This is a genomic window from Candidatus Anaeroferrophillus wilburensis, assembly GCA_016934315.1.
GTDB lineage: Bacteria > Desulfobacterota > Anaeroferrophillalia > Anaeroferrophillales > Anaeroferrophillaceae > Anaeroferrophillus > Anaeroferrophillus wilburensis.
On sequence record JAFGSY010000030.1, the window covers coordinates 57,672 to 114,032 of the forward strand.

Consider the following 56,361-nt stretch of genomic DNA (forward strand, 5'->3'; position numbering starts at 1 on the left):
GCAAATAGCTGATGATTGTGCAGGGATAATAAAAAAAGGGGGCAGATGACTATCTGCCCCCTTGGTCGTTATGCCCGGCCGGCACTGCCGAGGACATGCTTGTTTTTGAACATGATCATTTTGGTTAGTTCATCCCGGGCCGGCCCGAGGTATTTCCGCGGGTCGAACTCTTCCGGTTTTTCAGCGAACACCTTACGGATCATGGCGGTGACCACCAGCCGGCCGTCGGAATCAATATTGACCTTGCAGACGTTCGATCTGGCCGCCTGACGGAGTTGCTCCTCGGGGATGCCGACGGCAGCTTTCAGTTTGCCGCCATGCTGATTGATGATGTCGACGTATTGGGGCAGCACCGAACTGGAGCCGTGGAGGACGATGGGGAAACCGGGAATCCGGCGTTCAATCTCCTCAAGGATGTCAAAGCGCAGGGGCGGGGGAACCAGGACCCCCTGTTCATTCGGTTTGCACTGCTCCGGCCTGAACTTGTAGGCGCCGTGGGAGGTGCCGATGGAGATAGCCAGCGAGTCAACCCCGGTTTTGCCGACAAAGTCCTGCACCTGTTCCGGATCGGTGTAAATCGACTTGGCCGCTTCAACATCATCCTCGATGCCGGCCAGCACACCCAGTTCCCCTTCGACGCTGACATCATATTTATGGGCATACTCCACCACCCTGGCGGTCAGTTCGACATTCTCCTGATAGGGATGGTGGGAACCATCGATCATCACCGAGGAAAAGCCGCTTTCGATGCAGGAGACGCACAGTTCATAGGTGTCGCCGTGGTCGAGGTGGAGGGCAATGGGCATCGTGTAGCCCGCGTCGCAGGCCATCCGCACCGCCCCTTCGGCCAAGTAGCGCAGCATCGTCTGGTCGGCATACTTGCGGGCGCCGCTGGAAACCTGGATGATCACCGGTGACCCGGACTGGCCGCAGCCGTTCATGATCGCCTGCAGCTGCTCCATGTTGTTGAAATTGTAGGCAGGGACGGCATAGCCGCCGGCCATCGCCTGCCGGAACATTTCTGTGGTGTTGACAAAGCCAAGCTTGCTGTAGTGGACCGCCATTATCTGCCCCCTTTCATCTATTGCATGAAAAACATGTCCAACGATAGTCTCGTTAAAAATAGTACATTTGTGGGAAAAAGCAAGTCAAAAAACTATCCATCCACCTAGAGCGGCAGCTATTCCTGCTAAGAGCAGGAAAACATGGCGATAATGACGACCCCGACAACCATGATAGCGGCACCGAGCAGCCGTTCCCTGATCCTTTTTTCGCCGAAGACCAGCAGGCCGAAGAGGATGCTGAACAGTACGCTGGTGCGTTTGATGGCAATGACGTAGGGTACCAAGGTCAACTGGATGGCATGCATCTGCAGGATCAGCACCAGGGCGGCACTCAGGCCGATGGGTGCCAGCTTCCTGATCCGCATCGTAGACAGCCGCCGTTCTGCAGCCGGCGACAGCAACCAGACGATGGGGGCCACGGCCACAAACGAGTCGACGGCAATGACCCAGGCAAGGGGCGATGAACCGGTGATGCCAATCTTGTCAATATTGGCGGTGACACTCCAGATCAAGGCCACCCCCAACATCAGTCGGGGTCCCGGTTCCCGCACCAGGGCCCGGAACGGCTCGAGAAACCCTTTGTGGTATTCATGGATATTGAGCAGGTAGGAGCCCACCACAATCAGAATAATTCCCGTCATGCTGGCGGCACTGGGAAGCTCGCCAAGCATCAGCGGCGAGGTGACCAGCAGGAAGAGGGGCGTCAGGGTGATCATGGGAATGGTAAGGGACAGGTCTGAAGCCTTGAGCGCCTTGATGTAGAGAATGGTCGCGCCGATGTGCAGCAGGCCGCCGGCAAACAGGGCCGGCCAGAACCGTGGACCGAGGGGCGGCAGGTCAATGACCAGCAGCAGGGGCAGCAGAAAGGGCAGGGCACCGGCACTCCAGGCCCAGGCAACCAGGTAAGGATTGGCAGTGGTCACCGCTATTTTGCTGAAAACATCTTTCAAGGCAGCAGCCAGGGCGGTGAGTACGGCGAGGATAAACCAGAGTTTAAGCATCCCCCCAATTACCGCGCCGCCTGAACGGCAATGGGCTTGAGCAGGTTTATGAGATCGGCCGGCAGGATCTTCACCAAAAGTCCCCGCCGGCCGCCGTTGATGTAGATGTACGGCAGCCGGACAATGCTTTCCTCCATGTAAACCGGCAGGGCTTTTCGGGTGCCGAAGGGCGAAATGCCGCCAACCTGGTAGCCGGTATGCCTGGTGGCCGCGGCCGGCTGGCATGGGGTGATGCTTTTGACGTTGATTTCCCTGGCCAGGGCTTTAGTGGAGACCTCCTGGTCGCCGTGCATGAGGATCAGCAGCGGCTGGTGATTTTCATCTTCCATTACCAGGGTTTTGATTACCTGGTGCTCGTCAACCCCCAGCTCCCGGGCGGCGACCGCGGTACCCCCGTGGTCTTCATAGGCATAGGGCTGCAGCTCAAAGGCCGCCTGATGCTGCTGCAGCATCCTGATGGCCGGTGATGAGGGAATGTTAGCGGTCTTTGCCATTGTCAGGGATATGGAATGAAGGATATTGCTGTCTCAGCGTTCCTGGAGCAGCTTTTTGGCGTTCACCAAAACCTCCTGCTCCCGGGCCGTAAATGAGGAAAGCGCATCGGTAAAGGCAGTATACGGCTGTTGTTTCATCCATGAAGGAACCCAGGAAATGGGCATGAATGCTGAACAGCAGAAAACGATGTTCATGGCAATCAACAGGCAGATCAGCAGATCAGCAGACGCATATTTCCAGGCATCATCGCTGTGTCGTTTGGCTTTCAGCTGTTTTTTGCCTTTTTCGGCAATAATCCCCCGTTTGAGAAAGCCGGCCAGGATGCGGTACACATTATAGCGGCCATGCAGGCTCCGATCAATAATCTCCTGGACGGTAAGGTGCTGCTTCACCAACGCCAGAATCTGCTCCTCTTCAGCGGTAAGCTGCTCTCTGAAATCAGCCAGAAAGAGAGCATCATCGCTATCGGCAGCAAAGGTTGAACATGGCTCATAAATCGCTTCCAGGGAAGCAACATGCTTCTCAAACAGGGACAACTCATCTGTTTGCCGGAGAATTTCCAGGAGAATATAGTCGGACGGCTGAGGCTGCAGATAGGGAGTTTCATAGAGGCTTCTGGTCGGCTCAAAAGAATATGAACCCTTTTTCCAGCCGAGCATGGCGGCCAGAATTTCAAACAGCCGCATCTGGTTGAATGCTGCCATCTCTTGATGACTTAAAATGCCGTGGTCAACCAGTACCCGTTCCATGGAGGTTTCCCGGCGGATCTGTTCATGGCGCATGGTGCTGGACTGGGCGGGAGACAGCCGCCCTGACTTTTTCATCATCTCTTCAAGGTCAAAAGCATGGTTTGCCAGGCTGCTGCTCATGCCGACAATCATGCCCTCCTTGAAAAACCAGGAGCAGTTGCCCTCGGAACTTTCAACTTTCAAAATGCCGGTTTTCTGCTGCTGAGAGATCAGCTGCAGGACATCCGTCAGATCAAAACCACCAAGATAGCCTTTAAGTTCATTGTTTTTAGGCATGAGCACGCATCCGGGGCACCGTATCTTTATTGGGAGACTGTCTGCCGCTGCCGACAGCGTTTACTCCAGCTGTAGATGTTTATTGAATAGAGTCCGACGACCAGCAGCAGGGGGAAAACTTTTATTCCCCATGGGGATCCAGGGGGAAACAAACCACAATGGACAAGCTGGTGTCTGGTCAGGAAGATGACAACTGCCAGGACGAACCCGCCCCAGAGCATAAAAAAGCCTTTGATGGTTTCTCCCAAAACCAGTTGGTAAGTTCCCGGAATCAGGAAACCGCATACCAGCATCAGGCGATCGGCAATCCAGGTGAAGACCCTGATTTTTTTGCGCTGCTGGAGAGCAAATGAATCATTGTCAGCTTTTCTGGCAATATGCAGGCATGATGGACAGGCATGAAAGGCCCGGCCTATACCATGGAAGGTCGTGCCGCAGAGCGGGCAGAATGCTCTGTTTTTGTCCCGTTTGATCCAGAGGACGGCGATAATCACTCCCACCGTCACCAGAAAGGCAACATAGAGCAGCAGCGCTCCCCATGGAGCAAAGAAAAGCCGGTAGAATTCGTTTTTGTCCCCGGTGGTTAGGAGCTGCTCGGTCACCAGTCGGTAGGTATAGGACCATGGCAAAGGTTCGTGAATCAGAACCGGATCGTTGGCACGCCGTTCTTTCGCCAATTGTTCCTGAATCATTTTGGGAGATAATTCCCACGCATGAATGAAAGATGCTTCGCTTTCAGCCAGTGAAAATGATTCTTTCATGTAGGCATGATTCAGGTTGTAGTGATAAATGCCGCTGGCCGGCTTGCAGGCGATGGCTTTTTTATAGGTGTTGATCGCCTTTTCACTCTCATTATTGAGAAAGTAGAAGTTGGCCAGGTTATTGTATGCCGCGGCTTCCGGTTGCGGATCAATGGCAATAAGCTGTTCCAGAGCGGAGATTGCGGCGGTGATATCGCCGGCATTGCCAGCGGCAACAGACTGGGAAAAAAGGGCCAGAACCTGTTCTGCATTATGCTGGCTGCCGGCTGCCAGCATATGCTGTTCCTTGGAGCCATAGCTGTCAAAATTCACCTGCAAGGCCGGGCGTAAGATTGGTGAACTGAGACTTTTGATTGTTTGCAGTCCATTTTGATAGGCAAAAGGGGAAAAGAACAGCATGACCAGGGTCAGCAGATAAGCCAGCCGCTCTTTGAGCGTCATGAGGTGAAAAAGGCAGATGAACAACAGGAAGAGTCCCGGAAGGAGAAGGATAGAACGAAAAAACATCATGGCACTGGCAGCCAGCAGAGCACAAACAAGAAGCGATGGTGTCAGCCGATTAAACCGACGTTCCAGGGTTTCCCGCAGTGCCTGGATATACCGCAGCAGCAGGGCAAGGGTCATAAAGGTCATCAGCCAGAGAGGCAGGTAAGCTGCGCTGAACCACAGAAGTGCAATGGCCTGCAATCGTTGTCCCTGGTTGCTGAACAGCCGGCCAATGGCGGCAAAAAAGGAGGCAAGAGAAGAGAAAAAACGTTTTTTACTGAAGGCCAGACTACTCTGGGACTGGTAAAATGCGGAAAAATCCGGCGAAAGGCGGAGGGCATAATCGGTCAGGGCCTGGGTGCCGGTTGCATCTTGCCGGGCGTTTGTTTCTTCAGCGAGAGCCAGGAGAGCCAGCGAGTAGGGCCTGGTATTGGCAAAGCCCTCTTTGTCCCTGGCGGCCAGCAACAGATCCAGATTTTTGCTGACCAGATTCAAATCACGGTGCCGGTATGCGCTGAGAAATTGCTGCCAGGCAGCCTCCATCAGACTTTCGTTTTCCGCCAGCAGCGCCTTCGGTGCAGCCTGTTCGTCCTTGGTGTAACTCTCCCGTTCAATTTCAGTTGGAGGGGCGGCAGGTAAAGGAAGACCATCTCCAGAAGCACGGGGCGGAACGATTCTGGTTGCTGGAATATCTGGCAGATGTTCTGTTTCTGCAGGAATGCTGTCATCTTCCCGGCGGGGATCAATGGCGGGAACAATGATGGTTCCGGGAAACTCATGCTGTCCATTACTGCCCGCCAATGCCGGTTCCTCATTCTGGGAAAGCGCAGTTGGCTGGTTTATTGTCTGCTGTTCGGTGGAGGGAAGCGTTGTATCAGGTGGAGGTTCGGCTGCCACTGTTCCGGAAGCACCAATCCATAGGACGGCAACGGCAATAACGAAACCGCATCGTATCCGGGATGAGATACTGGTTTTCATTCTTCATTAAGAAGGTGGTTAATCGTTAATGAGATGTCAACCGATAACAGCTGGTTTCGATTCTCATTGACTGCAACTTGCAGGGGAACGGTAATCGTATACGGATCGTTAAGGATAACCTTGCCGACCCGGACGACTTCAGGCTTGAATCCGCCAGCCGGTGACAGCCGGACGCCAGGTGGCTGCAAACCCATGTTGGGGAGCTGTGATGACATGGCCGCCTGCATCGGGGATTCCAGATGGGGGGGGGCGCTCATGCTGCTGAGAGTCGGTGTGGCTGCCTTCTGTTCTTGAACATCGATTGACGGTTTTGGCGGAAAATCCGGTGCTGTTTTTGCGGTCGCAGAACCCTTGGTTTTCAAGTTTTGCAAAACCATTTTGCAGCAGCTGGTCAGGGCGGGCAACACACCACTGCCTTTTACCGCCACCGATTCGAAGCAGGGTAGTCCTTTGGGATTAAGCTGGGCATTGAGTTCGGCAACACTGAGGATGTCAGGCATATCCCGCTTGTTATACTGGAAGATCAAGGGCAGGGAGTCAATGTCGCGATTGTAATAGGTCAGGTTATCCTTAAGGTTTTGCAGACTTTCAATATTTTCCTGGGCCATCGACCGTCGAGAGTCGGCAACAAAAATAATCCCATCGGCACCGGTCAGCACCGCTTTCCTAGTTGAATTGTAATACACCTGTCCGGGGACGGTATAGATATGGAATCGGGTTTTGAAACCGCCGATATTTTCCAGTTCAATAGGCAAAAAATCAAAAAACAGCGTCCGGTCGGCATCGGTTGCCAGGGAAACAAGATCGCCGCGCTGTTTCGGATTAAGCTTCACATGGATATATTGAACATTGGTGGTTTTACCACATAACGCCGGACCGTAATAAACGATTTTTGCCCCGATCTCCTTTTTCTGATAGTTGAAAATGGCCATTAGATATCCTTGTCAGCAGGCGATGGAGCAGGTTGGGAAGGTTTAACCTTAAGCATGGTCAGCTTCCAGGGCGGCGATCTTTTGAGCCACCTGTTCATAATTTGGATCCACCGAAGCGGCTTCGCGAAATGCTTCCAAAGCCCGGGAGGAATCCTCCAGTTCTTTGAAAATCAGGCCCATCTCATACTTGAAAACCATGAAATCCTTTCTGGTCAGTCCACGTTCCCGCAAACCCTGCTGAAACTGGGACAACGATTCCTGCATATTGCCCTGTTCATGGTAAAGCCGGCCACGCAACAGCAGAGTCGGAATCCTGAAAGCGGTGAAATTCAGTGCCACCTTGCTTTCTTCAAGGGCCTGCTCCGGCATCCCCAGCTCTTTGTAGGCGAGGGCCATATTATAATGAAATTTCTGCTGATCAACATCTTCACTGGCAGACTGCTCCCGTCCTTCTTTAAATGTTTCTTTCAAGATTTGGAAAATCTGTTCAACGCCGATATCGTCACGAACGTTCCCCCCAGGCTGATGGCTATCCAAACTATCGGACAACGTTGATACATCGTCCGACAGCTCTGCCCCAAGGTCAAAAAAATCACCATCCTGATCCGATACCGTTGCCGCGGCCCGGGATTTTCCCGTTTCATCGGCAACGATAATATCGGAATAGATGCTTTTTTCCGCCTCCTGGAACTCAGGAAAAAGATTATGCAGCATGCTGCGGAATTTTTCCTTGTCAGGGGCAATATCGATAATCTTTTCCAGAATGCCCAGAGCTTTTTCAGGCTGCCGTTTTTTCTGATAATATTCAAAGGCCTGCTGATAATAGGTTATTGCATCAGCATAGAGGTTTTCCCGTTGATAGATGCGGGCCAGACTGAGATTGGCATCCAGATGGTCGGGGTCGATCTTGGTTATTTTTTTGTAGAGGGCGATGGCCATCGGGGCAAACCCGTGGTCGACGTAATGCTTGGCCGCAGTATTATACTCCGTCAGCGCCTCATCGGTCATCTTTCCAGAGAGCAGTTGATCAGCCAGTTTAATACGGATCCGGAAGTTCTTCGGGTTTCCCTGGATCTGCCGGCGGTATTCTTCAACTGTCGGAGCAGCGCTCTGACGACTGCTTTTCTGCTGTTTTGAAAAAATATTTTTTACTTTGCTGAAAAAACCTGTTGATTGTGACAAAATAGGTCCCTGTTCTGTGGCTGATGAAGACCACAGTGCATGTTCAAAAAAAGGCGCAAAACCCCTAAATGAGAGCGAAAGTTATTATAATTTTTGACATTTGTCAATTGATTTGCTAGGTTTCGAAGCGCCATCCGGCTCTCTTTTCTATCATCGGCTGGGGGAAATATTTCTTGAGTGATGGAGAAAGAAAAAGTAGCTGCGATAGCGGTGAACAGATGCACCGGCCGCCGCCGCTTCGTCCTGCGGCGGTCATTGGCATCATTGCGCCGTCAAGTCCGGTTAAGGATGATCTGCTGATTCGTGGTCGGCAGTATCTCTCGCAAGCTGGTTATCATACGGTGGTAGGTGACAGTATTGCCGAGCGTCAACACCATCTGGCCGGCACGGACGAACAACGCCTGGCGGATATTTACCGGATGTTCAACGATTCCGGCGTTGACGCTGTTTTTGCCGCCCGTGGCGGATTCGGTTGTGCAAAACTCCTTGACAGGCTTGATTATACGGTTTTTTCCGGTCAGCCAAAGCTGCTGGTAGGCTATAGTGATATTACCGCCCTGCAGCTGGCGCTCTGGCAGCATAGCCGCCTGCCAACCATCTCCGGTCCCATGGTTGCCGTCGAGATGGCCCGTCCGGGGATGATCAACGAGCCCTTATTCTGGGGTCTGCTGGGCGGTGTGCCGCTGGCTGAGACCAGTGCCATGATGAGCCGGTATCTCAATGAGTGGGTTGCCTTTGACCGGCCACAGCCAATCAAAGGTCGATTGTTGGGAGGAACACTCAGCGTCATCGCGTCACTGGCCGGCAGCCGATTTCTGCCGGATTTCAGCAATGCCGTACTCATTCTGGAAGAACATGGGGAGCGCCTGTATCGCCTGGACCGCTATCTGACCCAGCTGCGGCTGGCCGGGGTGTTCGCAAAGGTGTCCATGGTGATCCTGGGACAGATGCTGCTGCCTGACCAGGAGGAACAGCCGTTGTTGGCTCCGTTTTTGCGCAACTTTTTTGCCAATGATCACTTCCCGGTTGTTTATAATTTCCGCTATGGCCACTGTTCCAACAGCTTTATCTTCCCCCAGGGGGCGACGGCGAGCATTGATCTGCCGGCCTGCCGGATAACCTTGCTCGACCATTGTGTCAGTCTGGCGTCATAATAAAAACGTAATCTTTGCAGCGGATAGGGGTCGGTCATCTGGACCATCAAGTGCCCGCCACCTGGCCTGCATCAAAAAACACTCGGGAACCGGTAATGGACTCAACACTCAAAGAACTGGATCAGCACTATATCTGGAAACCCTTTACCCAGATGAAGGAACAGCAGCCGGCGATCATCATCGACCGGGGAGAAGGGATATATCTCTATGATCAGGAAAACAAGCGCTACATCGACGGCATCTCCTCGTGGTGGGTTAATATTCATGGCCATAACCACCCGGTATTGAATGAGGCGCTGCATCAGCAGGTTGATAAAATTGCCCACTGTGCTCTGGCTGGGCTTTCCCACGAACCGGCAATCCTCCTGGCAAAAGAGCTGGTTGACGTCCTGCCGGCAGGCCTGGAACATGTTTTTTATTCAGACAATGGTTCAACAGCGGTCGAAGTCGCGTTGAAAATGTCCTTTCAGTATTGGCAGAATCGGGGCTTTTCGCAAAAAACAACGTTTCTGGCACTGGAGCATGCCTACCATGGAGACACGCTGGGGGCGGTCAGCGTCGGTGGCATCGACATGTACCATCAGATTTTTCGCCCCCTGCTGTTTCCGGCTATGCATGCGCCGGCCCCCTGCTGTTATCGTTGCCCCGCCAATAAAGAGGTCAGCACCTGCAGTCAGGAATGTCTATCCTTTCTTGAAACCGTACTTGCGGAACAGGCGGACAGGATATGCGGGATTATCATTGAGCCGATGGTCATGGCGGTGGCCGGCATGTTTGTTTATCCGGCTGCCTACCTGAAAAAGTTGCGCCATTTGTGTGATATGTATGACGTCCACCTGATTGCTGATGAGGTGGCTGTAGCTTTCGGCCGGACGGCAGCCATGTTTGCTTGTGAACACGCCGGCATTACACCGGATCTCATCTGCATGGCCAAAGGTTTGACCGGCGGCTATATGCCTCTGGCGGTGACCGGGGCAACAGATGCCATTTTTCAGGCTTTTTGGGGTGATTACGATCAGGGAAAAACGTTTTTTCATGGTCACAGCTATACCGGCAACCCGCTGGCAGCGGCAGTCGGATTACGCAACCTGGAATATTTCCGGGAAGCCAAGATTGTCGACGGAGTACGTAAGAAAGCGGACTACTTTCAACGGCAACTGCAGAAATTCCGGGAACTTGACCATGTGGGAGACGTGCGGGGCATAGGTCTTATCGGTGCCGTTGAACTGGTTGCCGACCGTCATGGCAAAAAGTCCTATCCGCCGGCGGAGAGGGTGGGTAAGCAGGTGACTGACCTGTGCGTCACAAACGGCGCCTATCTGCGGCCATTGGGCGATGTGGTCTACTTCATTCCCCCGTTGTGTATTGAAAAGCACCAGATTGATGAGCTGTTTGCCATTGCCTATGATGCCATTAATCTGGTTACCAAAAAGATTGCGGGATGAGTTGCATGAATTTTCCGCTGGTGGTCAGTGCCTGCATGATGGGCATCAGGTGCCGATACGACGGCACGGTTAAAACCAATGAGCGGCTGGTGCGGTTTTGCCGCGAGCACGCTGTGCCACTGGTTCCCCTCTGTCCGGAACAGCTTGGAGGTCTGCCAACCCCCAGGCCGGCGGCCTGTTTCAGCGGCGGTGACGGTAGCGCGGTACTCAGGGGGAATGCCCGACTTTCCATCCCTTCCGGGGGTGATGTGAGTGATGCCTTCAGGCTTGGGGCTCAACAGGCGTTGCATGTTGCCCAGAGCGTCGGGGCAAGCGGGGCGATTTTAAAGGAAAAAAGTCCATCCTGCGGCGTTCATCTTATTTACTGCAGCGACACCCTGGTTGCCGGCTGCGGTGTAACCACGGCCCTGTTCAAAGAGAACGGTCTTTCCATCTGGACAGCGGATGAATTCATAGCTGCCGGCAGCCAACCAGCCGGTGCGGAGAACCCTTGATGCTCAGAATAACGTTTCATGGCCATGCCTGCTTTCTTATTGAAACAGACCAGGTTGCCCTTTTGACTGATCCTTATCTCAGCGACAATCCCCTGGCCGTAATCGGTCCGGCATCAGTTAAAGCCGATTATATCCTTTTGAGCCATGGACATCCCGACCATGTGGGCGATACGGTTGCCATAGCCAAACACTGCGGGGCTGCGGTTATTGCTCCTTTTGAACTGGTTCAGCTGTGCCAGCGTTTGGGGGTGGTCAAAACCCAGTCGATGAACATCGGCGGCCGGCTTGACGCCGGTAAGTTTGCCATCCAGATGACCATCGCCCACCACAGTTCGGCCTATGTCCATGAAAGTGAACTTATCTATACCGGCAGCCCTTGCGGCTACCTGATGACAATCGGCGGCAAAACCATCTATTTTGCCGGTGATACTGCAGTCTTTCAGGATATGGCGGCAATTGGCAGCAATGGTATTCATGTTGCCCTGCTGCCCATCGGTGATCTGTATACCATGGGTCCTGAGGCTGCCAGAGAAGCAGTGGAACTGCTGCAGCCGGATCTAGTGGTGCCGATGCATTATAATACCTGGGAGGTTATCAAGCAGAATCCCCATGAGTTTGTCGACTCGCTCGACCGCTATGGTTGCCGCGGAGTCGTTTTGCATCCCGGAGAAAGCATGGTGCTCCAGTGAAACTTCCGGTCAGTCACCAGTATGATGTTATCTGCCGTGGCGGCAGCCTTGGCCCGTTGCTGGCCGCCCTGCTGCTGGCCAGAAAAGGGAAAAACGTGCTGCTGCTGCCGGCGGCCGAAGATGCGGGCGGTTTTTCTCCCTTTCTTCTGCCGGTTGCTGCCGGCGTTCCCTTGGACATCCTGACCTCTGAAAACCTCCTGGACGGTGCCGTGACAGAAACGCCCGGCAACTGGTTCAGCTGGACGGATGGTACCCATGATTTTTCCTGCCCGTCGGCCACGGATGATCGCCGCCGGGCCTTCGCCATGCTGATGGCGGATGATTATCCTGCCCGGAAGCAGCACTGGGCGCTGTTTGAGGATATCTGGCAGGTCATTGACAGAATCATGGGTGATGGCCTGATGATCCCTCCCATGACCTTGAAAGATCATGGCAAAATACTCCAGCAGCTGGTTAAAAACCGGGTGCTCCTGGATAACCGGAGCCGGGGGATAGCTTCCCTGCTGACCGATTCAGGCATATCTCCCTGGCTGCATACGTTTGTTTCATCCTTTGTTTCCCTGATATCGTTATACTGTTATCAAAACCTGCCGCTGCTCAGTTTTGCCTATGGCTTTGCCACCTTGTTTCAGGAAGCCCGGTATGTCAATATTGACCGGTTGCAGGAGGCGGTGCATCATGCCATCCTTGATTGCGGGGGCGTACTTTCATCCACCGATTACCAGGTAGTTTTTGATGGAAAATGGTATATCGGTATTGGCAATGCCGGTAAAGCCCAGATCCGTAGTCGGTCGTTTATTGCTGACTCGGATGAAACGATGCTGGCCAGGGAAATCCCACCTGTTCACCAGCGCCGGGATTTTTTTCGCCAGTATGCTCACCGGCAGCCCGGCAGGGTTGTTAAACACTTGCAGTGCATGTTTCCTGAGCAGTCCGGGATGGTGGCCGGCCGGCAACGGCGATATGTTTTTGAACCGGGACGGGAAAATGAACTCTATCTCCTTACTGCCGGCCAAGAAGCCGCCGGCAAGAACAGTATGGATCTCTACTGGTGGGAAAGTGACGCTAAGAATAATGACAACCGGTGGGCACCGGCGCTGCTTCAGCGTCTGACCGGCGTAAAGCCGGGGAGGATGACTCTCTGTTCTTCGACCGGCAATCCAGTCAAGAGATGGGGGTATCAGCCGCGGCTTTCTCCGGTTATGGGGGCTGCCTTTGTGCCGATCAACAGCGTCTATAAAAACTTCTATCAGGTTGGCTGGGAAACCCTGCCCGGATTTGGTCTGGGGGGGGTGGTGTACGGGGCAAAAATGACGGCTGAAAAAATAGCCACCAGTGAATATCTCTAGAAGAGCATCCTGCAATATTTAACAGCTTTCTGGCTGAAATTATCTTTTGTTATTAATAGGTTAAGAGATTTATTTAAAGGGAAATATCATGAATACGCTTGATTCATTTATCATTATTGTCATCCTTGTCTCCGTGCTGATGGGATTCTACAAGGGGTTTTTTGCCGAAATGGTTGCCCTCGTAGGACTGCTGGTCAGCATCGTTCTCGCCAGCCGCTACTATCAGGTGCTAGCGCCCCACCTGGAGGATTTTATCACCATTAAGCCACTGGCCAGTTTCATCTCGTTCATGCTTATCCTTTTTGCCACCATGCTTGCCTTTTCAGTGCTGCGCATGGCGATCAAGAAGGCCACCATTCAGATGGAGATGGGATGGGCTGACCATCTGCTGGGATTGCTTTTAGGGTTGGTGAAAGGACTCTTTTTCTCCTCGATTGTCGTTCTAATGATCATCTCCGTCTGGGGCGGCGATATACGACTGATCAGAGGTTCCCAGGCGGTTCCCATTATTAGTAAATTTTCCCAGATAACAGCCGGTTTATTGCCGGATACCTTGAAAAAATCCATAATAAGGCAGTTTCAGGATAAATAGGCGGGCACGGCTGATTTGGCTGTGGCCATTGATGGATTGAGGTTGATGAAGATGAAAAAGATACTATTGCTGGCTGTCTGTTGGCTGCTGGTCCTGCCAGGATCGATCGCTGCCCAGCAGCAGCTGTCCAACACCATGATTATTGCCCGTGGCAGTGCATTGCTTGCCGCAGATCAGACAGCTGCCCGCCGGGAAGCGATCAATGATGCCCTTGGCAATGCGCTGCATTCCTATGTCTATGACCAGCTGCTTGCCAATCACAGCGATGATGAACTGATCAATGAGCATATTTTTAACCGTCAGGACCGCTATATTCTTTCCTATGAAATCATTTCCGACCGCCTGTTGGGCGACCTGTTCCAGATAGAGTTGGCAGTCCATGTCAATCAGGAACTGGTGCAGGAAGAGTTGGCAATGATCATGGAGCCGGAAAAAAGAGCTGTGCAGGATATCCGCCTGATCATTATACAGCGTTATGGTACGGCACCACTTTCAACCGTGCCTCTTCTTGAGCAGTCCCTGCCACTGGAGCCATCTTCTCTGGCGGAAAACCTGCATGGCGAGTTGGCAGCCTATGGTTTTATGCTGACCTATCATCCGAATATCTCTGATGAGCTGCAGCAGCTGTTCCTGCTGACCACAGAAAACCGGCGGACGCCAGATAATTCGCTGCCGGTTTCGGCCGGCCGGTTCAAGGAACTGCTGCCCGGTGACCTGGCAATTTTTATCGATTTGCAGCCAATGGAGGAAAAACACATCGGTACGGTCGACAAACTGCTGCTCTCGGTTGACTACGATATGACCTTTGTGGACATGAAAAACAACTCATTGGTCATCCTCCCCCCTGCGGCCACCCAGGTGCTGGCTGAGAGTCTTCCGGCCGGTATGCCGCTCCTGGCGGAAAAGCTCAATGCGCAACTGAAGAATCAGATCATGGACCGCATGCTGCGTGAATATGCTGTGTTCCCGGAGAATGAACAGGAGATTATGCTGGCCATCAATGGCTTTCGCCAGCACCGTGATTTCAAGCAGTTTACCGATGAACTGGAAACCCTGCGGACCGTTGGCGCCGTCCGTCTGCATGCCCTTTCAGCAGGACACATTGAACTCAAAGTGAGCACCTATGCAACGATGGAACTGCTGATTGAATGGTTGAACCGTTTTTCACCGGCCGACGGTTCCTATGCCCTGCGCTCGCAACTGCTGCCAAGTTCTGTTGATACGGTGCTGGTCCAGGTTGATTATGCTGTGCACCCGGATCAGTGAATCCTGCCGGCAGCAGATTCCGGCGTTTCCCACCACCCCCCTTTTCCTGGCGGTATCCGGCGGCCTTGATTCAATGGTTCTGCTGCAGGTGATGAGGGAGCTTGGCCGGCGGATGCCGCTGGATTGCACGGTTGTTCATTTTAACCATCATCTGCGCGGCACCCAATCAGATGACGATGAACGGTTTGTAGCCCGCATGTGCCGGGTTCATAATCTCCCGCTGATTATGGGGCAGGGAAGGACCATTCGCCGAGACCGGCGGCAACTTGGCCTCTCGCTTGAAGATGCCGCCCGTCAGGCCCGTTATGCTTTTTTTTTCCGCTGTCTTGAGGCCCGTCCCGACAGCTGGCTGCTGACCGCCCATACTGCCAATGATCAGGCGGAGACTGTGATCATGAATCTTTTGCGGGGCAGCGGTTTGCGCGGGCTTAAAGGGATTCCGACAACTAGGCAGCATATTGCGCGGCCGATGCTCGGCATCACCAGGGAAGAGGTGGAACGATATGCCAGAGAGCAGCAGGTTGATTTTGTTGAGGATCGCAGCAATGCCTCCCTGGAGTTTACCCGCAACCGCATCAGGCATCAGGTGATGCCGGTTCTTCGGGCAGCGGCCGGCGGGAGCCATCTAGACCGGCAGCTGGCAACAATGGCTGCAGGTTTGGCTGATGATCTGGCGATCATCGATAGGTTGGTGCAAACGTTTTTTGACCGGTGGGTTGCCGCCGGGGGGAACTCTCTGACTATCGACCGTCAGCAATTGCAACAGCAGGACTGTGGTCTCATCCCTCACATCCTGGAACGGGTTATTTACCAGGCCGGTGGAAAAAAGCAGCTTCAGCAACGGACAATGGCAACGCTGGTCAACCTGATCATGAAAAAAAACCCCAAGACGGTAACCTTGTTCCATCTTGATAAATCTTTGACCATGGAAATTCATCGACAGTCGCTGGTATTTGCCAGCAGCGTCAGGGAGGCAATGCCGACTGCCGGCTTTTCCCTGTCAATACCCGGTCCGGGAAGCTATGTGCTGCCCGGCAGCCGGGGCAGGTTAACCATCAAGTCCCTTGAGCGGAGGAGGGTTGATCTGCAGCAACTGGCGTCCCCGGCCACTGACCATGAGTTCGCTGATGCCGCGGACATCCAATTCCCTCTGCTGGTCCGCTCATGGGAAGCGGGAGATTTTTTTTATCCCTTGGGAATGCAGGGCAAACGGAAAAAAGTGAAAATTTTTTTTACTGATGCTAAAATAGCTCTGGATAAGAAAAAGGATGTTCCTCTGTTATGTCAGCGTGACGCCATTATCTGGATTGTCGGCCATCGGCTTGACAACCGTTTTGCCATCAGGCCGGCAACCGCCACCTGTCTGGAGATGATCTATGAAAAGGGTGCTTCCCACTGATCGGATTGCGGCGGCGGCAGCACAGCTGCGGAAAGCAAAACGGGTTGTAGCATTAACGGGGGCCGGTATCTCGGTTGACAGCGGCATCCCGGCTTTCAGGGGCAGCCAGGGACTTTGGGAACACTATGATCCGCAGGAATATGCCCATATTGACGCTTTCATCAGCAATCCCCGGAAGGTATGGCGCATGCTGGCGGAGATGCTCGCATTGGTCTACGACGCCAGGCCGAACCCGGCCCATCTGGCGCTGTCAGCAATGGAGGCTAACGGCCTGCTGCAGGCTGTTGTTACCCAGAACGTCGATGGTCTGCATCAGGCTGCCGGCAGTAAACGGGTGGTTGAATTTCATGGCAACACCCGCAATTTGACCTGTTTGTCCTGCAACCATCGGGAAGCGATCGCCAGTTTTGCTGAGCTGAATATCCCTCCCCTTTGCCCTCGCTGCCAGATGGTCATGAAGCCGGATGTCGTCTTTTTCGGTGAGGCGATCCCGCCGGCAGCACAAAGCAGCGCCGTGCTGGCCGCCAGCCAGGCAGATCTGATGCTGGTTATCGGCACTTCGGCCGTGGTGTATCCAGTAGCCGATCTTCCCTGGGTAACAAAACGGAATGGCGGCACCATCGTGGAAATCAACCTTGAGCCGTCACCACTGACAAAAACTGTCGCCGATGTTGTCTTATTGGGATCAGCAAGCGATATCATGCCGGCCCTGGTTGCCGGTCTGGCATGATTGCCGCCATGAGGCAACCGCCGTTCCCGGATGAAAATCCGCTGAACACCAACGTCTGGAACCCAGAAAGATCTGTTTGAGAAAGGAAGGAAGATGACTACCATCGGCATTATCGGTGGCAGCGGCCTCTATGAAATGGAGGGACTGTCAGGAATCAGGGAAGTTTCGGTGGATACCCCTTTTGGCTCGCCATCAGCATCATTGGTTACCGGCCAGCTGGGGGAAGCCCACCTGGTTTTTCTCCCTCGTCATGGCCGGGGGCATACCATTTTACCGGCAGAAATAAATTTTCGCGCCAACATTTATGCCTTGAAACAGCTTGGTGTGCAGCAAATTCTTTCCATCAGTGCCGTTGGCAGCATGAAGGAGGAGATCAGGCCGGGAGAGATGGTTATTGTCGATCAGTTTATCGACCGCACCAGCGGCCGGCCTTCCACTTTTTTCGGTGATGGCATTGTCGGTCATATCCCTTTTGCTGATCCCGTCTGTCCGGTTCTGCGACGGCAGTTTCAAGAGAGCTGCCGGGCATTGCAAATTCCCTTCCATGCCCGGGGAACCTATATCTGCATCAATGGTCCCCAGTTTTCCACCCGGGCGGAATCGCGTCTCTATCGCCAGTGGGGAGTTGATGTCATCGGCATGACCAACATGCCTGAAGCCCGTCTGGCCCGCGAGGCCCAGATCTGCTATGCAACGCTGGCTCTGGCAACCGATTATGACTGCTGGAAGGAAGATCATGACGATGTCAGTGTCGACGCGGTCTTGGAAATCATTCACCAGAATGTGGAAAATGCAAAAAAGATTATCCGGGAGATGGCAGGCAGGGCTACCCCTGAAAGTGATTGTTCCTGCCCCCGGGCCCTGGAGAATGCCGTGTTGACCAACCCCGACCACATAACTTCGGCGGCAAGGGAAAAGCTGCGGTTTATTCTCCCGGCATGATCACCACCATGATGACAGAGCGAATCCTCTTTATTGACTGTTTTTCCGGCGCCAGCGGCGATATGCTGCTTGGGGCGTTTCTGGATCTTGGTTTTCCGGCCGAGATGCTGCGCGCAACCTTGAAGCCTTTCGGCCTGGACACCACTTTCCGGCTGCAGATTGAAAAGGCAGCTCGCCATGGCATCGGTGGCTGCCAGCTCAGCTTCCCACTGATCGCCGGTGAGCAGGCAGCCATTCCCCATCGCACATTTGCTGACATCTGCCATCTCATAGAATCAGCGCCCATTGAGCCGGTTGTTAAAAGCCTGAGTATAAAGATCTTTGCCTTGCTGGCTGAAGCTGAAAGCAGGGTTCACCAGATTGCTCTTGAGAAGGTCCACTTTCATGAGGTTGGCAGTATTGATTCGCTGGCTGATATTCTTGGCATTGCCGCTGCCGTGGAATGGTGCGGTGCCGACCGGATTCTTGCTCCGGCCATTCCACTGGGAACCGGTTTGACGACCTGCCAGCATGGTCATCTGCCGGTGCCGGTGCCGGCGGTGGTTGCCCTGCTGCAAGGAGTGCCGGTCAGGCAGACTGCTATTCCTGCTGAACTGGTAACGCCGACGGGGGCGGCGGTGCTCAAATCCATCGTTGATGAATTTGAGCCGAGCGGCAGACTGACTTGGACTATAGACGCGGTGGGTTATGGCGTCGGTTCCAGGAATTTAGCCCAGCAGCCCAATCTTCTGCGGCTGATGCTCGGCAGCCGGACTATGGGCCACCAGGTCGAAGAGTCCTCCTACGCCAGCGAAACCGTTGTTGGTCTTGAAACATCCATTGACGATATGACCCCTGAGCAGATCAGCTATCTGCAGGGAAAGCTGTTTGCCGCCGGTGCCCTGGATGTGGTTGTTCAGCAGGTGATGATGAAAAAAAATCGTCCCGGAATCACTCTCCAGGTGCTGGCTATGCCCTCTGATGAATCACCTCTGATTGGCTGCCTGTTCCGTCATAGCTCGACCTTGGGAATCAAAAAAATGCCAATCACCCGCTATGTTCTGGAGCGCAGTCAGCAAACAGTCACTACCGCACTGGGACCGGTGCGGGTAAAAACCGGCTGTGACCAGACAGGAGCAATGTTCACCGTCAAACCGGAGTTCGATGATCTGGCAGCCCTGGCAGACAAGCATGATCTTACCTTGTCTGCGGTTGAAGCACAGGTAATGAATTCATTGGCGGAAAGCTCGGCAGAGCAACAGCGTGCACAACCGGTAAACTGCAGCCAACCATCGGGGCAATCATGAAAAAATCACTGCAGCATGTGAGAAATATCGGGATTGCCGCTCATATCGATGCCGGTAAAACGACCATCACCGAACGCATCCTGTTCAGTACGGGAATGACCTATAAAATGGGAGAGGTCCATGAGGGAACCGCCCTGATGGACTGGATGGACCAGGAGCAGCAGCGCGGCATTACCATTACCTCGGCGGCGACCACCTGCAACTGGAAAAACCGTACGATCACCATTATTGATACGCCCGGCCACGTGGATTTCACGGTTGAGGTTGAAAGGAGCTTACGGGTTCTGGATGGTATGGTGGCGGTTTTTTGTGCCGTTGGCGGTGTGGAACCGCAGTCGGAAACCATCTGGCATCAGGCTGATCACTACCGGGTTCCACGGATTGCCTTTATTAACAAGATGGACCGGCTGGGCAGCAATTTTTTTGCGGTCATTGATCAGATGCGAGAAAAACTTGGGACAAAACCGCTGGCCCTGCAGCTTCCGGTTGGCGCAGAGAGTGATTTCCACGGCATCATTGATCTTATATCGATGGAATACCTGCTCTGGGAGAGCAGCGACAACCCCCTTGATTTTTCCCGCCGGCAGATTCCTGATGAACTGCTTGCCGAAGCAAACCAGTGGCGTCAGATGCTCTGGGAACAGGTCGCTGACTACGATGACCAACTGCTGGAAGACTATCTTGAGGGGCGCGAGCTGCCAGCGGCACAGGTAATGCAGACCCTGCGGCGGATGACGATTGACCATGGCTTTGTTCCCGTGCTGTGTGGCAGCGGCCTGAAAAACAAAGGCATTCCGCCGCTTCTTGACGCGGTCATTGACTACCTGCCTGCTCCTGATGACGTTCCTCCCGTCAAGGGTATCGATCCGGCAAGCGATCAGGAGGCAGTACGCCGGCCGGCGGCCGATGAACCTTTCACCGCCCTCCTGTTTAAGGTCGCCATGATGGAAGGCAGACGCCTCTCCTACCTGCGAATTTATGCCGGTACCCTGATCCCGGGACAGAACGTTTATAATCCCCGCCTGCAGCAAACGGAAAAAGCCTCCAGATTATTTCAGATGCAGGCGCATAAAAAAAATCGTCTCAGCACTGCCGGCCCCGGGGACATCATCGGAGTCATGGGTCTCAAACTGAGCATCACCGGAGACACCCTCTGCAGCCCTGAATCACCCCTTCTCCTTGAAGGGATGGAGTTTACCCGGCCGGTCATTTCCGCGGCTATTGAACCGCTCCGCAACAGCGATCAGGACAAACTTTGGGAAACCTTGCAAAAAATGAGCGATGAAGATCCGACATTCAACGTCAAGGCTGATGAAGAAACCGGCCAGTTGGTTATCTCCGGGATGGGCGAACTGCACCTGGAGGTGATCAGCGAGCGTCTTAAAGCGGAATATAATCTGGGGAGCAATCTGGGTAAACCCCAGGTTCTCTACCAGGAAACCATTGCCGCAGCAGCCAGTGCCACGGGTCAGTTTGAACGGGTGGATGAAGAGGAGAAAGAGCGCCAGTTTGCCCGTCTGACCGTTAGTGTTGCCCCCCGTAAGCGGGGCAGCGGCAATGAAATCACCGCGACGGCATGCCTCGACGATCTGTCAGCGCCATTGCGGCAGGCAGTCGATGAGGGCATCGAAGAGTCCATCAGTGCCGGCGGTTCCCAGGGGTATCCACTGGTTGACGTCGCGCTGCACATTGATGCTCTTGAAGGAGAGTCGGGTGATTTTACCAAGGTTGCTTTGAAAGTTGCGGCAGCCAATGCTGTCCGCCAAGCGGTTCAGGAGGCTTCGCCGGTACTCCTGGAACCGATTATGGATGTGGATATTGTTGTGCCAGCGGAGCATGTCGGGGATGTGGTAGGTGACATCAACTCCCGTGGCGGCAAGGTGAACGCCATTGAACATCTTGGCCTGTTAACCACTATCAGCGCCCTGGTGCCTCTCAGACGGTTGTTTGGCTATACCACGGCTCTACGTTCGGCAACCAAAGGAAAAGGAAACTTTACCATGAAATTTTATGCCTACGACAACACCGGCAGCAAGTGAGACGTCTATGTTATTGAAATTGTTTCTGGCATTTACCCTGGTTCCGGTGGTGGAAATTTATTTTCTCATCAAGGCCGGGCAGCTTATTGGCGCTTTCAACACCATTCTCCTAATTATCGGCACCGGCTTTGCCGGCGCCTGGCTTGCCAGGCAGCAGGGGGTCCAGGCCATGTTTCAGGTCCGGGCCAGCCTGCAGCAGGGCATCATGCCGGCCGAGGAGATAATCGATGCCCTGCTTATCCTCATCGCCGGCATCGTCCTGTTGACTCCGGGACTGCTGACCGACTTTGCCGGCTTGCTGCTGCTGATTCCTGCAACCCGCTATCGTTTCAAACGCTATCTCCGGCAAAGATTTGATGAATGGATAGCCACGCACGAAGTACACATCACCCGTTTCTGATCTGGGCAATGATGATGACTTCCTCACAACTTCATCTTCTGCTATTTCCAGGATGATCTCCATGACTTTTTCCGCCGTTGAGCAGAACCTGCAATATCTGCGTGAACAGATCGATGCCATTGATGAACGGCTGGTTGCTTCGCTGACCCAGCGACGGCAGCTGGTGGAACAGGTAGTCCAGCTGAAAAAGAAACACCAGCTGCCGGTATATCATCCGGCAAGGGAAGAAGACCTCATCTCACGCCGACGCGAACAGGGGGCCAGGGAACAGTTGGATCCTGACTACATTGAAGAACTGTTTCGCCTGATTCTGCGTAACTCCAGGGTAAGTCAAAGCTCTCAGATGTCCCGTAAGGGAATTCGTCCTGGCGCGGTTGTCCTGCTGGTGGGCGGTGCCGGTGAAATGGGTCGCTACTTCCATCGCTGGTTTGCAGCGTCCGGCTACGAGGTTCGCATTCTTGATCGCTCTGACTGGGGCAATGCCGCTGTTCTCTGTCAGGATGTTGATCTGGCGGTGGTCGGCGTTCCCATTGAAGCAACAGTTGACGTCATAAACAGCCTTGCGCCCCTGCTGCCGGCCAAAGCTGTTCTGGCAGATATTACCAGCGTTAAAGAATTGCCATTGCAGGCAATGCTGCAAGCCTACCAGGGACCGGTTGTGGGGCTGCATCCCCTTTTTGGCGCAACCACATCAACCATGGACAAGCAGATTGTGGTCGTCACGCAGGGAAGAATGGCGGCGCAATGCCAATGGGTTATCGAACAGTTCCATGTCTGGGGGGCAGTGACCGTCCAGGCATCGGCCAGGGAACACGATGAGATGATGACCATTGTCCAGGCCCTGCGCCATTTCGCCACCTTTACGTTTGGCCGTTTTCTGCACCAGCAGCAGGTTGATATCCGCCGTACGCTGGAGTTCTCCAGCCCCATCTATCGGCTGGAGTTAGGCATGGTCGGCAGACTGTTCGCCCAGGATCCATCCCTGTATGCCGAGATTATTTTTGCCACCCCCGAACGCCTTGATCTGCTGAAATCGTATCTCAGATCGCTCAATGAACAGCTGGAACTGCTTGAAAAGGAAGACAAACAGGCTTTCTGTGATGAATTTCAAAAAATTTCTACCTGGTTCGGGCCTTTCGGCGATCAGGCAATGCGGGAAAGCAGCTACCTGATTGATAAATTAATTGAACGCTTTTAGGGTCTTGGTGCGCGCCGTCAGCGGCAGGGGAGGCGGGTCTTTTCAATCCTGCTGCCGGTCGGGCAGTTGGTCAAGGAGCATCTCCACCGGGGTCAGGTATTTTTTCTGATTGTTGCATGCTTTGCAGCAGGGAACGATATTGCCTTTCGTGCTTTTTCCACCTCGGGACAGGGGAACAACGTGATCCATGGTCAGTTCCTCGGGTGGGAAGTGCCGCCCACAGTAATGGCAGATACCGGCAGCCAGCTTATTCTGCCACCAGGCGGAGCGCCTCAGGTCCCGGGCCTTCTGTTTCTCGCGGGCGATATGCGCCTCATCTTTATCGATCTCAATCCATTCGGTCACAACAGATCACATCCATGCAGGTTGTTACATGACACCTTTTTGAAAAGGTTAGTCTGTATAGCATGAAATTGCTGGTTGAACAACCTGATGTAAAGCTGAAACCACCGGTCAGACAGCCAGATCAATCTCCTGAATGGTTCCGGCAGCACCTTGTTCACAAAGGTAGACGCTGGTGGCACTAACTTTTCCCAGAAGTTCATTAGCACTGTTTTTCAATGCAAAGGGGGTATACTGACCGCCAAGGTAAATCGCCCCAATACCCTTCTTTCCCAAAGCAAAAAGTGAGGAATTTCCTTCCTCGTCATAGGTCCATATACGCAATCGGCTGAAAATAGCATCATTTTCATCGATCCACTGGTTATCATCCTCATCAAAAACTGCAAGATCGGCAAAACCGCTGCCGCTCCTTGGACCAAATAATTCCCCACCATTGTTGATGATGCCGTCCCCATTCCGGTCCAGGGCCAGAAAGCCACTGCCTGGCTTGATGAGGGATATCTGCTCGTCATTGCCATCCAAATCGAGGTCAAAAGCAAATTTTTGTTCACTCAGGCTGACACCCTCATTGGTAAAATTAATGATCAGGGGATCGGTCAGCTTGGCATCACCGGCCCTGATGGATAGATCAATAGTCTGGTGAAATTCCCGCGACATTCTCAGGTCAGCGGAAAAATTCATTTCACGACCATCAGCCGTTTTGATTATTCCTTGAGAAGTAAAAAGCATCTGCTCCTGTTCATGGTGATGCTCATGGTAATCGTATTCCAATCCCCATCCCAGCCTTTCCTCTTCAGCGTTCCGGTCAGCGTTGGCAGACTGAACTGGAACACCGTGATTTTGAGGGAAAGCAACGAATGTTGTGGGAACCTGTAAGGAAATTTTCCTGCCGGTCAGCTGCTCCCAGAGACGTTCAAGGATCATCAGTTTCTGCTGATCTTCAGGACTTATCTCTATACTGAGTTCCCCGCCGGCCGCCGGATACGTGATCTCTTCCGTGGCCCTGCCGGACTGCAGCTGGTGGAAAAGATGTTTTGCCAGGGTGGAAATGCGCAGCTGATCTTTGTTTGCTTTTTGTTCTTCTAGCTGTGGGAGTGGGGCGGCAGGATTGCTGTTGCCATCCTGCCAGAGGTTCAGCCGTTCACTGATATCGTGATTCTCACGCAGTTGGTGGCTGGTAGCTATCGCCACGGACGAGGATTCGATCTTCATCTGCTGCCTCCATGCAATACAACTCTGCCAATACCCTCCTGGATCGGCACATTCTCCTCTATTATCGGCGATCAGGCGGAAAACTTGAGTGCTATTACGGCTGGCATACATTGAAATCATTATCTAACTACCTGAAGATGCTAACTTTATTCTTGACATGAGCGAGAATGGAGCTATACTGACTTCTGGCGAATGAACAGGGAGTTCTTGTTTCATGCAAGATATTTCATGCAGCTCCAGCAGCGGAAAAACCATATCTTCGGAGGTCTCCAGATGAAATTAACAGCCCTGGCCACAGTTTTTCTGGCAATATCCATTGTTTCATGTTGCCAACCAGGTCTGGTTGGTAAGCCACAAGTCTCTGCGGAACAGGTACAATCGTTCAATTTCTATGAACAGGCCACCATGGCCATCTGGGTTTCCGGTGCCGGTACATTATCCTTTTCCGATTCTGAACATGATCAGAACGGCTATGTAAGAAAAATTGACGCTGGCTCTCTTCAGTCCGGCGTTCGGGCCGTCTCAATGATTGAAACCCATCCCCAGATGAAGAACCAAGGTTGGATAGAGGGCCGCTATCCGGAAATAATCCTGGGGGAGGGGCTCTTTTTCCATACCTATGTTGGTTTCCGTCATGGTGCCGATGCCTCAGACGGAGTCTCTTTTCAGGTTTTTGTCCACACCGGCGAAGAGCTCAACCTTGTGGCCAGCCAACGGCTTTTTCCACGACAAGTTAAGAAGCTTGATGCAGATCTTTCACCCTGGGCTGGGAAAAAGGTCCAGATAATCCTGAAGGTTCTGGCGGGAAAGAGCAACAGTCAGGATCAGGCAGTCTGGGTAGACCCTCATTTGGACAATAAACCTTCTCGCGCCGACTGAAAAAGGAGCAGCGGTGGATCATGAGCCGGATTATCATTACCTTTGCCGTTGGCACGCCCACCCGTTGGTTTCGGGAGAACCTGGATGATTTCATCTGGATTCTGGATCGTAATCTGAAAAACAGCAGCCGGGGGGTGGCAGAAGGACGCTATGAAAACGGAATTCTGACGGTCACCGCTACGGGCATTCCGATGCCGGAGGTTCAAGCCTACGTTGATGTTTTTGCTGAAAGCATGCGCAGGCATGGTCAGAAACTGATAGTCAATATCAGTGATGCAGATTGATAACCTGGGAACCTCCGGCCAGCCAAAACCATTTTCGAGTTTTTACCATTGACATGGCAGTCAGTTTGGGTTACTAGTGCGAAAAATCACGGGGAGAACCCCGTAATCTGAAAAGATACTCTTTTCCAACATCATTTTTGCCGGAAAAATACCACGAAGGTACGGGGACCATACAGGTTCTTACCATTCGTGGTTTTTTTTTGCCAAAGGAGGAACAGATGAAAAAGATGACAACCATTCTTCTTTCGACCACCATTGTTTTGTTTACGGCCAGCATCTGCCTGGCCCATTTCGGCATGGTCATTCCCACAGATTCAATGGTTATGCAGGAAGACTTTCGGACAATTACGTTGACGCTCTCTTTTTCCCACCCATTTGAAGGCCAGGGGATGGAACTGGAGATGCCAAAAAAATTTACCCTTGCCACCCATGGCAAAACGTATGATCTTACCACCACGCTGACCAGTACCAAAGTATGGGATCATACCGCCTGGAAAACCGATTACCAGATCAAGCGACCCGGCATCTATCAGTTCTGCCTTGAACCACAGCCCTATTGGGAGCCGGCTGAAGACTGCTTCATTATCCATTACACCAAAACCGTGGTCGCCGCCTTTGGCGATGATGAGGGCTGGGATGCGGAACTTGGCCTGAAAACAGAGATCGTCCCGTTGAGCAAACCGTTTGGCCTCTACACCGGCAATATTTTTCAGGGAATTGTCAAAATGGACGGCAAACCGGTTCCCTACGCCGAAGTTGAAATCGAATTTTACAACCAGGATGGCAAAGCCCTTGCCCCCAGTGACTATATGGTTACCCAGACCATCAAAGCTGACCAGAACGGCGTTTTCACCTATGCGGTTCCCCGGGCCGGCTGGTGGGGTTTTGCGGCATTGAATACGGCGGCCGAGACATTGGTGCATGATGGGCAGGAAAAAGCCATCGAACTGGGTGCCGTTATCTGGGTTGAATTCCATGACTGGCAGGAAAAGCCATGACAAAGAAGCTATGATAAGGAAAGGAAGGCGCTTCCACAGGCAACTCCATGACGTTGGCCATATTCATTTCAGGGCGGGGAAAAATATTATGCATATTTCCGAAGGTGTTCTCTCTGGACCGGTACTGATTTCCGGCATGGCCATAGCGGCCGCTGGAACGGCAATCGGCATCAAGAAGCTAGACCTCGAACATATTGCGCGGGCCGGCGTTTTGTCGGCAGCCTTCTTTGTTGCCTCCCTGATTCATGTGCCGGTTGGTCCGGCCAGCGTTCACCTGATTCTTAACGGCATCATCGGTCTGCTGCTGGGGTGGGGGGCATTTCCGACCATTATGGTGGCGCTACTGCTCCAGGTGGTTTTTTTCCAGTTCGGCGGCCTGACAACCCTTGGGGTTAATACGGTGATCATGGCTCTGCCGGCGGTTGTCTGCTACTACCTCTTCACCCCCCTGATCATGAGAAGACCGGCAATTGCCCTGCCAGCTGCTTTTTTCTGCGGTTTTCTGGCAGTTTTTTTCAGTGCCCTGTTGCTGGGGATCAGTCTCATGTTTACCGAAGAAAACTTTTTCGAAGTGGCTGTCCTGGCAATCTCTGCTCATCTACCGGTGATGGTCATTGAAGGAATCATCACTGTTTTCTGCCTCAATTTTTTGAAAAAAGTCAGCCCTGAACTGCTGTCGGTCAGCAGCTCGGGAGATCGGATGTAGTCATGGATAGCCGCTGCCTCAGAATGTTGGCAATACCGATCTTCGTCCTCCTTTTTTTCGGAACGGCCGAAGCCCATAAGGTGATGGTTTTTGCCTGGATTGAAGGCAACACCATCCATACGGAAAGTAAATTCAGCGGCGGTAAGCTGGTCAAGGAGGGCAAGGTGGAGGTATTTGATGCCGTTGGCTCTCTGCTCTTGACCGGGACCACCGATGATCAGGGAGAGTTTTCCTTTCCCCTGAACAATCTCGGCCCGCTCTCCATTGTTCTGACCGCCGGCATGGGACACCAGGGAAGCTGGACAATCAGCCGGGAAGAGATCAGCGATGCCGGTTTTTCAGCGCCATCCCCGGCTGCCGCCGCTGCCAACCATCAGGAAAGACCGCAGCTTCAGACAGCAGACGTACGAAAATCACTGCCAAACCCGGCCGGGGAACCGATTTCCTGCAGCCAGGAGGAGGTTATTCGACAGGCGGTAGAAAAAGCACTGGATAAAAAGCTGCAGCCGATTCTCAAACAGCTGGCTGCAGCCCAGGAAAAGGGTCCGACGTTCACCGACATCGTCGGCGGAATCGGCTACATTGTCGGCCTCGTTGGCCTGGTCGCCTATCTCCAGGCGCGAAAAAAATCATGATCCAAGAGCCCTTTGCCACCGGCAATTCTCTGATTCACCGCCTCGATCCGCGGGCAAGGGTCGTTGCAGCCAGCGCATTTTCTTTCACCCTGGCCCTGTCTGCCGGCCTCTATACGCTGCTTTCGGGATTACTGATTTCCCTGAGTCTGGTCCTGCTGGCCCGCCTCGATCTTTATAAAGTGTTCCAGCGGCTAACGGTGGTCATGGGTTTTCTGCTGCTACTCTGGTTCATTCTCCCCTGGAGTTATGGCGGACAAACGTTGATCACTATCGGGCCGCTGGCCATCAGCCGACCTGGCGTGGCGTTAAGCATCCAGATCAGCCTCAAATCCACAGCTATCCTGCTGGCCCTCATTGCCTTGATCGGCACCATGACCACAGCCCACCTGGGACAAGCCTTGAACCGGCTGCGGCTGCCGGATAAAATTGTCTACCTTATCTTGCTGACCTATCGTTATATTTTTGTCATAGAACATGAGTATCAACGGCTGCTCAGGGCGGCCCGTATACGAAATTTCAAGCCGGGAACTAATCTGCAGACCTACCGGACCTATGCCTATCTCATGGGGATGTTGTTTGTCCGGGCGGCCGAACGGGCAACCCGGGTCCACCAGGCGATGGTATGCCGGGGCTTTGGGGGAAAATTCCACTCGCTGGAAGAGTTTAAGGGAACCCGCCGGGACTGGATTTTTACCGGGCTGATGGTTGTCATTGTGGGCTCACTGATTGTCATCGAATGGCGGGTTAAACGCTGTTTCACCGGGTAGGGGAGCAAAGGGAAGTTGCATGGTCCAGATACCACTCATTAATCTTAAGCAGATTGCTTTCAGCTATCCCGGCCAGCCGCCAATCTTCAAGGATCTGGAACTGCTGCTTGGTCCGGGAGAGCGGATTGGTCTGTCCGCCCCCAACGGCAGCGGCAAAACCACCTTGTTCCACCTGATTATGGGCTTGCTGCAGCCGACCTCCGGCACCATTGAAATTTTCGGCAAGCACATTGTCACGGGAGACGATTTTTTCACCGTCCGGCGAAAAATCGGCCTGCTGTTTCAGGATGCCGATGATCAGCTGTTCAGCCCTACGGTGATCGAAGATGTGGCCTTTGGTCCATTGAATCTTGGCCATTCTCCGGAAGCCGCCCGGGAGATATCTTTGCGTACCCTGAAATTTCTTGGCTTGGAAAAATTAGCTGACCGGGTAACTTTTAAGCTCTCAGGCGGCGAAAAAAAATTGGTTTCACTGGCCACTGTACTGGCTATGGAGCCGGAGGTCCTGCTCCTTGATGAGCCCACATCCGGTCTTGACAGGGATACCAAAAGCAGACTGATTGACATCTTAAACGATCTGGCTCTCCCGTCGATCATCATTTCCCATGAGTTTGACTTCCTCAGTTCCACCGTCGAACATATCTATACGATGGATGGCGGCAGAATTCTTTTTGATGAAGAGCTCCACATCCACCATCATGAGCATGCACATCGCCTGGGGAAACAACCCCACAAACATATTTGAGTACCCCAAAAAGCCAGGCGGTTTACCGCCCAGTCCTGATTGCCGTCGCCCGACAAATCATCACCAATCAACCAGTGCAGTCAGCGTCGGCTGGACCGTGTAATTCTGCCTTTATGCGGGTTAAAGCAGTCTCGGCATCCTTGTCCGCAATCACCAGAATTTCAGTGTCGGCATTACCCAGCACAAACCCCGGTCCTTTGCCGGCCAGATCATGGCGTACAAGAATGATTTCCAGCCCCTGCTCCAGCAGCCAGTTGGCCACTTTGATGCCTTTGCCTTTTTCTTCGAGAATATAAGGATTCTGCAGGATGGTATCGGCGACCACCGAACCATCCAGGGGAAGGAAGGTAGTAAGCCGGAAAAATGGGGCCTCACCAAAATGTTCCGAAATCAGCTGGCGGTTCTCTTCAAGAGGAACACCAAGGATGAGATAATCTTTGTGCCAGGGCTGATAATGAATAATGACATGATCCACATGTGCCAGTTCCATCATTATCCGCTGTTTGATCTCTTCTGAGACCCTGTACCCACGTTCCAGTTCCTTAACACGCAAAACCAGATCCAGCTCGACAAACTTATAGCGGCCGGCGTTGCGGGCTCGAAGTTCGTTAACCTTTATGACCCTTGGGTCAGCGATGGCAATCTCGCGGACCCGATTCATGCTGTCGTGGTCGAGGGAGGCATCAAGCAAAACCCTTATGGCATCAAGGAGGATCAGAAATGCCGCCCGGGCAATGAAGGCAACGACAATGAGGGCGGCATAGCGATCGACGGCAAAGCCGGCGATACTGCCAAGCAGAGAGGTCAGAATGACCATTGACGAGAGCATATCGCTCCAGATGTGCCGGGCATCGGCGACCAGACTGGGGGATCCAGTTTCCAGACCTTTTTTCAGTTCATAACGGGAAAAAAGCCAGGTAATCAGAATGGTAGCGGTAATACCGGCGGCGGCAAGGGGGATATTGGCTGCCAGCAAGCGGGGAGGAGCGGTGAAGACTTCCAAGACTATTTCATAACCGGCAAAAAATATCAAAAAAGAGGTTGCCAGGGCAACCAGGTTTTCCACCTTGTATAAACCATAGGGAAAGCTGCGGCTGGAGCGCTTGGAAATCTTGATGCCGAGCAGAATGATGCTGGATGATGCCACATCGGCAAGTGAATGGATGGCGTCAGCCTTGATCGCCAGGCTGCCTGAAGCATAAACCAGCAAAATCTTGATGCCCACCAGCAGAACGTTGGTCAGAATTGAATAAACGGCGGTTTTTTCTGAACTTTCCATAGGGATTACCAGCCAATGGCATAACCGATCAGACCGACAAGGAAACCGATAAGGCAATTAATGCCCTTAATTCGAAAAAAATCTAGGCGGGAATGGGCCAGCAACGGCAGCATGCCGTGACCATCCTGGACGATTGAGTTGGCAAGAAGAATACTGAAAGGGATTGCCCCCTGACTGTAGAGGGTGAGAAAAATCAGGTGGGGTCCCGATTCGGGGACCAGTCCCACAAGGCAGGCGGCAAGCACCAGGAGAAGCTGATTTTCCTGCATCCAGCCGGCAAGATGAAGGTGATCAATCAGCAGATGCATGCCCAGCAGGGCGCCGAAAGTCCACAGGAACACCCGTGGCACATGGACTATTGCCACATGCTGCCACAGATGTTCTTCAAGGAAATGATCAGGAACGGTGGCGACAATAAACAGTCCGAGATTTGCGGTAATCAGCAGGGTTGTTTTAATCCAGTTCCAGACCGGCGGGCCCAGCTGCCCACTGAGCAGTCCGAAATCAAAGAGAAGCAGAGTCAAAATCAGGACGCCGCGGGCGAGAGTACAATGCCGCCACTGATTCAGTATCTGGCCGGAAGGAAAACAGTGACAGGCATCCTCTTCATGGAGGGGGAACTGATGACCTGCGACATGCTCACCGGTAGTCCTGGCGCTGACCAGCCAATCGGTCAGAATACCGGCGGCAGCACCGATCAACATCAACAGAAGGAAAATACGAATGGCTGTCCGGGGAATCATCGACAGCATGACAAAGGACTCATCACCGCTGGTGGCAACCATTGCCGCCACCACCGCCCCCAGGGAAACCACTTGGTGAGAATAGAGCGAAACAACCGCGAAGGCCCCCAGACATCCCGGAGTCGCTCCCAGACATGATGCCAGCAGATACTGCTTCCACCGGCTGCCCCGCAGGCCCTGCTGCCATACTCCGGAGGTCAGGACGTTGAGATATTCAATTACCAGCATCATGACAAAGACAAAGCCGGTAATCATCAAGGCATGGGTCAGGCTTTCACGAACGAGAGCAATCATAGGCTCATCATAAGGTACACACGTTATTCAGCAGCAACAGGTTAGTTTACTCCGACGGCTATCATGCTGTGTCCTAGAGGGATTATAATAAAGGGAAGGGGGGATGTCAAAATACAGTGTGACAAATGAAACGATCAACGGGGGGAAACTACCCATTTCAGCCAGAAAAAGCACACGATCAAGAAGTATTGTTGAAATGAAAAAGGCCTCCAGCAAATCGTTGCCGGAAGCCATATTTTTCTTGGTGCCTGGAGCCGGAATCGAACCGGCACGGTGTATAACACCGAGGGATTTTAAGTCCCTTGCGTCTACCTATTCCGCCATCCAGGCATTGTTACTCTGCCGGAAACTATGGTGGGAAAGGAAGCTGGAGGCGCCACCCGGATTCGAACCGGGGATGGAGGTTTTGCAGACCTCTGCCTTACCACTTGGCGATGGCGCCACCATAAAAAAATCAGCACCAAGATGCTGATCAGTCTCTGATACTGGAGCGGGAAACGGGATTCGAACCCGCGACTTCAACCTTGGCAAGGTTGCACTCTACCACTGAGTTATTCCCGCCCATGACTGTTAAATTCCCGACGTTTCTAAAATACTTTTGCTCAAAAGTCAACAGAAAAAAGACCGGGAAGGGAATTTATTCTCCTGTGATACTGAGGTAAGGAAGGGCGGCCTTGAAGTAGGCATAACCGGTCCATAAGGTCAGCCCGAGAGCCAGCCAGATAAATACCATCCCGACACTATGGGCGTTAATGGCAAAGAGGGGATAGTGGATGGTCAGGGCGACAATGGCAACAATCTGAAAAACGGTCTTATATTTGGCCGACGGACTGGCAGCTATAACCACCCCCTGCTCGGCGACCACCGCCCGCAGACCGGTAACGGCAAATTCCCGGCACAGGATAAGGCAGACCATCCAGGCCGGTGCTCTTCCAAGGAAGACCAGCATAACCATGGTGGTAACAATTAAAACCTTATCGGCCACCGGATCGAGCAGTTTGCCAAAAGCGGTAATCACCTGATATTTGCGGGCCAGATATCCGTCCAGGCCATCGGTGATGGCGGCGGCGACAATCAGCAAGGCGGTAAAAAAATTGATGAATCGACCATCGAAGGAAAGCAGGATAATCAGCAGGGGAACAACCGCAATCCGAGAAAACGTCAAAACATTAGGAAGGTTTTCCTTCTTTTGCAGAAATTGGCGTATCGTATTTGCGGCCATCAGGGTTTCGCTAGAAACTTTTTGTTGATCTTTTCTTTCAGCTCTTTGCCGACTTTAAAGAAGGGGAGTTTTTTAGGAGGAACCTCAATGGAATCGCCGGTTTTTGGGTTGCGTCCGGTATAGGCCTGATAGTGCTCAATATGAAAACTGCCAAAGCCGCGCAACTCAATCCGTTCGTCTTCAATGAGGGCTGTCTTCATTGAATCAACGACCAAATTGACAATGGTTTCTGCGACATTGTAATTCAAATTTGCCTGGACAGCAAGTTCCTCAATCATCTCTGATTTATTCATGCCAACACCTGAAGATATTTAACTAATTATCCTGACCAGTTAAAGAATGACACCTATGGATGTTCCATTGTTATAGAACATGATTTTATTAAACCAAACAGAGAATCTAATATCGATTTTGTTCCCGGGTGTCAAGAAAAAAAAGAAGGAATTTGCATATTTATTGTGCAAAGATAATTTTTTTACTGCACCACAAAGAATATCAGCGTTTCCTGAAGTATATTCTTAAGGGTATTCCTTCAAATTCCAAATAATCAACGAGTTTTTTCTTGAGATAACGGATATAACTGGGTTCAATCCCTTTAATGGTATTACAGAAAACAACAAACGCCGGTGGAATGCTTGCCAGTTGGGTAATATAATAAAACTTTAGGGGATGCCGGTAGATCAGGGGATGCTGGTGCTCTTCAGTTATCCTTTTCAGCGTCCGGTTCAGGATGCCGGTGGTTATCCGTTTATGCAATTGATGATCAAGCGCTTCGATCAGGGGAAAAATCTTGTTTATTCCCTGTTTCTTCAGTACTGAAATTCTGATGGCGTGAGGACGGTAAATAAACGAGAAACGGTCAGTAAGAAGGTCGAACATTTTTTTCTGGTTAAACTCCGCACCGGAAATCAGGTCAATCTTGTTGAACAGGAAAATAATCACTTTCCCCTTTTCATGGGCCAGTGAGGCAATCTTGAGATCCTGGTCGGTAATCCCGGCCGTAGCATCGATCATCAACAGGACAATCTGGGCATAATCAACACTGCGCATGGTGGCAACGGTGGCAAAGCTTTCCACCTGATCATGAACCCTGGCTTTCCGCCGCAAGCCGGCTGTATCAAAAAAGAGATAATGCCGGCCATGAAAATCCAGCGGAACTTCAATGGAATCCATGGTGGTACCGGGCTGATCATTGGTAACCAGCCGCTTTTCACCGATCAGTTGATTCAGTAGTGAGGATTTACCTACATTCGGCTTGCCGATCACCGCAATCCTCAGTGGCTGACCTTCGGCCTCTGCCACCTCCGGTTCACTTTCGGGCAGAACTGCCGTAACTGCTTCCAGCAGGTCATTAATGCCTAGGCCATGGGCCGCTGACACCTCGTAGAGAGTTTCCATGCCCAGGCGGTAAAAATCAACACTGGCGGCCTGGTCACGGTGGGATTCAACTTTATTAACGACCCAGAAAACCTTTTTTCTGCTCTTGCGAAGATACAGCGCCAGCCGTTCATCATCGGCGGTAACCCCATCCTTGCCGTCCAGCAGAAAAATAATCGCATCAGCCTCATCTACCGCCAGCATGCTTTGCCGGGTAATGTCAGTCTGCATGCCGGTATCATAATCCAGCACCATGCCGCCAGTATCGACAAGCAGAAACTCCCTGCCATCCCAGCTGGCATCGGCAAAAATGCGATCCCGGGTAACTCCGGGGGTATCCGCAGCAATTGCTTTTTTCTTTTTCACCAGCCGATTGAAGAGGGTCGATTTGCCGACGTTAGGCCGGCCAATAATGGCAATACATGGTTTCATCTCTTGCGTCCAGTGGGGGTGGAAAAAGGTTTATGCCGGCGTTTTCGCTGGCGGCCGGCAGGACGCTGAACTCCATTCGGCCTGCAACCAGGCAACTGCAGATCAAGGCGACAGGCAATCGGATCAATCCGGTCAACAGCAACCGGCAAAAGATCGCCGAGGGTGTAGGTTTTACCGCTCTGTTCGCCAACCACCTGCATGCGGTTATCGTGACGCTGGTAATAATCATCCATCAATCGGAAAGGCAGCAGACCATCCACCAAAATATCTGACAGGGTTATAAACAGTCCGGCATCACTGATGCCGGAAATAATGCCAGTCAACGGCTCAGCATGATGGGTTTCAAGATAGAAGAGCTTTTTCAATTTTAGTGCAGTTCGTTCCGCCTCGACTGCCAAACGCTCACGGTCAGAAAGATAATCACCCGCCTGGGCCAGATCAGCAACCTCAGCGGCGGCACCTTCAAGTTTTGGCCATAGCCGTGCTTTCAGCACCCGGTGAACCATCAGGTCAGGATAACGCCTGATGGGGGAGGTGAAATGGGTATAACAGGACAGCGCCAGACCGAAATGGCCGCTGTTAACGGGGCTGTATCGTGCCCTCTGCATAACCTGCAGCAATAAGGTGTTGATGACCGGGGCAGCCGACCGCTGCTCCGCCTGCACCAGGAGTTCCTGAAATGCCCGCGGGTGCGCAGAACGCCAGCCTTTAACAGATAATCCAAAACATTTCAAGGTTTCTGTCAACTGGGTAATCCTTTTGGGGTCGGGCACCTCATGAATACGGTAAAGCAGGGGACAATCAAGCCAGGCAAGGTGGGTGGCAACCGCGTTATTGGCAGCCAGCATGAATTCTTCAATAATCCGGTGAGCAATGGTCCGGCTGGCAGGCTCGATAGTATCGACATTTCCCTCTTGATCAAAGAGTATTGCCGCCTCCGGCAGGTCGAAATCGATGCTTCCCCTTTGCATGCGACGTGCCTGCAAAAGCTGGCTCAATTGTTTCATCTGCTGCAGATCCGGCAATATCTGCCGTAGTCTGGTGGGCAATTTCCCGGTCTTTTGATCTCCTTCCAACAGGCCGGTAACCAGGTTATAGGTCAAACGGGCCTTGCTGTTAATTACCGAGGGACAAAAATGTTCATTGAGCTGCCTGCCGGCAGCATCAAATTCCATAATCGCCGTGACCGTCAGTCTGTCCTGTCCAGGTTTCAGGCTGCAGATGCCATTTGACAGTTCCTCCGGCAGCATGGGAATGCAGTAACCGGGGAAATAGATGCTGGTTCCCCGGCGGTATGCCTCCTGGTCGAGAATCGATTCCGGCCTGACATAGTGACTTACGTCGGCTATGCTGACATAGAGACGGAAACCGCCGGCGGCCAGCCGGTCAATTGCCACTGCATCATCAAAATCCCTGGCCTGGGCACCATCAATGGTAAAAAAATGTTTCTGCCGCAGATCGGTTCTATTCTTCAGCTCCTTCCTGCCCACCGGCACCGCAAGAGCTTTGGCCAGCTGCCGTGCACCACGGGGAAAGCGGCTCGGAAGCCGGTAATGGTAACTGACAACTTTACCATCTACTCCCGGCGCCCGAAACATTCCCAATGAACGAATCACCTTTGCTGTACCGGGGGTCGTATAGGACGGATAGCAATCGATGCGGGCGATAACCGCTTCACCCTCGGCAACCAGCCCCTTATCACCCTCGGCAATCATGAAGTGGTCAACTTCAGGCCGGGCAAAAGGAACCAGCAGCAAATTTCCCCGGGAGAGAACAACAATCCCGACAAAAGAACTTAAAGACCGACTCAATACCTTCACCGGCAGCACCTGCAGCCGGCCCCGGCGATCGGCACGGATGTGGGCAGTTAGTCGATCTCCATCCATGAATCGGTATTTCAACTGGGTGTGATAGGAGAGGGCAAGGGGCAGCGCCTCAGAAGAATCTCTAATAAATGATGCCCTGCCATGCCTAACGCTGATGGTTCCTGCTATAGTTTGTTGCATGGGACTGATAATAACAAATTATCGTTTTTTTGCAATCACTTGCAGTAAAATAATGGGTATGGTAGAAAAAATATCTGATAAAGCCATGGCAGCGAATGGACGTTGACTCACCTGAGCCAATCCTTCCTTACAACATCCTGTTTTCCCTTGAAAAATAAGGATTAAATATGGTAGTAACATTATCCGTTTGGTAGCTGGCGGCCACCTTAGGTTTCGCGCAGATGGCTGGCAATAAACGGTAATGATGACAACCCTGACTGTTAGTTGTTGGTTGGCAGTCAAAACAACCCGGATGCTTTTTAACATCATCAAACTCTGGAGAAAGATAGTATCAGCGATGAAAGGTAATAAAGAACTGAAGCCGTTCTATAAAAATCTGGCTCTCTGGCTGGTGATCAGTTTAATCATGATCATGGTGTTCAATGTTTTCAACAACCCGAAGGTTGGCCAGCATGAAATTATTTTCAGCGACTTTATTGAACTGGTCAACAACGGACAGATCAGCGAAGTGACAATTCAAGGTCATGATATCAGCGGCAGTTATGGCACCACCGCTTTCAAGACCTATGCCCCTGACGATCCTGCCCTGATTGAGCTGCTGCGCAGCAAAGGGGTTAAAATATCGGCAAAGCCTGAAGCTCAGCCACCGCTATGGCAGTCGATTCTCATCTCCTGGTTTCCCATGCTGCTTCTGATCGGTGTCTGGGTCTTTTTCATGCGCCAGATGCAGGGGGGCGGTGGCAAGGCCATGTCCTTTGGCAAAAGCCGGGCCAAACTCCTCACTGAAAGCCAGAAAAAAGTTACGTTCAAGGATGTTGCCGGCACTGAAGAGGCCAAGGAGGAGCTGGAAGAAATCATCAGCTTTCTCAGGGATCCGAAAAAGTTCACCCGGCTTGGCGGAAAAATCCCGAAAGGCGTGCTGCTGGTTGGCCCGCCGGGGACCGGAAAAACCCTGCTGGCCAAGGCCATAGCCGGCGAAGCTGAGGTGCCTTTTTTCAGCATCAGCGGTTCCGACTTCGTGGAAATGTTCGTCGGAGTCGGTGCGTCAAGAGTCCGTGACCTTTTCAACCAGGGGAAGAAAAATGCTCCCTGCCTGATTTTTATTGACGAGATTGATGCCGTCGGCCGTCACCGCGGTGCCGGCCTGGGGGGCGGTCATGATGAGCGGGAACAGACCCTCAATCAACTGTTGGTGGAAATGGATGGTTTTGAGTCCAATGAAGGAGTCATCCTGATTGCCGCCACCAACCGTCCGGATGTGCTGGATCCAGCGCTGCTGCGGCCCGGCCGCTTCGACCGGCAGGTGGTGGTACCCAACCCCGATGTCAAGGGTCGGGAGGGAATCCTGAAAGTGCATGCCAGGAACGTTCCTTTGGCACCGAATGTTGATTTTAAGATCGTTGCCCGAGGGACCCCCGGGTTTACCGGCGCCGACCTGGCCAACCTCATCAATGAAGCAAGTCTGTTGGCCGCCCGGAAGAATAAAAACCAGGTTGAGATGGAAGATATGGAGGAGGCCAAAGATAAGGTCCTCATGGGTGCTGAACGACGCAGTCTGGTTATCAGCCCGGAGGAAAAGAAGAACACTGCCTATCATGAAGCCGGTCATACCCTGGTAGCCCGTTTTCTTCCCGGCACCGATCCCATTCACAAGGTGACGATCATCCCTCGTGGACGGGCACTGGGTCTTACGCAGCAGCTGCCCATCGATGAACGCCATTCCTATGACAAGGAATATCTGCTCAATAACATTTCCGTCCTGATGGGTGGTAGAGCGGCAGAGGAGGTTGTCTTTCAAAAATTCAGCACCGGAGCCGGCAATGACATTGAACGAGCCACCCATCTGGCACGAAAAATGATCTGTGAGTGGGGCATGGGCAAAATGGGCCCGGTAAGCTTCGGCAAGAAGGAAGAGCATATCTTTCTCGGCCGGGAAATGGCCCACGCAAAGGACTACAGTGAAAAAATCGCCGTCGAAATTGACGAAGAGATTAAGGAAATCGTTCATGGCGCTTATGATAAAGCCCATGCAATCCTGGCGGATAAACGACAGGAACTGGATGACCTGGCCGTCGCACTCCTGGAAAAAGAATCCCTGAATGGTGAAGAAATAGACCAGATCATCGGTTTGTCGGTGGCGGCTATGGCCGAACAACAATCCGAGGATGCCATTGATGAGGAACATGACCCCGGCCGGGAAGAGGCTGCTCCGGCGGTGGATGAACCAACATCTACAGGCAGCGATTGATGCGAAAATTCTTTGTCCATTTTCAGGATATTGCCGGCCCCGATGACGCGGCGGCCATCATGAAGCAGATTGGCACCGACACCCACGGCGTCACCCTGATGAAAAACAAGATGGTTCACTACACCTTGCGCGTTGGACCGTTGCCGGCCAGGGCGGCCAATATCGTCAAGCAGGAGATGCTGTCTGTGGGTGGTGATGCGGCAGTAGCCCGCGGCGTGATCGACTGCAGTGCTCCTGATGGACCGGTACTGCTCAGCGCTACCCGCAAGCAGTTTCGCCGTTTTTTGCAGAAGATGCGCGCCCAGCCTTTCTCCCTGCCAAAATTGGCTGATCAAATCCAGGCGGCAATCTCCTGTTATGAACGTCCTGCCCCCTACCTGTTCACTTGTCGGGGGATCACGGTTGATCTCCAGCAGCAGCCACTGATCATGGGCATCCTCAACGTGACCCCTGATTCATTTTCAGATGGTTCCCGCTACCAGGCAAAAGAACAGGCTCTGGAACATGCCCGGCAGATGATTGCAGACGGAGCGGCAATCATCGATATCGGCGGCGAATCAACCAGGCCAGGAGCAGCAAAGGTAACCTTGGAGCAGGAACTTGAACGGGTGATCCCGGTCATTGAAGCTTTGAGGGCAGAGCGGGATGATATTCCATTATCCATCGATACTTACAAAAGTGACGTCGCCAGAGAGGCTTTGGCGTCCGGAGCTGACATGGTCAATGATATCAGTGCCGGCCGCTATGATTCCGGTATGGCCGGCGTGGTGGCTGCTACCGAGGCTTATCTGTGCCTGATGCACATTCAGGGAACACCGGACAATATGCAGGAGCATCCTGAATACCGCGAGGTTATCGAAGAAATAATCAGCTCTTTGGAAGAGAGCGTTGACCTTGCCGTCCAGAATGGGGTAGCCCGGGAGAAGCTGTTCATTGACCCGGGAATCGGTTTCGGCAAAACACTCGCCCATAACTTGACGATCCTCAAACACCTCCGAGAATTCAGGGTATTGGGGCTGCCGATTCTGATTGGTACTTCGCGAAAATCTTTTATCGGCCGGCTGACTGGAAAAGATGTTGATGACCGGTTGGCAGGCACCATTGCCAGCATCGCCCATGCCGTTTGGAGTGGCGGAAACATCATCAGAGTCCATGATGTTGGTGCCGCCCGTGATGCCATTCAGATCATTAATGCCATCCGGCAGGCTGATCGCTATGGAGAATGCTGATTGCCCGTCATATCAACAATAGTTATGATCTAACCTCTTCGAGTGCTATTTGATGGTAGATATCATTTATAATCTGCGCTGGCAGGATATTCTCGACATTGTCATCGTTGCCTTTCTTATCTACCATGTGCTGCTTATTATTCGCGGGACCCGGGCATTTCAGATTCTTCTGGGCCTCTTCCTGATTTTCATCATCTATGAAATTTCCCTCTATTTGGGGTTTTATACCCTACACTGGATAATCAACGGTTTTCTCAGTTCAATTATTCTCATCATTATCGTCCTCTTTCAGAACGAAATTCGCCGGGCCTTGGCAAAATTCGGCAAAACTTCTTTTTCCATTAATCCGTCAGAAGAGCATCATTATCTTGAGGAAACGGTAAAGGCATGCCTGGCCATGTCGTTGAAGCGGGTCGGTGCCTTGATCGTCTTTGCCCGTGAAAACAAGATGCCCAACATCATTGAGGGGGGAGTACAGATCAACGCCGAGATCAGCGATGCGCTGCTGCTCAGCATTTTCAACCCATCCTCTCCTCTCCACGACGGGGCGGTTATTATTATTGATGGCCAGATCGTCGCGGCCGGCTGTTTTCTGCCCCTGACCACCAACCCCCTCATTGATAAGAATTATGGCACCCGCCATCGGGCGGCAATCGGGATTACCGAAGATTCGGATGCAGTTGTTATTGTTGTTTCAGAAGAAACGGGCACCATTTCCCTGGCCATGGGTGGTAAAATCACCAGGGGACAGGACGCCGAGTCGCTGCACAAAGTATTGACCAAAATCTTTATGCCCAGCAAGAGAAACAAGGGGAATTTAAGTTTGCAGGGGCTGCGGGATCTGCTGCGGATAAAATAACCATGCTCCCCGGATGGGGGAGGGTGAATAGCCAGGATTGCTGCCCGAGGTGTACCATGTTTCGCCTGCACAATATTTTCTTCAATAATTTCAATCTCAAGATACTGTCGGTGATCTTGGCTGTTCTCCTGTGGTTTGTTGTCATTGGCGAAAGCAAGAATGAGCTGGGGATGGATGTCCCCATAGAATTTCAAGGTATTGCCCAAGATGTGACGATCGCCGGAGATATACCCAGCACCATCCACATCCGCCTGAAAGGCTCTGCCACCCTGTTGCGGCCGCTGACCAAGAAACCCCCCTTTTTCAGTATTGACCTCGCAGGAGCAAAAGTCGGTGATAACGTAATTCTTTTAGGGGAACACCAGCTGAAAAACCTTTCACTGGGAATAAATGTCGTCGACATTACCCCGCCAACCATAACCCTGACGCTTGATACAATCATTGAAAAACGTTTGCCGGTCGTTATTGAAACCAGCGGCTCCTTGCCCCGTGGCTACCAGATTGCCAACATGTCAACGATGCCTGAATTTGCCGTGGTGCGTGGCACCAAACGATACCTGCAGAAAATCGACAAGATAACCACTAAACCCATTGACCTTTCGACCATTGAACAGCAGCTTTCCCGTGAAGTGGCGCTTTCCTATCTGCCGGAAAAAATTAAATCCATTGACCCTCTGACGGTAAAGGTTTTTATTGCCATCAGTGAGGAGCGAACCCAACGCAGCATCAAGGGGGTTCGCATTGATTTCATTAATAAGCCACCATCTCTGGAGCGTCTCAGCTACAGCAACTATTTTGTCGATCTGCTGGTCAATTCACCCCAGACACTCCTGCTGGATGAAATACGCCATAACACGAACGTTTTCGTTGACTTGGCGGAACTGGAAGGCTCCGGTGTCGAGGATCATTATGTAACCCTGCCGGTTACCATTGAACTGCCGGACAAGGTTAATCTCATTTCTGCCAACCCAAAACAGGTCGAAGTCATCTTCAACCAGAAAAAGAAGTAACCATGTATAAAAGAAAACTCTTTGGCACCGATGGTGTGCGGGGCATTGCCAATATCGATCCGATGACCGCGGAAATGGCCCTGCACATCGGACGGGCAACGGCCTTTATCTGCAAAGAGAAAGAGCATCGGCATCGGATAGTCATCGGCAAGGATACCAGGCTGTCGGGTTATATGCTGGAAAGCGCCTTGGTTTCGGGAATTTGTTCCATGGGCGTCGATGTGCTGCAGATCGGCCCCATGCCGACTCCCGGAATTGCCTTTTTAACCCGCAGTATGCGGGCTGATGCCGGCATGGTTATATCCGCCTCCCATAATCCTTTTCAAGATAATGGCATCAAAATTTTTTCCCGTGATGGCTTCAAACTGCCTGATCAGCTTGAGGAGACCATCGAAAAAATGATTTTTAATGATACCATCAAGGGACTGCGTCCGACAGCGGACGCCGTGGGTAAGGCGTTCCGCATAGACGACGCCAACGGCCGCTATATCGTCTTCCTGAAAAACACTTTCCCCGATGAACTTGACCTGGAAGGATTACGGCTCGTTATTGACTGCGGCAATGGCGCTGCCTATAAGATTGCCCCGGCTGTTTTTGCCGAACTCGGGGCTTCGATCACCACTATCGGAGTCTCGCCGGATGGCAAAAATATTAATGATGGCTGCGGATCACTGCATCCGGAGCGGCTCCAGCAGGAGGTGATAAAACAACAAGCCCACCTCGGCATTGCCTTTGATGGTGATGCAGACCGGGTGGTGTTTGTCGATGAACGGGGAACAGAGGTTCATGGTGACCAGGTTATGGCTATCTGCGCACTGGAAATGGCCCGCAAAAATCAGTTGAAGAACAATACCCTGGTGGCTACCGTCATGAGCAATATGGGCTTGGAGAAGGCCCTGGAACCTGCAGGCATCTCTGTTGTCCGGACCCAGGTTGGAGATCGCTACGTGGTTGAGGAGATGCGCCAGCATGGCTACAATTTTGGTGGCGAACAATCCGGCCACCTGATTTTTATGGACCACAACACAACCGGAGATGGAATTTTATCCGCACTCCAGGTGCTGTCGGTGCTGGTCCGCTCAGGAAAATCCCTGTCCGAGCTGGCACAGGTTATGGATATCTATCCTCAGGTTTTGAAAAATGTGCCGGTGGCAAGTAAAGTTCCCCTCGATCAGGTCCCTGCCCTGTATGCCAGGATTAAGGACGTGGAACAGGAAATACAAGGTCGGGGACGCCTGCTGGTACGTTATTCAGGCACGGAGAACAAGCTTCGGGTCATGATGGAAGGGGACAATGCCGCCCAGATTAACGGCTATGTTGACGAACTGGCAGCCCTGGTGCAGCAGACCCTTGGCTGAGATCTGGCCGATGCAACCGACCGAAGAACATGCTGGAGACAAAAACCATGATTAAACTTGGTGTCAATATAGATCATGTGGCAACCATACGACAGGCCAGGGGAATCAGCGAACCGGACCCCGTTGCTGCCGCCGTGCTGGCGGAGATGGGTGGCGCAGACGGGATCACTGTTCATCTGCGGGAAGATCGGCGTCATATCCAGGATCGTGATGTGATGCTTCTGCGACAGGTAATCAAAACAAAATTAAATCTTGAAATGGCTCTCGCACCCGAAATCATTGCCATTGCTGAAGAGATTAAACCCGATACGGTGACGCTGGTGCCGGAAAAGCGGCAGGAACTGACTACGGAGGGCGGTCTTGATGTCATTGGCCAACAGGTGGCAGTAACTGAGGTGGTGCGCCGCTTTCAGTCCCAGGGAATAATCGTCAGCCTGTTTATTGATCCGGATGCTGATCAGATTGCAGCCGCTCATAAAACCGGGGCAGAGTATATTGAGATTCACACCGGTCGCTACTGTGATGCCCATTCGGCAGCAGAGCAGCAACATGAATACAAGCTCATAGAAGAGGCCTGTGTTATCGCCCGTAATCTCAATCTTGGGGTCAACGCCGGCCACGGTCTCAATTATCGCAATATCCAACCTATTGTCCGCATTCCGGGCATCGAAGAAATGAATATCGGTCACAGCATTATCGGCTACGCCGTCCTGGTGGGATTGGAACGGGCAGTGCGAGAGATGAAAAACCTGCTCATGCCATAAAAGGTTCATCTCCTATGATAACGACATCAATCAAAGGCATCGGCACTGATATCGTTAAAATCAGTCGTATTGACGAGCTGATAAGCCGCTATGGCAGCCGTTTCCTCGGACGCATTTTTACGCCCGGGGAGATATCCTATTGCCAGGCAAAAAAAGCTCCTGCACTTCATTTTGCAGCCCGTTTTGCCGCCAAAGAGGCGCTACTTAAATCCTTGGGAACGGGGTTGAGTGGCGGCATCAGCTGGCAGGATGTGGAAGTTTCCAGGGCCTCGGGTGAAGCACCGGCATTTATCCTCACCGGCAAGGCAGCCGGTGTGTGCCAGGAACGCAGGATAACCGAAACCTGGCTGAGCTTGAGCCATGAGCATGAGTTTGCCCTGGCTTTTGTGATCATCGGTGGAGCTGAATGATGCAACTGGTCACGGCACAGCAGATGCGGGAGTTGGACGCCAGAACCATTAATGAAGCGGGTATACCGGGGATAGTCCTCATGGAGCTGGCCGGCCGCGGTGCTTTTGACTTTATTGTCAAACAGGGATGGCTGCAATCGACTGCCGATCCAGTCCTCATTCTTGCCGGCAAAGGCAATAACGGCGGTGATGCTCTGGTGGTGGCCCGCTGCCTGCTGCTCGCTGGCTACAGCAATGTTGACGTACTCCTGCTGGCAGATTCAGATGTGATCCGGGGCGACGCCAGGACTAATTTAGCATGCTACCGGCAGCTGGGCGGTATAATCACCGAAGTAACCACCGCTGAAGAGTGGGAACAGGTGTGCCCAAGGCATCGCGCCTATCGGCTGGTTGTTGACGGAATCCTGGGCACCGGCCTCAACAGTCCGGTGCGAGGGTTTTATGGCGATGTTATCGACCGGGTTTCGCGCCTGGACGGCGCTGTTGTGGCACTTGACATTCCCTCCGGTCTGCATGCTGACCGGGGAGTTCCTTTGGGAAACTCCGTCAAGGCGAATGCCACGGTAACCTTCGGACTAGGCAAAACCGGGCTTTTTGGTTATCCTGGAAGGGAATATGCGGGGGAAATCAAGGTCATTGACATAGGCATTCCGCCATCATTCCTTGCCTCCATGCAATCTGTCGAACTCCTTACCGTTGCCGGGTGCCAAGCTCTGATGCCACCGACACGTGGGAAAAACTCCCACAAGGGAACCCATGGCCATCTCCTGACCGTTGCCGGCTCCCGGGGACGATCCGGCGCCGCCCTTATGGCCGCTTTTGCGGCCATGAAAGCCGGCTGCGGATTGTCGACCCTGGCTACACCATCACCGGTAGCCGCCAGTATCGAAGGGCGGGTCCCCGAGCTGATGATGGCCCCCCTCGCCGACGACGGCCAGGGCAGGGTTGGGACAATCAACCTCGCTGATATGACACTCCTTTGGCAGGGAAAACAGGCCATTGCAGTGGGCCCGGGATTGGGCGTTCATGAACAGGTTAGAGAGCTGGTCGCCGGAATGGTTAAACACTCACCGGTTCCCCTTGTTCTTGATGCTGATGCCCTGACGGTTCTGGCAACCGATACGGCATGTTTGGCAGAAAAAAACTCACCGGTTATTCTTACACCGCATCCAGGTGAGATGGCCCGGCTGTTGGCCGTCACCACCAGCAAGGTTCAGGAAAACCGGCTGCAACTGGCAAAGGATTTTGCCTGCCGGCATGGCGTGTATCTTGTCCTCAAGGGGGCGGGAACAGTTGTCGCCGCCCCGGACGGTACGGCGGCAATCAACAGCAGCGGCAATCCCCTACTGGCAACTGCCGGCTCAGGTGATGTCTTAACCGGCACCATCGCCGGCCTCCTGGCTCGGGGACTTTCACCCTTTTCATCCTGCCGTCTGGGTGTTTATCTCCACGGTCTTGCCGCTGATCTGCTGGCAGAACAAAAGATCAGCCAGGGAATAACTGCCGGTGACCTGCTCAATGCCCTGCCGGCAGCAAGTCAGCTGCTGACAGAGCAGTCTGCGTCTCCAGGAAGGCCTACCTAATCGTTCAACAGCCTCAGGGAGCAGACCATAACAGCCCGTATTTTTTTGCAGCGATCATAGAAAACTGTGTGAGCTTGCCTACCATAAGGAGAAGAATGTGAAACTGGCTAACGATATCATGACCACCCCGGTGATCACGGTTACCCCTGAAACCGGCATTAAGGAATTGGCAACCCTTTTGACCAGCAGGAGAATCAGCGGCGCACCGGTGGTTGACGGTGAGGGCAGACTGCTGGGAATCGTCACCGAGACAGATCTACTGTTTACTGAAAAACCGCTGCATATCCCGACGTTCTTTACCATCCTGGATTCGTTGCTGTACTTTGAAAACCCTTTCAAGATGGATAAGGAGATGAAAAAGCTCACCGCCAGTACCGTGGCGGACATCTATACGGCAGATTGTCTCACCATAACAGCTGCAACACCGGTGGATGAAATTGCCGCTCTGATGATCGATGAACAGAAGAACCTGCTGCCGGTTGTTGACGAGGACCGCAAGGTGGTTGGCATCATCAGTCGGACAAACATGTTGTCTTTGATCGGTTAGACCTGCAGCCACTGACCTGATTTCCCGTGCCAGGCCAGGTTGTATTGTTCAAGGCAGAATTGCCCTGCGCTTTCGACCAGTCGGAAGGGATGAGGTACCCGGAGCGGATGGTTGAGCTTGAACGTACGTGATTGTTTTCAGCCGGCAGTGTGCAACTACCGGCTGAAAATTATTGCCTTCCTCCGGTCAAACAGCAAATCTCAATTTGATTATTTTGGCAAAATTGTCTAATAAAGAGCAAATCATCTCCTCATCGCCGGATGAGACGATCAGGATTGGCGAGCAGCTGAGTTGCAGTCTGACGAAAGGCTTGCATATCTTCACTCTCCATGGAACCCTGGGCGCCGGCAAAACCTTGCTGACCAAGGGTATTGCCCGGGGTTTGAATGTTGGCGACTGGTACTACGTCAACAGCCCGACGTTTACGCTGATCAATGAGTATGAAGGACGTTTACCTCTGTACCATTTTGACCTTTACCGCCTGGGAGATTCTTCAGAGCTGTTGGAGATTGGTTTCGAGGAATATCTCCAACAAAGCGGGGTGATGGTCATCGAGTGGCCGGAAAAAATTGGTGGGTGGCTGCCTGCGGATCGCGTCGTCAGGATTTACCTGCAGATAACCGGCGAGCAGCAGAGAGAGATTATCATTGTCCGCGACCCATCAACTGTTAACGCTATCCGTAAAGAGTAACAACTATGGCTCTGGTAGTACAAAAATATGGTGGCACCTCAGTCGGCTCCATTGAGAGAATCAAACATGTTGCCCAACGGGTGATCGATACAAAAAACCAAGGGAATCAGGTTGTTGTCGTTCTATCGGCCATGTCCGGAGAAACGGACCGCCTTTTGAGCCTGGCTGGCCAGATCAGCCCGAACGGCAGCGAATTGAATGAGCGGGAGTTGGATGTGCTGGTTTCAACCGGCGAACAGGTCTCTATTGCTCTGTTGGCGATAACCGTTGAAACAATGGGCGAGAAGGCCTGCTCATTTCTGGGACACCAGATACACATTCTCACCGACAGTGCGTTCACCAAGGCCCGCATTAAAAACATCGATTCAAAAAGGATCAGTCAAGCCCTGGATGAAGGAAATATCGTTGTCGTTGCCGGCTTCCAGGGCATTGATGAACACGGCAATATCACCACCTTGGGGCGGGGAGGATCCGACACCAGCGCGGTTGCCGTTGCAACCGCCCTGAAGGCGGATGTCTGTGAGATCTACACCGATGTAGACGGCATCTACACCACTGACCCGAATGTCTGTCGCCAAGCCCGCAAACTTGCCAAGATATCCTATGACGAAATGCTGGAGTTGGCCAGCCAGGGGGCCAAGGTATTGCAAATACGATCGGTGGAGTTTGCCAAAAAATACGGCATTCCACTGCATGTACGATCTAGTTTTTCTGAGGTGGAAGGCACTATTGTATGCCAGGAGGATAAATCGATGGAAAAAGCTGTTGTTTCAGGCGTTGCCTATAATAAAAATGAAGCAAAAATAACCATTATCGGCGTTCCTGATCGGCCGGGAATTGCTGCCTCGGTGTTTTCCGCCATCTCTGCCAAGGGCATTGTGGTGGACATGATTATTCAGAACATTTCGGAAGAAGGACTCACAGACCTGACCTTTACCGTCCCGAAAGGTGACTACCATCGATCACTGGCAATCATTACCGATATCTGTCAGGAAATTGGTGCCAAAACGGTTTTAGGAGATGAAAAAATTGCCAAAGTATCCATTGTCGGCATTGGCATGCGAACCCATGCTAATGTCGCCTCAAGGATGTTCGCGGCTCTGGCACGGGAAAACATTAACATTATGATGATCAGTACGTCAGAAATAAAGGTCTCTTGTGTCATTGCGGAAAAATATGCCGAGTTGGCAGTCAGGGTACTCCATGATGAATTTGAACTGGAAAAGGATCCCGCCCATGAGGAGCAGTAGCTGATGGCCAAGATAAAAATTTATGATACCACCTTGCGGGACGGCACTCAGGCGGAAGAGATCTCCCTGCTGGCCGGCGACAAAGTGAGGATTGCTCGGAAACTGGATGAATTTGGCATCCATTATATTGAAGGTGGTTGGCCGGGTTCTAATCCAAAGGATATAAGTTTCTTTAAAAAAATCAAAAATGTTTCTTTGAAAACATCGAAGATTACGGCTTTTGGCAGCACGAGAAAATTCGAAAATCAGGCTGAACATGACCAGAATCTGCAAGCCATCCTTGATTCCGGGGTGAGGGTTGCGACCATCTTCGGTAAATCATGGGATTTTCATGTTACCAATGCACTGAACATCGGCCTGCATGATAACCTGGCCGTTATTGAAGATACCCTGGCTTATCTCAAGGGGAAAATGGCAGAAGTCATCTACGATGCGGAACATTTTTTTGATGGCTACAAACACAACAGCGACTACGCGCTCGAAACCCTCAAAGCGGCGATGCGCGGTGGCGCTGACTGCCTGGTTCTCTGCGACACCAATGGCGGCACCTTGCCATGCGAGCTGACAGACATTATCAAGGCGGTACAAAAGGAGCTGCAACCGACGTTGGAGCTGGGAATCCATGTCCATAACGATTCAGGGGTAGCGGTGGCCAACTCGCTGGCAGCCGTGAGCTGCGGCATTACCCATGTCCAGGGAACCATCAATGGCTTTGGTGAACGTTGTGGCAACGCCAACCTGATCTCCATTATCCCTAATCTGCAGTTAAAATTGGGCCATAAGGTTTTGCCTCGCCAAAATCTGCAGAAACTGTCGTCAGTATCGCGCTTTGTGGATGAAATAGCCAACAAAAGGCATAATAACCATCAGCCGTTTGTCGGTATGAGCGCCTTTGCCCACAAGGGCGGTATTCATGTCAGCGCGGTGCAGAAAGATCCTTTAACCTATGAACACATTTCTCCCGACTGGGTTGGCAATCAGCGTCGTGTGCTGGTTTCCGATCTTTCTGGACGCAGTAACATTCTCTACAAAGCCCAGGAATATAATCTTGATGTGGGCAATGAGGAGCAGACCAGGGCGATTCTCAAACGAATCAAGGATCTGGAAGATAGCGGCTTTCAGTTTGAAGGGGCTGAAGCCTCTTTTGAACTGCTGGTCAAAAAAACCATGGGAACCTATAAACCTTTTTTTGATCTCAAGGGTTTTCGGGTGATCGTCGAAAAATTTCCCCGGACGAAGACGCCGGTTTCTGAAGCTACCATCATGCTGCGGGTCAACAAAAAGATCGAGCATACTGCCGCTATTGGCGATGGCCCAGTGGATGCCCTGGACAAAGCCCTGCGCAAGGCGTTGGATGCATTTTTTCCGATTGTAAAAGAGATTAAACTGACCGATTATAAAGTTAGAATACTGTCTTCCGATCGGGGAACCAAGGCCGTTACCCGGGTACTCATTGAAACCCAGGATTCCTCCGGCAACAAATGGGGAACCGTGGGAGTTTCCGATAACATTATCGAAGCCAGCTGGCAGGCCCTGGTGGACAGCATTGAATACAAGTTGATGCAGGAAGGTGGTGAACCGAACCATGTATAACGTCGCAATTCTAACAGCCAGCGATCGGGGGTTTTCCGGTGAACGGGAAGATCTCAGCGGGCTTGCCATTCATCAACTGCTGGCTTCGTCAGGCAGCAACTTTCAAGTTGTTGCCGAAGCCATAGTGCCGGATGAAATAGATGAAATTATCGAGGTTCTTAACTCATGGTGTGCTGATAAGATTCCCCTTATCCTGACGACCGGCGGCACTGGATTTTCGCCTCGTGACATAACCCCGGACGCCACCTTGAAAGTTATTGAACGTCATGCTCCGGGCTTTGCCGAAGCAATGCGTTATGAAAGCCTGAAAATTACCCCCCATGCCATGATCTCCAGGGCGGTGGCCGGCATTTGTGGAGCAAGCCTGATTGTCAATCTGCCAGGCAGTGTCAAGGGAGTACAGGAATGTCTGGGTGTCATTCTGCCGGCCCTTCCCCATGCCCTGGACAAACTGATGGGAGACACGTCAGACTGTGGCCGTAGCTGAGCAGGAAATTTTACCTTTTTCACTGCTGCCGGCAACCGGGGATCATCTGTCGTCAATCATGGCCATCGACCAGCAATCGTTCCCCGACCCATGGGGCAGACGGTTGTTTCTGGATGAACTGACGGCGCCCCATTCCCGCCTTTACTGTGCGTTGCAAAAGCAATGGAACGGTTCTATTGCGGTTTGCGGTTATATCTGTTTCCACTGCTGTCTGGATGAAGCAAGCCTGTTGAAAATTGCCGTTCACCCTGAAAAACGACGTCAGGGCTTCGCTTCTGCTCTGCTGCAAAAAATGATGGCCAGCGCGGCCGGCGAAGGGGTCAGGACGATCCACTTGGAGGTGCGGCCATCGAATACCGCAGCGGTACGCCTCTATCAGTCCTTCGGTTTCAGCTGCCAGGGAAAACGGCGCCATTATTTTGCTGATACCGGGGAAGATGCCCTAATCATGAGTTTTTATACTCGATTGCAGAACGGGGAACCAGGGGAGGAGGTGCCCCTGTGAGAATGCATGCAGTCCCTTGGTTTCGTTTTTTCCCGGACCGCGGACATTGTTCCCTCTTGTAACATTCACATACGGAAACGGCACCCTCTTCATGACACTTTTCTCCAGCACTGTTCTTGCGCTCACCCAGCTCAGCAGCGATACCTTTCTTCTGACCCTTTCCAGCACAGAAAGCTTTGCCCGGCACTTCATTCCCGGCCAATTTGTCATGGTTGGCATTCCTGAATCAACTCGTTATGATCCGTTGCTGAAGAGGCCCTTCAGTGTCTGCCGGGTATCTCCCGAACAGATGGAACTGGCCATCAAGGTTGTCGGACGGGGCACCGCCATTCTTAGCAACCTGTCTGTTGGCAGCAGGGTCTCCATGCATGGCCCCCTTGGCAACGGCTATCCTCTTGACACCATCAGAACAACCGAAAAACTGTTGCTGGCAGCCGGGGGAATCGGCATTGCATCCCTGATGAGCCTGGTGGAATTCTGTCGCTCACACGATGGTTCTCTGGCCAACGTAGAGATCATAGTGGGAGCCCAGACAGCATCGCAGCTCACCTTTGTTGATCGCCTGGTCAATCTGGCTGAACAGGGCTTGCAGATCTCTTTAGTAACTGATGATGGCAGCAAAGGTGAAAAAGGTCTGGTGACGGATGCTATTGCCAGGCAACTGAATAAAAACAGCAAACGGCCGACCATCGTTTCCTGTGGACCTTTGCCGATGCTCAAGGCCGTCGGGGCGCTGGCCAAAAAATTTTCCTGCCCCTGTTATCTCAGCCTCGAAAGCCGGATGGCCTGTGGTTTTGGGGTATGCCTTGGCTGTGTAACCAGGAGAAAGCCCCCCGTCAAGGGAAGTCCCTGGCTCAAGGTGTGCAGCAATGGACCGGTTTTTTCCGCCGATATGCTGGACCTGTAATTTCCCCATTGGGCAGAGGTACTTTGTCAAGAACTGAGTATGTACAGCATAAATAATTGAGGTATTAGTATTCCTGCTGGTGGACGATTATGGTTGATCTTTCTGTTACCCTTGCCCCTGGTTTACGATTAAAAAATCCGATCATGACCGCCTCCGGAACGTTTGGCTATGGTCGTGAATACCAGCCATATCTGCAGCTGGATAATCTGGGGGCGATGATCACCAAGGGACTGTCTCTCAGACCCAAAGCTGGTAATGACTGCCCCCGGATTGTGGAAACTCCCTGCGGCATGCTTAATGCCATCGGTCTGGAAAATATTGGCGCCGATGCTTTTCTGCGGGATGAGCTGCCGACCCTGCGGGCGGCCCGGGCAACCGTGGTAGTCAATATTTTTGGTGAAACAAGGGATGATTATCTTCGTCTGGCAACGATGTTGAACCGGGAGGAGGGTATTGCAGCGCTCGAGATCAATATCTCCTGCCCCAATGTCAAGGCAGGAGGGATCCAGTTTGGCACCGATTCACGGATGGCCGCTGAACTGGTAGGAGCAATAAGGGAAGCAACATCTCTGCCGCTGATTACCAAGCTATCTCCCAACGTCACAGACATTGTTGCCATTGCCCGGGAAGTGGCCGCCGCTGGCTCCGACTGCATCTCTCTGATCAATACCATCACCGGCATGGCGGTTGACCTGAAAACCAAAAAACCCTCGCTCGCCAATGTGACCGGCGGCCTTTCAGGACCGGCCATCAAGCCGGTTGCCCTGCGGATGGTGTACCAGGTGGCCAAGGAAGTGGAAATTCCGGTTATCGGTATTGGCGGCATAGCCACGGCTAACGATGCGCTGGAGTTTTTGCTGGTTGGTGCTTCAGCTATCCAGGTGGGAACCTATAATTTCATTAATCCCGGCATAGCGACAGAAATTGTTGCAGGCCTGGAGGCATACCTGACTGCGCATGGCGTTGCCAGCATTAGTGATTTTATCGGCTCTCTGGAGGTTCCGGAATAGATCTGCGGATTAAAAAAAAACCATCGTTAACCCAGGCTACGGCGGTTCAGATAGGCAAGAATGGTAGAGCGTCTGGATTCCTTGATAAATTTGAAGGTTGCAGCAACCAGGTAAAGTGGCTGCCGCTGCCCCCTCCCCATCTCCTTTTCGGTTGTCCTGACCACGCGGGCCAAGTATTCACCGGGGATATCGGTACCGTTTTCACCGCTGAAATCAACCATCATCAGGGTCCCTTTGCGCAAAAGCGGGCAGGCGGTGGAAAACTGAAGGCCACCACCGCTCAGATCAACGGTGTGGGCCCTATAGGGACCGATCAGCTGGCCTTTGTCACTGATGACACTGAAATTAAAGGTCAGGGCAGAGAGAAGCGACGAAACCCTCGGCGATTATCCATGGCAGCTCTAATAGGGCCCAATGGTATCCCAATGGGCACACTTGGGACATTTCCAGACAATTTTATTAAGAAGATAGCCGCAGTTGCGACATTGATAAGGCTTGCTGTCAGGTCGATAGCTGGCGAAAAAAGCCTGCAGTATTTCATGATGCTCGGCACAGTTTTCCCGGCTGCTGACCAGCTTGCTGATCTGTTCAACCATCCTGATGCACCCAGGCTCCTTGTCCAGGATCTTTTTCATCCAAGGAATTGCCTTATCAATACTACCATGATCCATCAGGAAACTGATATAGCAGAGAACAAAAGGAATGTTTTCCCCGTAAGCGGCTAAGTGGGTAGCAAAAAAAGCCTCTTTGGCCTGCATCGCCGGTTCCGGAGACAATTGGCTGAAACGACTGACAGCAAGAGAAACCAGATCGGGATTCAAGACAAAGCCTTTTTCCCATGCTTTGATGGCTTCCCGCTCTTTGCCATTCTTCAAGTGCAGATCACCGAGATGAAGCCAGGCATCAATGCAGGCTTCATGGATGCCGATTGCCCGTTGGTATAAGGTTGCTGCTTTTCCCACCTCTCCTTGCTGCTCCGCCTCTTTGGCCATCTCAGTTGTCAGGTGAGCAATAATATGATTATTTTCTTCGCCGCCCCGCAAGTCGGTCAATTTCTTTTGCGTGCCAATAGCTTTATCCCATTCTTGTCCCATCTCATAAATCGATTCAAGCTGCACCAGCGCATCCACATAGGTTGGCGCTTTTTCATGCAGCTCTTCAAACGTCTTTCTTGCCCGATCAATGAGCCCGGCTTTTTTATAGTCGAGACCAATCTCAAAAAAAGTCTGCAATTCGACCTCAGCCGGCAAAGAGGAGCGCAACAGCAGGTTGCTATGCACCCTGATGGCCCGATCTACCTCACCAGTATTGCGAAACAGCTGACCCAACGCCAGATAAATTTCACTGGTTGCCGAGCTAACTTGGGCAACCTTGACAAATTCAGCAACCGCACGGTCCGTTTCATTGGAAAGGACATAGGATAATCCTCTGAAATAGGACCTGATCAGGGTGTCATGATCTTCAGCCAGCTGGCTGGCAGAGGGAGTTGCAGATCGGGATGGAGATTGGGAAGAGCTGGACTGCCGGCTTTTTTTTAGCCGGAACCAAAAAAGTCCGAGAAGAAAAACCAGCAGGATGATCGCTGCGAGGATAAAACTCATATGGCGATCAGCTCCCCGGCTGGGCTTCCAAATGAGATGATGCTCCCTCCGGGGCCAATTCAGCCGTTTCCGTCAGCGGTAGATTGCGGAATTTTGCCAATTCTGATTCCAGCTCCCTGATCTGCTGTTCCTTTTTTTTCAATGCCCGTCGCTGACGGAAGAGCAGGAGCATATCAACCGCCGCCACCGAAAAGGCACCGGTGAAAAGGGAGAGAAAAAGCAGGGCATACAAAGGAATATCCAGAGGGCCGAGACTGGTTACCAAAAGGTCGTAGTGCAAGTTTACCGCGGCGGAAAGGGCGGTGACGTTCTGAAATATAAAAACCAGCAACAGAGTCAGAAACACCAGCAGAAAAGCAATTTTTACATATCTCATGAGGACGCCATCCTTTCAGCTGAAAAATAGGGAAGTAAATGGTTGTAGGTTTCTTCCAGATGCTGGGGCATGACTTTCGTTTCCCCGATAACCGGCATAAAATTATAATCACCATGCCAGCGGGGAACAATATGGAAATGCAGATGATCAGCGATCCCGGCACCAGCTGTTTTGCCAAGATTGATGCCGCCATTAAAACCATCTGCCTGCAGTGCATCATGCAGACAATCGATGGAGCGGCGGAAAAGCTCCATAAGTTCCAGGTAGGCATCCTGAGAAAGTTTCCCAAGGTTATTGAGATGGGAGTAGGGAACGACCATCAGGTGGCCATTATTATACGGGTAGCGATTCAGCAGAACAAACGCGTGGGTGCCCCGGAACAGAATCAGATTATCACCGTCATTGTTCTCCGCGGCAATGCGGCAGAAAAGACATCCATCACGGCAGTTTTTCCTGTTGTCGTCAAGAATATACGACATGCGCCATGGCGCCCAGATAACGTGATGACTCATGGTTAACCTGCCTTTATCCGCCGTTCTGAATGCCTTTGATGTACCATGTTTTACCTGCCTTTGCCACCATTTTTCTCAGGCCAGCTGACCCGTTTTACCGACATACTTTAGGTTAGACTTTCATCCATCGCAATGGTACAAGAAAATGATGAAAAAAAGTGACCACCTTCAGCGTGCAGAGATCATCCAGCTGCTGGAAGAGCAACTGCGATTAAAGCAAGCCGCCCTGCCGCGGCATTCTGTCCGCCCCCACCAATTGCTGGAGATTGAAGCTCTGGAGGAGGAACTGGCAACACTGAAACATGAGCAGGAGGGTGATAATGATCTATGATGCTCCCACCACCGAATTGGACGCGATCATGACAGTGGCCCGTCTGATGATGGCAGCTGCCCGGACGGCACCCAAGGGAAAGGGCGCCGACAATCTGACAACCATGCTTTTTACCGGCGGGGATAAGGATAGGGTGGCTGATCAGATGGAACAGATTGCCCGGGAGGAGGATATCCCCTTCTTCCAGCGTGATGCCAAAAATATCCGTTTCTCTCCCGTGGTTATGGTACTGGGAAGCAGACTTGCCCCGCTGGGGATTCCC

The 56,361-nt window shown here is 52.3% G+C and carries 59 protein-coding genes and 3 tRNA genes (2 of these 62 running past the window's edge); 40 read left to right on the plus strand and 22 right to left on the minus strand.

Annotated features, from left to right (window positions below; genetic code table 11):
- Positions 1-8: the final stretch of a DUF1318 domain-containing protein gene (locus JXO50_07800; protein MBN2332994.1), read on the plus strand. 592 nt of this gene lie to the left of the window's left edge; only the last 8 of its 600 coding nucleotides appear in the window; its start codon lies off the left edge, out of view; its stop codon occupies positions 6-8.
- A 60-nt stretch (positions 9-68) separates the two neighbouring features.
- Here JXO50_07800 and JXO50_07805 read toward each other — a convergent pair whose 3' ends face one another.
- From JXO50_07805 to JXO50_07835, 7 genes are all read right to left on the minus strand, one after another.
- Positions 69-1,064, minus strand: a complete 996-nt coding sequence (locus JXO50_07805; GenBank protein MBN2332995.1) for a class II fructose-1,6-bisphosphate aldolase — start codon at positions 1,062-1,064, stop codon at positions 69-71.
- A 125-nt stretch (positions 1,065-1,189) separates the two neighbouring features.
- A complete protein-coding gene (locus tag JXO50_07810; protein MBN2332996.1) occupies positions 1,190-2,065 on the minus strand; it encodes an EamA family transporter in 876 nt (291 codons plus the stop codon).
- Between the two features lie 8 nt (positions 2,066-2,073).
- The gene (gene ybaK / locus JXO50_07815; protein ID MBN2332997.1) at positions 2,074-2,559 is read right to left on the minus strand and encodes a Cys-tRNA(Pro) deacylase; all 486 of its coding nucleotides are present in this window, start codon (positions 2,557-2,559) and stop codon (positions 2,074-2,076) included.
- 33 nt (positions 2,560-2,592) lie between these two features.
- On the minus strand, positions 2,593-3,585 hold the full coding sequence (locus tag JXO50_07820) for a DUF4388 domain-containing protein (protein ID MBN2332998.1): 993 nt from the start codon (positions 3,583-3,585) through the stop codon (positions 2,593-2,595).
- Positions 3,586-3,611: 26 nt separating this feature from the next.
- Entirely contained in the window at positions 3,612-5,810 is a 2,199-nt protein-coding gene (locus JXO50_07825; protein MBN2332999.1) for a hypothetical protein, read from the minus strand.
- The gene (locus tag JXO50_07830) at positions 5,807-6,742 is read right to left on the minus strand and encodes a GTPase (protein MBN2333000.1); all 936 of its coding nucleotides are present in this window, start codon (positions 6,740-6,742) and stop codon (positions 5,807-5,809) included. Before JXO50_07830 ends, JXO50_07825 begins: the two co-directional genes overlap by 4 nt.
- A 48-nt stretch (positions 6,743-6,790) precedes the next feature.
- A complete protein-coding gene (locus tag JXO50_07835; GenBank protein ID MBN2333001.1) occupies positions 6,791-7,924 on the minus strand; it encodes a tetratricopeptide repeat protein in 1,134 nt (377 codons plus the stop codon).
- Positions 7,925-8,097: 173 nt separating this feature from the next.
- Here JXO50_07835 and JXO50_07840 point away from each other — a divergent pair, with 173 nt between their 5' ends.
- The 14 genes from JXO50_07840 (at position 8,098) to tyrA (ending at position 22,907) form a co-directional block, all read left to right on the plus strand.
- The gene (locus JXO50_07840; GenBank protein MBN2333002.1) at positions 8,098-9,078 is read left to right on the plus strand and encodes an LD-carboxypeptidase; all 981 of its coding nucleotides are present in this window, start codon (positions 8,098-8,100) and stop codon (positions 9,076-9,078) included.
- 95 nt (positions 9,079-9,173) lie between these two features.
- Entirely contained in the window at positions 9,174-10,523 is a 1,350-nt protein-coding gene (gene bioA, locus JXO50_07845; GenBank protein ID MBN2333003.1) for an adenosylmethionine--8-amino-7-oxononanoate transaminase, read from the plus strand.
- Between the two features lie 5 nt (positions 10,524-10,528).
- Complete coding sequence (locus tag JXO50_07850; protein MBN2333004.1) at positions 10,529-11,017, plus strand: DUF523 domain-containing protein; 489 nt, start codon at positions 10,529-10,531, stop codon at positions 11,015-11,017.
- A complete protein-coding gene (locus tag JXO50_07855) occupies positions 11,017-11,706 on the plus strand; it encodes a metal-dependent hydrolase (protein MBN2333005.1) in 690 nt (229 codons plus the stop codon). The genes JXO50_07850 and JXO50_07855 overlap by 1 nt, the downstream gene beginning before the upstream one ends.
- Positions 11,703-13,055, plus strand: coding sequence for a hypothetical protein (locus JXO50_07860; GenBank protein ID MBN2333006.1), 1,353 nt, complete (start codon positions 11,703-11,705; stop codon positions 13,053-13,055). The genes JXO50_07855 and JXO50_07860 overlap by 4 nt, the downstream gene beginning before the upstream one ends.
- A gap of 88 nt (positions 13,056-13,143) precedes the next feature.
- Positions 13,144-13,647, plus strand: coding sequence for a CvpA family protein (locus tag JXO50_07865; GenBank protein MBN2333007.1), 504 nt, complete (start codon positions 13,144-13,146; stop codon positions 13,645-13,647).
- A gap of 51 nt (positions 13,648-13,698) precedes the next feature.
- Positions 13,699-14,913 carry a hypothetical protein gene (locus JXO50_07870; protein ID MBN2333008.1) on the plus strand — a complete coding sequence of 405 codons (1,215 nt, stop codon included), beginning with the start codon at positions 13,699-13,701 and terminating at the stop codon, positions 14,911-14,913.
- Entirely contained in the window at positions 14,891-16,312 is a 1,422-nt protein-coding gene (gene tilS, locus JXO50_07875; GenBank protein ID MBN2333009.1) for a tRNA lysidine(34) synthetase TilS, read from the plus strand. The genes JXO50_07870 and tilS overlap by 23 nt, the downstream gene beginning before the upstream one ends.
- Positions 16,290-17,042, plus strand: coding sequence for an NAD-dependent deacylase (locus JXO50_07880; GenBank protein ID MBN2333010.1), 753 nt, complete (start codon positions 16,290-16,292; stop codon positions 17,040-17,042). Before tilS ends, JXO50_07880 begins: the two co-directional genes overlap by 23 nt.
- 93 nt (positions 17,043-17,135) lie before the next feature.
- Positions 17,136-17,984 carry an S-methyl-5'-thioadenosine phosphorylase gene (gene mtnP, locus JXO50_07885; protein MBN2333011.1) on the plus strand — a complete coding sequence of 283 codons (849 nt, stop codon included), beginning with the start codon at positions 17,136-17,138 and terminating at the stop codon, positions 17,982-17,984.
- 8 nt (positions 17,985-17,992) lie between these two features.
- Positions 17,993-19,270 carry a nickel pincer cofactor biosynthesis protein LarC gene (gene larC, locus JXO50_07890; GenBank protein ID MBN2333012.1) on the plus strand — a complete coding sequence of 426 codons (1,278 nt, stop codon included), beginning with the start codon at positions 17,993-17,995 and terminating at the stop codon, positions 19,268-19,270.
- Positions 19,267-21,309: an elongation factor G gene (fusA, locus tag JXO50_07895; protein MBN2333013.1), complete on the plus strand. Its 2,043-nt coding sequence runs from the start codon at positions 19,267-19,269 to the stop codon at positions 21,307-21,309. Before larC ends, fusA begins: the two co-directional genes overlap by 4 nt.
- A 7-nt stretch (positions 21,310-21,316) precedes the next feature.
- The gene (locus JXO50_07900) at positions 21,317-21,709 is read left to right on the plus strand and encodes an FxsA family protein (protein MBN2333014.1); all 393 of its coding nucleotides are present in this window, start codon (positions 21,317-21,319) and stop codon (positions 21,707-21,709) included.
- 52 nt (positions 21,710-21,761) lie between these two features.
- Entirely contained in the window at positions 21,762-22,907 is a 1,146-nt protein-coding gene (tyrA, locus tag JXO50_07905) for a bifunctional chorismate mutase/prephenate dehydrogenase (GenBank protein MBN2333015.1), read from the plus strand.
- Between the two features lie 42 nt (positions 22,908-22,949).
- Here tyrA and JXO50_07910 read toward each other — a convergent pair whose 3' ends face one another.
- Positions 22,950-23,252, minus strand: a complete 303-nt coding sequence (locus tag JXO50_07910) for an HNH endonuclease (GenBank protein ID MBN2333016.1) — start codon at positions 23,250-23,252, stop codon at positions 22,950-22,952.
- Between the two features lie 108 nt (positions 23,253-23,360).
- The gene (locus JXO50_07915; protein ID MBN2333017.1) at positions 23,361-24,461 is read right to left on the minus strand and encodes a hypothetical protein; all 1,101 of its coding nucleotides are present in this window, start codon (positions 24,459-24,461) and stop codon (positions 23,361-23,363) included.
- 273 nt (positions 24,462-24,734) lie between these two features.
- Here JXO50_07915 and JXO50_07920 point away from each other — a divergent pair, with 273 nt between their 5' ends.
- From JXO50_07920 to JXO50_07950, 7 genes are all read left to right on the plus strand, one after another.
- Positions 24,735-25,340 carry a hypothetical protein gene (locus tag JXO50_07920; GenBank protein MBN2333018.1) on the plus strand — a complete coding sequence of 202 codons (606 nt, stop codon included), beginning with the start codon at positions 24,735-24,737 and terminating at the stop codon, positions 25,338-25,340.
- Between the two features lie 20 nt (positions 25,341-25,360).
- The gene (locus JXO50_07925) at positions 25,361-25,624 is read left to right on the plus strand and encodes a hypothetical protein (protein MBN2333019.1); all 264 of its coding nucleotides are present in this window, start codon (positions 25,361-25,363) and stop codon (positions 25,622-25,624) included.
- Positions 25,625-25,842: 218 nt separating this feature from the next.
- Positions 25,843-26,622 carry a DUF4198 domain-containing protein gene (locus JXO50_07930; GenBank protein MBN2333020.1) on the plus strand — a complete coding sequence of 260 codons (780 nt, stop codon included), beginning with the start codon at positions 25,843-25,845 and terminating at the stop codon, positions 26,620-26,622.
- Between the two features lie 88 nt (positions 26,623-26,710).
- Positions 26,711-27,328 (plus strand): cobalt transporter CbiM, encoded by a 618-nt coding sequence (cbiM, locus tag JXO50_07935; protein MBN2333021.1) that lies wholly within the window; start codon positions 26,711-26,713, stop codon positions 27,326-27,328.
- Between the two features lie 23 nt (positions 27,329-27,351).
- The gene (locus JXO50_07940) at positions 27,352-27,963 is read left to right on the plus strand and encodes a hypothetical protein (GenBank protein MBN2333022.1); all 612 of its coding nucleotides are present in this window, start codon (positions 27,352-27,354) and stop codon (positions 27,961-27,963) included.
- Complete coding sequence (gene cbiQ, locus JXO50_07945) at positions 27,960-28,730, plus strand: cobalt ECF transporter T component CbiQ (GenBank protein MBN2333023.1); 771 nt, start codon at positions 27,960-27,962, stop codon at positions 28,728-28,730. Before JXO50_07940 ends, cbiQ begins: the two co-directional genes overlap by 4 nt.
- Before the next feature lie 19 nt (positions 28,731-28,749).
- Complete coding sequence (locus tag JXO50_07950; protein ID MBN2333024.1) at positions 28,750-29,475, plus strand: ABC transporter ATP-binding protein; 726 nt, start codon at positions 28,750-28,752, stop codon at positions 29,473-29,475.
- Positions 29,476-29,542: 67 nt separating this feature from the next.
- Here JXO50_07950 and JXO50_07955 read toward each other — a convergent pair whose 3' ends face one another.
- The 9 genes from JXO50_07955 to rnr form a co-directional block, all read right to left on the minus strand.
- Complete coding sequence (locus JXO50_07955; GenBank protein ID MBN2333025.1) at positions 29,543-30,754, minus strand: cation diffusion facilitator family transporter; 1,212 nt, start codon at positions 30,752-30,754, stop codon at positions 29,543-29,545.
- A gap of 5 nt (positions 30,755-30,759) precedes the next feature.
- Complete coding sequence (locus JXO50_07960; protein ID MBN2333026.1) at positions 30,760-31,791, minus strand: arsenic efflux protein; 1,032 nt, start codon at positions 31,789-31,791, stop codon at positions 30,760-30,762.
- A 242-nt stretch (positions 31,792-32,033) separates the two neighbouring features.
- Positions 32,034-32,121 (minus strand) — tRNA-Leu (locus tag JXO50_07965).
- A 38-nt stretch (positions 32,122-32,159) separates the two neighbouring features.
- Positions 32,160-32,233: transfer RNA gene (locus tag JXO50_07970), tRNA-Cys, on the minus strand.
- Positions 32,234-32,277: 44 nt separating this feature from the next.
- Positions 32,278-32,352, minus strand: a tRNA-Gly gene (locus JXO50_07975).
- A gap of 76 nt (positions 32,353-32,428) precedes the next feature.
- Complete coding sequence (pgsA, locus tag JXO50_07980) at positions 32,429-33,013, minus strand: CDP-diacylglycerol--glycerol-3-phosphate 3-phosphatidyltransferase (GenBank protein ID MBN2333027.1); 585 nt, start codon at positions 33,011-33,013, stop codon at positions 32,429-32,431.
- A complete protein-coding gene (locus JXO50_07985; GenBank protein ID MBN2333028.1) occupies positions 33,013-33,306 on the minus strand; it encodes an integration host factor subunit beta in 294 nt (97 codons plus the stop codon). Before JXO50_07985 ends, pgsA begins: the two co-directional genes overlap by 1 nt.
- A 202-nt stretch (positions 33,307-33,508) precedes the next feature.
- Positions 33,509-34,822: a ribosome biogenesis GTPase Der gene (gene der / locus JXO50_07990; GenBank protein ID MBN2333029.1), complete on the minus strand. Its 1,314-nt coding sequence runs from the start codon at positions 34,820-34,822 to the stop codon at positions 33,509-33,511.
- Positions 34,819-36,828, minus strand: coding sequence for a ribonuclease R (gene rnr / locus JXO50_07995; protein ID MBN2333030.1), 2,010 nt, complete (start codon positions 36,826-36,828; stop codon positions 34,819-34,821). The genes der and rnr overlap by 4 nt, the downstream gene beginning before the upstream one ends.
- 337 nt (positions 36,829-37,165) lie before the next feature.
- On the opposite strand from rnr, the gene ftsH reads away from it, so the two are divergent.
- The 16 genes from ftsH (at position 37,166) to JXO50_08075 (ending at position 53,279) form a co-directional block, all read left to right on the plus strand.
- On the plus strand, positions 37,166-39,076 hold the full coding sequence (gene ftsH, locus JXO50_08000; protein MBN2333031.1) for an ATP-dependent zinc metalloprotease FtsH: 1,911 nt from the start codon (positions 37,166-37,168) through the stop codon (positions 39,074-39,076).
- Positions 39,076-40,305, plus strand: a complete 1,230-nt coding sequence (gene folP / locus JXO50_08005; protein ID MBN2333032.1) for a dihydropteroate synthase — start codon at positions 39,076-39,078, stop codon at positions 40,303-40,305. The genes ftsH and folP overlap by 1 nt, the downstream gene beginning before the upstream one ends.
- Positions 40,306-40,357: 52 nt before the next feature.
- Positions 40,358-41,164, plus strand: coding sequence for a diadenylate cyclase CdaA (cdaA, locus tag JXO50_08010; protein ID MBN2333033.1), 807 nt, complete (start codon positions 40,358-40,360; stop codon positions 41,162-41,164).
- Between the two features lie 56 nt (positions 41,165-41,220).
- Entirely contained in the window at positions 41,221-42,174 is a 954-nt protein-coding gene (locus JXO50_08015; protein ID MBN2333034.1) for a hypothetical protein, read from the plus strand.
- Between the two features lie 2 nt (positions 42,175-42,176).
- Positions 42,177-43,532 (plus strand): phosphoglucosamine mutase, encoded by a 1,356-nt coding sequence (locus JXO50_08020; protein MBN2333035.1) that lies wholly within the window; start codon positions 42,177-42,179, stop codon positions 43,530-43,532.
- 47 nt (positions 43,533-43,579) lie between these two features.
- Positions 43,580-44,296, plus strand: a complete 717-nt coding sequence (locus JXO50_08025) for a pyridoxine 5'-phosphate synthase (GenBank protein ID MBN2333036.1) — start codon at positions 43,580-43,582, stop codon at positions 44,294-44,296.
- 14 nt (positions 44,297-44,310) lie between these two features.
- Positions 44,311-44,706, plus strand: coding sequence for a holo-ACP synthase (gene acpS, locus JXO50_08030; protein MBN2333037.1), 396 nt, complete (start codon positions 44,311-44,313; stop codon positions 44,704-44,706).
- On the plus strand, positions 44,703-46,289 hold the full coding sequence (locus tag JXO50_08035) for an NAD(P)H-hydrate dehydratase (GenBank protein MBN2333038.1): 1,587 nt from the start codon (positions 44,703-44,705) through the stop codon (positions 46,287-46,289). Before acpS ends, JXO50_08035 begins: the two co-directional genes overlap by 4 nt.
- Positions 46,290-46,386: 97 nt before the next feature.
- Entirely contained in the window at positions 46,387-46,836 is a 450-nt protein-coding gene (locus tag JXO50_08040) for a CBS domain-containing protein (protein ID MBN2333039.1), read from the plus strand.
- A gap of 223 nt (positions 46,837-47,059) precedes the next feature.
- Entirely contained in the window at positions 47,060-47,527 is a 468-nt protein-coding gene (tsaE, locus tag JXO50_08045) for a tRNA (adenosine(37)-N6)-threonylcarbamoyltransferase complex ATPase subunit type 1 TsaE (GenBank protein MBN2333040.1), read from the plus strand.
- A gap of 5 nt (positions 47,528-47,532) precedes the next feature.
- Entirely contained in the window at positions 47,533-48,777 is a 1,245-nt protein-coding gene (locus tag JXO50_08050) for an aspartate kinase (GenBank protein MBN2333041.1), read from the plus strand.
- 3 nt (positions 48,778-48,780) lie between these two features.
- The gene (locus JXO50_08055; protein ID MBN2333042.1) at positions 48,781-50,370 is read left to right on the plus strand and encodes a citramalate synthase; all 1,590 of its coding nucleotides are present in this window, start codon (positions 48,781-48,783) and stop codon (positions 50,368-50,370) included.
- Positions 50,363-50,857, plus strand: a complete 495-nt coding sequence (locus tag JXO50_08060) for a MogA/MoaB family molybdenum cofactor biosynthesis protein (GenBank protein MBN2333043.1) — start codon at positions 50,363-50,365, stop codon at positions 50,855-50,857. Before JXO50_08055 ends, JXO50_08060 begins: the two co-directional genes overlap by 8 nt.
- Complete coding sequence (gene rimI, locus JXO50_08065; GenBank protein MBN2333044.1) at positions 50,844-51,362, plus strand: ribosomal protein S18-alanine N-acetyltransferase; 519 nt, start codon at positions 50,844-50,846, stop codon at positions 51,360-51,362. The genes JXO50_08060 and rimI overlap by 14 nt, the downstream gene beginning before the upstream one ends.
- A 91-nt stretch (positions 51,363-51,453) precedes the next feature.
- The gene (locus JXO50_08070) at positions 51,454-52,269 is read left to right on the plus strand and encodes a dihydroorotate dehydrogenase electron transfer subunit (protein ID MBN2333045.1); all 816 of its coding nucleotides are present in this window, start codon (positions 51,454-51,456) and stop codon (positions 52,267-52,269) included.
- A gap of 89 nt (positions 52,270-52,358) precedes the next feature.
- On the plus strand, positions 52,359-53,279 hold the full coding sequence (locus JXO50_08075) for a dihydroorotate dehydrogenase (GenBank protein MBN2333046.1): 921 nt from the start codon (positions 52,359-52,361) through the stop codon (positions 53,277-53,279).
- Positions 53,280-53,305: 26 nt separating this feature from the next.
- Here the strand turns inward: JXO50_08075 and JXO50_08080 are convergent, their stop codons facing one another.
- Genes JXO50_08080 through JXO50_08095 form a run of 4 tightly spaced genes read right to left on the minus strand, consistent with a single transcriptional unit; the run spans position 53,306 to position 55,768 of the window.
- Positions 53,306-53,635 carry a PilZ domain-containing protein gene (locus JXO50_08080; protein ID MBN2333047.1) on the minus strand — a complete coding sequence of 110 codons (330 nt, stop codon included), beginning with the start codon at positions 53,633-53,635 and terminating at the stop codon, positions 53,306-53,308.
- 45 nt (positions 53,636-53,680) lie between these two features.
- Entirely contained in the window at positions 53,681-54,880 is a 1,200-nt protein-coding gene (locus tag JXO50_08085; protein MBN2333048.1) for a tetratricopeptide repeat protein, read from the minus strand.
- Between the two features lie 7 nt (positions 54,881-54,887).
- Positions 54,888-55,256: a LapA family protein gene (locus JXO50_08090; protein MBN2333049.1), complete on the minus strand. Its 369-nt coding sequence runs from the start codon at positions 55,254-55,256 to the stop codon at positions 54,888-54,890.
- Positions 55,253-55,768, minus strand: coding sequence for an HIT domain-containing protein (locus tag JXO50_08095; GenBank protein MBN2333050.1), 516 nt, complete (start codon positions 55,766-55,768; stop codon positions 55,253-55,255). The genes JXO50_08090 and JXO50_08095 overlap by 4 nt, the downstream gene beginning before the upstream one ends.
- A 145-nt stretch (positions 55,769-55,913) precedes the next feature.
- Between JXO50_08095 and JXO50_08100 the strand changes: the two genes are divergently transcribed.
- Complete coding sequence (locus JXO50_08100; protein ID MBN2333051.1) at positions 55,914-56,099, plus strand: hypothetical protein; 186 nt, start codon at positions 55,914-55,916, stop codon at positions 56,097-56,099.
- A protein-coding gene (locus JXO50_08105; protein ID MBN2333052.1) for a ferredoxin crosses the window boundary here: on the plus strand, positions 56,089-56,361 show its 5' portion. Its footprint extends 255 nt past the window's final position; the window shows 273 of its 528 coding nt (coding positions 1-273); it begins with the start codon at positions 56,089-56,091; its stop codon lies beyond the right edge, outside the window. Before JXO50_08100 ends, JXO50_08105 begins: the two co-directional genes overlap by 11 nt.

What these genes read in the sequence shown, in the direction of transcription:
- JXO50_07950 (MBN2333024.1), top strand. Translation starts at nt 28,750, where the DNA reads ATGGTCCAGATACCACTCATTAATCTTAAGCAGATTGCTTTCAGCTAT.
- cbiM (MBN2333021.1), top strand. Translation starts at nt 26,711, where the DNA reads ATGCATATTTCCGAAGGTGTTCTCTCTGGACCGGTACTGATTTCCGGC.
- JXO50_07865 (MBN2333007.1), top strand. Translation starts at nt 13,144, where the DNA reads ATGAATACGCTTGATTCATTTATCATTATTGTCATCCTTGTCTCCGTG.
- der (MBN2333029.1), bottom strand. Translation starts at nt 34,822, where the DNA reads ATGAAACCATGTATTGCCATTATTGGCCGGCCTAACGTCGGCAAATCG.
- mtnP (MBN2333011.1), top strand. Translation starts at nt 17,136, where the DNA reads ATGACTACCATCGGCATTATCGGTGGCAGCGGCCTCTATGAAATGGAG.
- pgsA (MBN2333027.1), bottom strand. Translation starts at nt 33,013, where the DNA reads ATGGCCGCAAATACGATACGCCAATTTCTGCAAAAGAAGGAAAACCTT.
- JXO50_07830 (MBN2333000.1), bottom strand. Translation starts at nt 6,742, where the DNA reads ATGGCCATTTTCAACTATCAGAAAAAGGAGATCGGGGCAAAAATCGTT.
- JXO50_08095 (MBN2333050.1), bottom strand. Translation starts at nt 55,768, where the DNA reads ATGAGTCATCACGTTATCTGGGCGCCATGGCGCATGTCGTATATTCTT.
- JXO50_07825 (MBN2332999.1), bottom strand. Translation starts at nt 5,810, where the DNA reads ATGAAAACCAGTATCTCATCCCGGATACGATGCGGTTTCGTTATTGCC.
- JXO50_07855 (MBN2333005.1), top strand. Translation starts at nt 11,017, where the DNA reads ATGCTCAGAATAACGTTTCATGGCCATGCCTGCTTTCTTATTGAAACA.
- JXO50_07870 (MBN2333008.1), top strand. Translation starts at nt 13,699, where the DNA reads ATGAAAAAGATACTATTGCTGGCTGTCTGTTGGCTGCTGGTCCTGCCA.
- JXO50_07985 (MBN2333028.1), bottom strand. Translation starts at nt 33,306, where the DNA reads ATGAATAAATCAGAGATGATTGAGGAACTTGCTGTCCAGGCAAATTTG.
- tyrA (MBN2333015.1), top strand. Translation starts at nt 21,762, where the DNA reads ATGATCTCCATGACTTTTTCCGCCGTTGAGCAGAACCTGCAATATCTG.
- bioA (MBN2333003.1), top strand. Translation starts at nt 9,174, where the DNA reads ATGGACTCAACACTCAAAGAACTGGATCAGCACTATATCTGGAAACCC.
- JXO50_08050 (MBN2333041.1), top strand. Translation starts at nt 47,533, where the DNA reads ATGGCTCTGGTAGTACAAAAATATGGTGGCACCTCAGTCGGCTCCATT.
- JXO50_07920 (MBN2333018.1), top strand. Translation starts at nt 24,735, where the DNA reads ATGAAATTAACAGCCCTGGCCACAGTTTTTCTGGCAATATCCATTGTT.
- JXO50_07820 (MBN2332998.1), bottom strand. Translation starts at nt 3,585, where the DNA reads ATGCCTAAAAACAATGAACTTAAAGGCTATCTTGGTGGTTTTGATCTG.
- JXO50_08075 (MBN2333046.1), top strand. Translation starts at nt 52,359, where the DNA reads ATGGTTGATCTTTCTGTTACCCTTGCCCCTGGTTTACGATTAAAAAAT.
- JXO50_08070 (MBN2333045.1), top strand. Translation starts at nt 51,454, where the DNA reads ATGACACTTTTCTCCAGCACTGTTCTTGCGCTCACCCAGCTCAGCAGC.
- JXO50_07900 (MBN2333014.1), top strand. Translation starts at nt 21,317, where the DNA reads ATGTTATTGAAATTGTTTCTGGCATTTACCCTGGTTCCGGTGGTGGAA.
- JXO50_08055 (MBN2333042.1), top strand. Translation starts at nt 48,781, where the DNA reads ATGGCCAAGATAAAAATTTATGATACCACCTTGCGGGACGGCACTCAG.
- ybaK (MBN2332997.1), bottom strand. Translation starts at nt 2,559, where the DNA reads ATGGCAAAGACCGCTAACATTCCCTCATCACCGGCCATCAGGATGCTG.
- JXO50_08085 (MBN2333048.1), bottom strand. Translation starts at nt 54,880, where the DNA reads ATGAGTTTTATCCTCGCAGCGATCATCCTGCTGGTTTTTCTTCTCGGA.
- acpS (MBN2333037.1), top strand. Translation starts at nt 44,311, where the DNA reads ATGATAACGACATCAATCAAAGGCATCGGCACTGATATCGTTAAAATC.
- JXO50_08015 (MBN2333034.1), top strand. Translation starts at nt 41,221, where the DNA reads ATGTTTCGCCTGCACAATATTTTCTTCAATAATTTCAATCTCAAGATA.
- JXO50_07880 (MBN2333010.1), top strand. Translation starts at nt 16,290, where the DNA reads ATGAAAAGGGTGCTTCCCACTGATCGGATTGCGGCGGCGGCAGCACAG.
- JXO50_08035 (MBN2333038.1), top strand. Translation starts at nt 44,703, where the DNA reads ATGATGCAACTGGTCACGGCACAGCAGATGCGGGAGTTGGACGCCAGA.
- JXO50_08100 (MBN2333051.1), top strand. Translation starts at nt 55,914, where the DNA reads ATGATGAAAAAAAGTGACCACCTTCAGCGTGCAGAGATCATCCAGCTG.
- fusA (MBN2333013.1), top strand. Translation starts at nt 19,267, where the DNA reads ATGAAAAAATCACTGCAGCATGTGAGAAATATCGGGATTGCCGCTCAT.
- JXO50_08025 (MBN2333036.1), top strand. Translation starts at nt 43,580, where the DNA reads ATGATTAAACTTGGTGTCAATATAGATCATGTGGCAACCATACGACAG.
- JXO50_07810 (MBN2332996.1), bottom strand. Translation starts at nt 2,065, where the DNA reads ATGCTTAAACTCTGGTTTATCCTCGCCGTACTCACCGCCCTGGCTGCT.
- rnr (MBN2333030.1), bottom strand. Translation starts at nt 36,828, where the DNA reads ATGCAACAAACTATAGCAGGAACCATCAGCGTTAGGCATGGCAGGGCA.
- JXO50_07915 (MBN2333017.1), bottom strand. Translation starts at nt 24,461, where the DNA reads ATGAAGATCGAATCCTCGTCCGTGGCGATAGCTACCAGCCACCAACTG.
- JXO50_07930 (MBN2333020.1), top strand. Translation starts at nt 25,843, where the DNA reads ATGAAAAAGATGACAACCATTCTTCTTTCGACCACCATTGTTTTGTTT.
- larC (MBN2333012.1), top strand. Translation starts at nt 17,993, where the DNA reads ATGATGACAGAGCGAATCCTCTTTATTGACTGTTTTTCCGGCGCCAGC.
- JXO50_07955 (MBN2333025.1), bottom strand. Translation starts at nt 30,754, where the DNA reads ATGGAAAGTTCAGAAAAAACCGCCGTTTATTCAATTCTGACCAACGTT.
- cbiQ (MBN2333023.1), top strand. Translation starts at nt 27,960, where the DNA reads ATGATCCAAGAGCCCTTTGCCACCGGCAATTCTCTGATTCACCGCCTC.
- ftsH (MBN2333031.1), top strand. Translation starts at nt 37,166, where the DNA reads ATGAAAGGTAATAAAGAACTGAAGCCGTTCTATAAAAATCTGGCTCTC.
- JXO50_07850 (MBN2333004.1), top strand. Translation starts at nt 10,529, where the DNA reads ATGAATTTTCCGCTGGTGGTCAGTGCCTGCATGATGGGCATCAGGTGC.
- JXO50_07940 (MBN2333022.1), top strand. Translation starts at nt 27,352, where the DNA reads ATGTTGGCAATACCGATCTTCGTCCTCCTTTTTTTCGGAACGGCCGAA.
- JXO50_07960 (MBN2333026.1), bottom strand. Translation starts at nt 31,791, where the DNA reads ATGATTGCTCTCGTTCGTGAAAGCCTGACCCATGCCTTGATGATTACC.
- folP (MBN2333032.1), top strand. Translation starts at nt 39,076, where the DNA reads ATGCGAAAATTCTTTGTCCATTTTCAGGATATTGCCGGCCCCGATGAC.
- JXO50_08020 (MBN2333035.1), top strand. Translation starts at nt 42,177, where the DNA reads ATGTATAAAAGAAAACTCTTTGGCACCGATGGTGTGCGGGGCATTGCC.
- cdaA (MBN2333033.1), top strand. Translation starts at nt 40,358, where the DNA reads ATGGTAGATATCATTTATAATCTGCGCTGGCAGGATATTCTCGACATT.
- JXO50_08060 (MBN2333043.1), top strand. Translation starts at nt 50,363, where the DNA reads ATGTATAACGTCGCAATTCTAACAGCCAGCGATCGGGGGTTTTCCGGT.
- JXO50_07925 (MBN2333019.1), top strand. Translation starts at nt 25,361, where the DNA reads ATGAGCCGGATTATCATTACCTTTGCCGTTGGCACGCCCACCCGTTGG.
- tilS (MBN2333009.1), top strand. Translation starts at nt 14,891, where the DNA reads ATGCTGTGCACCCGGATCAGTGAATCCTGCCGGCAGCAGATTCCGGCG.
- JXO50_08090 (MBN2333049.1), bottom strand. Translation starts at nt 55,256, where the DNA reads ATGAGATATGTAAAAATTGCTTTTCTGCTGGTGTTTCTGACTCTGTTG.
- JXO50_07805 (MBN2332995.1), bottom strand. Translation starts at nt 1,064, where the DNA reads ATGGCGGTCCACTACAGCAAGCTTGGCTTTGTCAACACCACAGAAATG.